This is a genomic window from Spirosoma profusum (genome assembly GCF_014699005.1).
GTDB lineage: Bacteria > Bacteroidota > Bacteroidia > Cytophagales > Spirosomataceae > Spirosoma > Spirosoma profusum.
This window is the reverse complement of sequence record NZ_JACWZY010000013.1, coordinates 1-57,127: the sequence shown is the minus strand read 5'-3', so window position 1 is coordinate 57,127 and position 57,127 is coordinate 1. Positions and strand designations below refer to the sequence as shown.

Genomic DNA, 57,127 nt, shown 5'->3' with positions numbered 1-57,127 from the left:
CGAATAGGCTTTAAACATATCGAATTTCAGTTTGAGCCCATCGCGGCTGCTTTCGCCCACGAAACTCGGTTGAACAGCGAAAAACTGGCTATTGTGGCCGATCTGGGCGGTGGTACGTCCGATTTTACCGTCATTAAACTCTCAGGGGCCAACACGCATAAGCCCGACCGTTCTTCCGATATTCTGGCCAATACGGGCGTCCGGGTCGGCGGTAATGATTTTGACAAGCAGCTAAGTCTGGCAGCAATCATGCCCGAACTGGGTTACCGCAGTACGTATGGCGACAAGGGGCTGGAAGTGCCCCTGAAACCGTATCACGACCTGGCCGAGTGGAGTAAAGTTAACTTTCTGTATACGCCTAAAATGCTGATGCAGGTCAGGCAGTTGCTCCATCAGTCGCACGATAAAAAACGATATCGACGGCTCCTGCAGGTGCTGGAAGACGAAACTGGACATTCGCTGTTGGCGGCCGCTGAAGATGCTAAAATTGCGCTTACATCGCAGTATGAATACAAAGCAGCCTTTGCGTTCATTGAAGACGATTTTTTTATCTCGATTCAACGCACGATTTTCGACCAGTCTATTCAGGAAGATGTAGAAAAAATTACGGCCTCAGCGCGGCAATGTCTTCAGGATGCGGGTGTTACAAATAAAGCCATCGATTTGGTTATTCTCACTGGGGGCACCACTGAAGTACGTTCCATTCAGGATGCGTTTAAACAGCTTTTCCCTAATGCGGCCATCGCCGACGAAAACAAACTTTCCAGTGTTGGGCTGGGACTGGCTTACGATAGCCAGCATAAATTCGGGCGACTTATCCGACCTCACTCGATTACTTCCGTACCCTCAATTGACTAAACCAGTTCCATTCAATTTGGGGTTGATTTGTGCTTTTTTGTCATCCTGAGGTACGAAGGATCTTAAAGCATCTTTACTCTCAACTTAGGGTGTTTTAAGGTCCTTCGTGCCTCAGGATGACAAAAAAAAGCACTACACAAACCATCCAGATTTAACGTAGTTGATTCCTCATTTCAGGCTAATTTGCGGCTTCATTACCTATCCATTACGCATGAACCTGCTTCTGCTCAAGCTTACCCTGATCCCAACGATTGTTGCACTGGTGACACTTGCCATTCGAAAGTGGGGTGGAAAAATTGGGGGGCTGATTGGAAGTATGCCCTGGGTAGCTGGCGCCATTCTGCTGTTTTTTATTCTGGAACAGGGCAAAGCTTTTGGTATTCAGTCGATACAGGGATCAATGACAGGCATTATGGCCTTGATTACGTTCTGCCTGAGTTATGCCATTTTCGCCCGAAAATTCACCTGGCTACCGACGCTCCTCATTGCTTACGTATTGTACACGCTAACGGCGGTCGTTTTCGATTACCTACGGCTCAATTTAATGTTGAGCTATGTACTTGTCCTGAGCTACGTAGTGCTGACCCTATACCTATTCCCCTCCCCAACGGCTCCGCCCGCTGATGGTCGTCGCTTGCCATTCGACATTCCCATCCGCATGGGCGTTGCTACGTTGTTTGTCTTGATTATTACCGGTTTGGCTCATGTACTAGGTCCAAACTGGAGCGGTATTCTCACGCCGTTCCCCATTCTGACGTCTGTGCTCGCCATTTTTTCGCACACGCTTCAGGGCAGTAACGCGGCCATCGTTACGTTGCGCGGACTGGTGATGGGTTTGCTCGGATTCACTACGTTCCTGTATTTACAAGCCCACTGGTTGCCCGAATTCTCAGTTGCTACGTCTTTCGGAATGGCGGTGGTTATCAATGCGTTTATCAACGTAGTGGTTGGTAAAATTTGGTAAGTTTCCATCCAAATTGTCTAATTTTTGGGACATCATTCATATCACCTGCCAGCATGTCTTTTAAACACCAATTCCGTCTTCTTTTAACACTGTTCATATTAGGTGTTTTCTGGCTGCCAGCCTCCGCCCAATCTAAACCAACTTTGGCCGAATTGCGAACGAAAATTGAGAAGGAACTTGGTAAATATCCGTTCACGTATGCCGTTGCGTTCAAAGATTTAAGCACGGGGCAGGAATTGCTGATGAACGAACGGGAAGTATTCCATGCGGCCAGCACCATGAAAACGCCGGTGATGATTGAAGTCTACAAGCAACAGGTTCAGGGTAAACTGTCGCTTAAGGACTCCATACTGATCAAAACCGATTTCAAAAGTATTGTCGATGGCAGTCCGTATTCGCTGAAAGCATCGGGGGACAGCGATACGCTTACCTACAAACAAATTGGTCGCCAACGGACGCTGGCGGATTTAGTTTTCGACATGATTACCATGAGTAGCAATCTGGCGACCAACCTGATTATCGAACTCGTCGGTGGACCGAACGTAACACAAACCATGCGCGAACTGGGAGCGCGTGACATTCAGGTTCGTCGGGGCGTGGAAGACTCAAAAGCGTTTGCCCAGGGCCTGAACAACACTACGACTGCTTACGATCTGATGGTGATTTTCGAAAAAATTGCCAACGGACAAGCTGTCAGTCCTGAAGCTTCGCAGGCCATGATTGGTACGTTATTCGCTCAGAAACTAAACTCCGTGATTCCGGCGAAACTGCCAAAAGACGTAAAAGTGGCGCATAAAACCGGCTCCATCACGGGCGTTCAGCATGATTCCGGTATCGTTTTCCTACCCGACGGCCGTAAATACGTACTGGTTCTCATGTCGAAAAACGTTAAAGACGATGAGGCTATTGACGGTATACTGGCCACGATCTCGCAATGGGTTTACGAGTACGTAGCAGCGCGATAACGTAGCGATTTTTATTTTTTATCGAGCAATTGCTTAACCAGTTGTTTTAGTTCAGCAAGTTCGGTTTGTTGTTGCCGCCGACCTTTTTCTAACTGCTGCAATTGTTGCTGTTGCTGCTGATTGATTTTCTCCAATTCAATGCTGTAAAGGGTCAATTCCTCGATTTTTTCCAGCAACGTAGCATTCAGTTTGGTCAAGTCGATCCCTTCCCGAACCACCTCTCCCGCCGACGGTACGCCCGGTAAATGACCATGCTGGCGCACATAAGTTGCTACGTCGGTCAACGGGCGAAGCCGATACGTAGCAGAAAACACTTTATCACTCCATTCTTTCTCATTATCAATACGTAACTGATAGCGAGCCAGTACCGTTTCGCCCTTTTCATTGACCGTCAGAAAACGGTCGGTGTACCCATTGCGCAGACTGGGATTAAGCAGATGACTAAACTTGATGATACCGCTGTTACGTAGATTGATGGTGCCTCGTACATCCAGGGGAAACTGGGGTGAATCGGTGCCGATACCCACCGCTATACTGGTGTTGGTGACGTCGCCCAGCACGATGGCATTATTCAAGGCCACCCGGGCATTGGTGCCGATGGCTACCGCATTCTGAAGAATAGCACTGGTAGTTTGGGTATTTGCTCCCAGCAGTACGTTGTTACTGCCCGTAGTAATAATTGTACCTGATTGAGGACCAACGACGACATTATTTTGCCCAGTAGTATTATTATGAGCCGTCTGATAGCCAAGGAACAAATTGTTGGCGCCAGTGGTATTATCAAATCCGGCCTGACTTCCAATAAAGGTATTCTGATTAGCACTCGTGTTGTTCCCGCCGGTCTGGACGCCGACAAAGACATTGTTGGTGCCGGTTGTATTATTCTCCCCGGCACTACTCCCAAAAAACGAATTATTGCTAGCTATTGTACTGGAACTACCTGCCGATAATCCTACGAACGTATTGTGGTTGCCAGTTGTGTTTTCATGCCCTGCGTCGTTTCCTATAAAGGTGTTACTATGCCCTAAAGTATTGTCAAAACCTGCCTGCCCGCCTAGGAACGTATTGTTACCACCATGAGTATTCTTATTCCCAGCCTGGCTTCCGACAAACGTATTCAGAACAGCACTCGTGTTAACCGCGCCGGCTGCTATGCCAATAAAAACATTGTTATTACCCGTTGTTAAACTAGTGCCTGCATTCCGTCCAATAATCGTATTGGCACTTCCGGTCAGCGTGGTATTACTGGCACCAATGCCAACCACCACGTTATTTGCACCAGGTGTGTTTGAACCTGGAGAAGTAATAAACAAATTAGTTTGCGCCAGCAAAATGCCGGGAAATAGAGCGAGACTGCAAAACAGCAAGAATCGGATTGTGGCGAGCTTGTCCATTGATGGTTTTTGATTAAGGTGAGATGAAATCCTTGGAAGAGACACGCAAGCTACTTACTTACCATTTGGTAGGCAAATGATTACCAGAGTATTGAGCAAACGGCTAATGTAGATGGCATTCACAAAATCGGTTACTTTTAACCGACAAGTGAAGTAACGCTAACTTTCTACTATGTCAACGAATGGGCAATTCGCGCAGGCTATCGAGGTGTTTGGCCAGACGGGGTTGGGCAGCCATCTGCGCTTTTATTTGCTTTAACGTAGCGGGAGAAAGCCGCGATGTGCGGCTGATAATATCGACGCCTTCGGGCGTGAAAAGTGTTTTTGAAAACCAGATGACTGCCCATTGACCGTTGGGGTCCACCAGTGCTACGTTCCATCGACTACGTAGCAAACTCAATAATCCTTTCCCCCTCCAGACGAATGCCGCCGAATCAGACGTATCTTGATAATCGTAGCCAGTCAGCGTTTTCGTTTTACCGTTTTTCAGGTACTTGACTTCGTCCAGTAATACGTTCGTATCGGCTTTTTCGTCGGTGCGGGAATAGGTAAACGTAGGATTCAGCTTGTCGCCTTTGAGCCACATCGGAAAATTGGTACTGCAAATAAACCACGTACCGAGTAAGGCAGGAATCAGATGGGGCATTGGGATGAATTAGAGGCTATCTAAAATATGTATGAGGGGAGCATTTTTTGTCATGCTGACGAAGGAAGCATCTTAAGGTGTCTCAAAATTCAAATAAGGACGATTTAAGATGCTTCCTTCGTCAGCATGACAAAATCAATGCATTTAGTTTTAGGTAAGCGCTCACAATTTAAGTTTGATACGCAGCCTACCCAGCAACGCTGTAATACCAATAATCAACAACGCAAAAAGAAACGATTTGACTAAACCAATTGCCCCAACTTTCAGCGAATCAGGTAACGACAAGCTTAATAGTTCAGCAACGCTGTAATACACGTAAGGAATCAGGTAACAGGTCAGCGTGCTGGTTCCAGCCGGTTTTATGAAATCGAATGTGTGCGTCTTCCCTTGTAAATCGACCCACCAGTAAATGGCAGCATACATAATAAACGCAATGCCGCAGCACAGAAAAACCCAGGTAGGTGTTGCCTGAATTTTTGAAATGATGAAGAAGTTTCTTGCCACAAAACCCGCCAGCAGAAACAAAGTACTAATACCCACAAAACGTAGCGGGAGTTGCGAACGCTGATTCTTTTCTGAAAAATTGGTCAGCAGATACGTAGCAAGAATGCCCGCAAACGTAAATGAACTGAATGCTCCATTGCCAAGTATCCAGTCTCCCGGCCCACCGGGCCAGATAGCCTTTAACAAGCCCGCATGACCGGCAATGCAGCATAACGTAAAAAGCCCCCAGGCCACAAACTGCAATCCCGGCGATTTGTGAATAAATAAGTAAACCACAGCGCAGGTAAGATACGTCCAGCCAATGAGTCCCAGAATTCCCCACCATTGCGGAGTCATACGTACCAGCTGGTCATCAGAGCCACCTCTGAAACGTAACGCCAGATAAATGAGCAGGGCAACGCCAAGTATTTGTAAACCAATGAATAGCCATCGCTCCCCGTTGCTACGTTTTGGGTACTGATTCCAGATCAGGAAAAACGACAGCACCATTAAAATCTGAAACCAAGCTTTACTCAGTCCAGTCGCTGCGTCGTTCATATCGGGAATGTTGACGGTGAAAACGCCCATGATCAGCAGAGCTACCGAACGTAGCACGATGTGCCAGATGATCTGAGCATACGTATCGCCCTTATCCAGCCGCTGCCGGATGGCGTAAGGAATCGACATACCTACGATGAACAGAAAACAGGGAAACACTACATCGGAAAATCCCAGAAAATCCTGATCGGCTTTGGCGTGTTCGAGCCAGTTCGGTATACCGGTCAGCGACCAGAAATCATTGACAAAAATCATGGTCAACATGGTCAATGCCCGAAACGCATCGATAGAAAATACCCGGCTTGATGTTCGGTTTAACGTAGTGGTTTCTTTCTGTAGAGTTGTCATAGCAGTAACGCGGACATCCTGTCCGCAGGTTAACATTGCGGACAGGATGTCCGCGTTACGTTGTCCGCAAGTGAACAACAAATGTCCGGTTGCGTACACTTTCCAAAGTTGGCACAAACATCAGTTTACTGATAATCAGCTGTTTAATTTACTGGCACAATCGTTGGCATATAGTACTCGAACAGTAAACAACGCTATTTCAACACAGTAAGCAACGAAATTTCAACACTAAACACAAATACTATCATGTTACCTGTAATCACTAAATTCGTCGGTTCGATTCTTCTGAGTGCTTCTATGCTAACGAACCCAACTACTCCCAAAGCACTCTCGTTCGAAGCCAGCGCCTTTGTAACGAACAGCAATCAGATTCGGGTTGCGATCAATAAATCGCCCGAAAAAGCTGTGACCGTTTACCTTCGCAACCAGGACCAGCAGATTCTTTTTCAGGAAAACATTCGTAAATCCGACGTCAACTACGCCGTGAAAATGAATGTAGATGAACTGGCCGACGGTGTCTACGAATTGGAAATCAAATCGAGCGAAGGCAGCATCCGTAAACAAATTACGCTAGCTACGAAGGCACTCAAAGCTACCAACCGAGTAGTAGCTCTGCAATAATTTTCCTGAAGAATACAACCTGAATTCGGGTTTTTTGTGAGCAACGTAACGGTTGCAGCAAAAAACCCGAAATTTTTTTTGGGCGACGCTGTAATGTTTTTCGTACTTAGTCGTCTATGCTATTGACATGGATGTACAAGCTTTCAAACAACGGATTCTGCCAGTTCAGGGGCGCCTTTTTCGGGTAGCGCAACTCTTTCTGCGTAACCGCGAAGAAGCCGAAGATGCCTTGCAGGATGTGATGTTACGGCTCTGGAGCAACCGCCAGCAACTGGAAACGTACCAGAGCCTGGAAGCACTGGCCGTGCAGATGACCCGGAATCTGTGTCTCGATAAACTGAAGGCACACAGTCGGCAAAAGATGGCCACCGACGGCGATTTCCCAGAGGTACAGGCGACAACCGCCACGCCTTATCAGCAGGTGGAAGCCGCCGACAGCAACGAGTTGATTCATCGACTTATGGAAGAACTGCCCGACCAGCAACGGTTCATTCTGCACCTGCGCGACGTTGAGGAATATTCGTTCGAGGAAATAGAGCAGCTCACGGGCCTCAGTGTCAATAATATCCGGGTGATTTTATCGCGGGCCCGACAACGACTCCGCGACAGTTACACAAAAGCCAACGATTATGAAGCCGACTATTGAGAAGCTACTGGAAAAATACTACGACGGCGAAACCACGCTGGACGAGGAAAAAGAATTGCGGGCTTATTTCCAGCAGGAGAACATTCCGGCGCATCTGCAAAGCCATGCACCGCAGTTCCGCTACTTTGCCAACGCTCGTAGTGAGCATCCGTCGCTTAAATCCATCAATGCGCTAGCCAATCGCCTGAATGCGCCCGAACCAAACTGGGTTGTCAGGATGGGTTCGTGGAGCGTGCGGCTGGCAGCCAGCATCGGCTTACTGATACTGGGCTTCGGGGGTGGTTTGGTGTATAATCAACTACGACCATCGGCCGGAAAAGGAACAGATCTCTCGTTCATTTCGGAGACGGCTCCTGAGAAAAGCCTGAAACAAACACTTGCGTTTGAACAGCTTGCCAAAACATCAGCCAGCGAACGTATCGATGCTATTAACCAGAGTTACGAAATCACGCAGGCTGATCAGGAAATTACCCAATTGCTGCTCAATACGTTGAATTTCGATTCCAACGTCAACGTACGGCTGGCGGCCTGTCAGGCACTGGCACGTTTCGAACGAGAACCCAGCGTGCGCGATGGCCTGATTCAGTCGCTCAAGGTGCAGACTGACCCGAACGTACAGATTACGCTTATCGACGTATTGGTGACGATCAAGGAACGGCGAGCCGTCGAGGAAATGCAGCGACTGGCTGAAAATCAGGAAGCGCTGGACGCTGTACGACTGAAAGCTGAAGAAGGGGTTCAAAGTCTGAACCAGGCAGGCAATGCACCATCGTAACTATTTACCTAAACATTCACTACGTATCATTTTATAACCAGTTAATTACCACAAATACCAATGAAAAAGTCAATTTTATTAAGTGCCAGCTTGCTCATGGGCCTCGTCACGGCCCAGGCTCAAGGTCTGGAGTACAAAGCCAAACTGGCGAATGCCAAAGATCGAAAAGTGACTATTGAGATGGACGCTTCGAATCTCAAAATCGAGGGCCACAACAGCGATGAGGTGATTATTCAGGCCTCATCTGGCTACGAAGCTCCTCCCGAACGGGCTAAAGGGCTGAAGCCCATCTACAACACGGCCGTCGATAACACCGGTATCGGACTGTCTGTAACGCCAGAAGGTAACGGGCTGAAAATTGAAAAGGCTGCCCGGAAGCAAATCAAATACACCATCAAGCTGCCTCGTAAAGTGGCCATTCTGTATCAGGAAGTCAACTGGCACGGATCGGGCATCAACATTAGCAATATGGACGGCGATCTGGAAATACGTACCAACAATTCGCAGATTGACCTCAATAACGTAACGGGTCCGGTGGTAGCCAACACCATCAATGGCGAAGTGAACGTAACGTTTTCATCGTTGAGTCAGGAAAAACCGACGGCTATTTCGACCATCAACGGGCCTATCGACATTACGTTGCCTGCAACCGCCAAAGCCGATCTTAAATTGCGCTCTGTGCAGGGCGAGATGTACACTGACTTTGATCTGGGGGTGAAAATGACCAAAGACGGCATGAATCGAGTAGGCGGTGGACGTAACATCGACGGAGCAACCAACGGCGGGGGTGTTGAGATGCAGCTCAAGACCATCAACAGCAACATCTACATCCGGAAACAGAAATAAACCCTTCCGCCTACTGTGATGAAAAAACTACTATTCCTCCTCCTGACTGCTACGTTGGCGTTGCCTTCTTTGGCCCAGCGAATCATCCAGAAAACGATGCCTGTTGGTAAAGATCAGATCGTGAACCTGAACCTGAGGTTTGCCGATAGCATTCAGGTTCGCTACTGGGACAAACCTGATTTATCGGTACGTATCTCCGTGACCATCAACGGTGGTAAACTTGATGACGCCTTAGTGGTAACCACCGGCTCGACCGATGGCGAAGTAAGCCTGAAAACCGATTACGATAAAGAACTTATCAAGAAAGGCAAACCCGAAGATTGTCCCGATCAGAAATATTCTTCCTGGAGCAATAACCGCGACGGAACGCACACGGTCGTGTGCAGCGATATAAATTATGTAGTATTTCTACCCCGGCAGGCTCAGCTCAAACTCGAAACCATCAACGGCAACATCGACATTCAGGGAGCATCGGCACCGGTTATGGCCAAATCCATCAGTGGGTTTGTCGACATGAGCTGGCCTAAATCGAAAGGGGCCAATGTCGAGATGAAAACTATTACGGGCGAAGTATATTCCAACCTGGATATCGCTTTTAAAGGCAAGAAAGAAAGGCATTCGCACGTCGGTTATCTTTTGGAAGGCACCGTTAATGGCGGTGGCACGACGGTACGTCTCGAATCCATCAGCAACGACGTATTTCTGCGGGAACAGAAGTGATTGACTCGTAATAGATCATGAATGCTGCGTGATGAAATGCAGTAGCTTATATAGCCAAGTTTCGGGCTGAAAATACGAGAGAAGGCAAATTACTCCATTTTTGATTTAGCTTAGATGAAGGCAACGTTTATTGCTCTACTACTTTTTTGTAATTGCCTGGTAAACGCTCAGTCGAATGACAGCACCGTTGTGAGAAGTGTTTACGGTTCTACTAACACTGAATTAAAGGATTTAATGTCATTTATTGGTGTAGAAAAATTCCGTCTTGAGTTAAACGACCCCAAACTTGCCGGAAAGTATTTTCACCTCACGTGTCAGGAATACAAAAATGGCATTGCACAACCTGAGCAGGAAATGTTTGGTTTTGGCACACGCAAGGAAATACTGCAAATTGATTCGACGGGCAAGTTTACCATCGACGTATATGCACGAACGGTAGACCCTACTACGATTGAAGCTCTGTTTAAATTACCGAAAGTAAGCCAACGCAAAACGTTTAAAGTAGAAGCTGACGATGCCAGACGATTTAGTTTTAGGACTGATGTTGTGGCTTACAAGAACGAAAAAGCTCGAATTCCCATGAGCAAAAAAATCCTGTTCTTTGTTCACAGCCTACCCTATCTCAAAGATGGATTTTACTTATACTGTGCAGTCGCAGAAAGTCAGGTACCTGTTAATGAGTGGCATAAGCAATTCGGAGTGAAGCACGTCATAGCTTACAATCTCATTTTAGAATGAGAGATAAGTGATGAGTGATGAGTTTGCTGACGCACGTATTTTTTGAGCGCGTCAGTAAACTCATCACTCATTTCCTTAACGCTTTCTGGAGTAGTTTTTTCATCGCCTGTATTTCCTGTTTCTGCTGCTCCCGTTCGGCTTCGATACGTTCGAATTTCTGGTCATACTGCTGCCGAATAGTCTGCAACTCCTGCTGATGCTTCTGATTTTCCTTTTCAAGTTGAATACTGTAGAGGGTCAATTCCTCAATCTTTTTGAGCAACGTAGCATCCATCTTCGCTACGTCGATCCCCTGCTCCACTACGTCCGTTGCCGAGGGTACACCTGGCAGATGCCTGTGCTCACGAACGTAACGTTCTACCTCTCCTAATGACTTCAGCTGATACGTATCACCAAACACGTAATCACTCCACTCACTGCTGTTCTTGACAGCCACCTTCACTTTCTCAGTCAGAATACCTTCTTCCACAAATAACTTGTAGCCTGATGGCGTGCGTGCTATATTCCCTCCGATGATGACCGCTTCATGCTGGGTGCTTTGCAGAAAACCTCCCCTACGTTGCCAAAATGACTCCATAGCCCCCTCCCGAGTCGACACACTGGTACTCACCAGAATCACATCCCCACTACTATTGACGGAGAGAACTTTTGTGGCATTAGTCACCGACGCAGCGTCTGTACTCTTCAGATTGGTGAAGCGCAGACCCGACTGGCCATTGGTGCCATGGGTAATCTCCAGTTTATTGTTGGGAGCGGTGTTGCCGATACCCACTTTCCACAGAGGGTTGGGGGCGCCTAACACAATCGAATTGTCAGCCGATACCTGAGCAGCCACCCCGATGGCAGTGGAGTTATTGACAACAGCCCCCGATGATACCCCGGCATTCTGACCAATGAAGGTGTTGCTCTGACCCGCCCCATTGCCGGTGAAGCCAGCCCCATTGCCGATATAGGTATTGTTCTGGCCAGTGATGTTGCCATAGCCCGAGCCATTGCCAATGAAAGTGTTGCCCCCACCCGAGGTCGTTTGCTGGCCCGACGAGTTGCCAATGAAGAGGTTGTAGGAGCCGTTGCTGCTATAGCCCGCCAGTTGGCCCATGAACAGGTTGGCGATGCCGGTGGTATTGGAAAATCCCGTCTGGGAGCCGATGAACACGTTGGCATTGGCGGTGGTATTGGAGTAGCCCGCCCGGTTGCCCACGAAGACGTTGCCGACCCCGGTGGAGTTCTGGGCTCCGGCCCCGTAGCCAGTGAAGGTGTTCTGGCCACCGGAGGTAGTTTTGGTGCCCGCGTTGGAACCCAGAAAGGTGTTGTCATTACCAGAGGTGTTGCTTCTGCCTGCGAATGCCCCCAGAAAGGCGTTGGAGACGCCAGTCGTATTGGCCTTTCCGGCCTGATAGCCCACGAATGCGTTAGACGTACCGCCGGTGTTGTTATAACCAGCTTCGGCCCCTAGGAAGGTGTTCTGGAAGGCAGAGCCGTTTTTGTACCCTGCATAAGCGCCAATAAAGGTGTTATTGGTGCCTCCGTTATTCTGGTTACCCGCGTTACTACCCAAAAAAGAATTATAACTACCCGATCCATTCAGCGCTCCTGCCGAATTCCCCACAAAGGCATTCTCTACGCCCGAAATGCTTAAAAAACCGGCCTGGCTCCCAATAAACGTGTTCCTATTCGCTGTGACCGCAAACCCGGCAGAACTGCCCACAAACGTGTTTTCTTCTACGTTTGTGCTATTATAGCCTGTTTGATATCCCAGCATGGTATTAAAATTTCCGCTACCCAGGCTGATACCCGCAGCAGGACCAACAAGCGTATTACCAATAAACCCACCTACCGTCGTGTTGCCCGAGTTAACAACATAGGAAGTGTGTGATTGAGCTATCACCGGACTGCTGGTTAGTATTAGCAAAGCATAAAGAGCGCGCATATAATTCTCTGTGTTTATATTAACATATTGATTAATAGCGACTAAAATAGGCGTTGTCCGGGCAAATATCAACCCGACCAACGCCTATTTAGGCTACGGTAATAGCGCGTAATAAACGATGAGTGATGAACGATGAGTGGTCTTTCAACGCATAAGTACTCATCATTTATCACTCAATTCGACTGCGTTTGTCCGATTCGGATAACGGTTCCAGGGGTAGAGAGATTGAGAGTACCCTGAATGGTGAGGGTTTTGGCATTTCCGGTAGAATTGAGTTGCACCCGGTGACCAGGGCTAATGGTAGCTTTATAAAGCACACTAGGTGTTACGCCACAGGTCCAGGTGCCGCTCATGGTCCAGATGCCGGAGTTTATAGACTCTACTTTTCCATCAGACGTAGTGATCGGAAGCGTTACACTGGCAATTTTATTCCGAATCTGATTGCCCGGCAACGTACCAAAGCCTTTGGCAAAGTTGACGCCATTTGCCAGGTGACAATAGCTCATGATGGTACCTCCATTTACCGGCGCGGGGCCCGCTGAGCAGGGCCCATTTTCGGGGACTGCACAATTATCAATTGGACCTCCCGGCCAGCCGCACCAGTGCGTATGATGCGAACTGAAGTTGTGGCCCAGTTCGTGTGCGATGGCGAACACCGCCCATGAATACGTTGGGTAAGGTGCTGCGAAGGCAGGATTGAGTGAACTATTAAATGAATACGCGGTCGACTTGTCTGAAAGGCCATTGTAGCCATCAGCCAGCCCGACCGTGTTACCGCTAAAACTTCGACTGCTCATCAGATGCGCTATCTGGCCCGGAAAGCTATTCCCGAAATTATTCCAGTGAGTTTTGAAAGCTGCCAAAGCCGATGCGGACGTAGTGGCGGTGCTATAAGGATCGTTTGTGTTCCAGACATAAAGCTGTGACAATTGTACGTAGACGTTTTCGTTACGGTATAACGTAATGACCTGATCGAATACAAATAGTATATCTTCGGTCAAATCGGTTATGTTTCCACCGTATGACTGATAAAGCGCGTAGTCAGCTTCGAGATAAATGCCAACGTATTTTACGCAATTGCTCGAATTCGTTTGTTTAGTAGGCTTTTCACTGGGGGTTTCTATCAAATCCGACGTGCCACTATCCGCTACGTTACAGGCAAATGGGCGAATTTTCGTTTGTACGGCCTGTTCGTTATATAAAGCGTAATCCGTTTGTGAAGCCGATTTAGCCCGCTGCCTCGACAAAACCCGGTTGCCCGTGCTGTCTGACACCAGTCCCACTACGTTCTCATCCGATAACGCCAGCGCCACCAGCGAACGGGGATTATTTTTAATCATACCCTGATAATACACAACCCGACTGGCATCGAACTGGAACGTAGTATCAGGCAGGTGGGTCACTACGTTGAAACCGGGCGCAAAGAGATTGACAGGTACTAATTCCAGTTCCAGAGTGCCCAGAGCGGTTGGCAGCGAAATTTCCAGCAGTTCCCGTTTCTGACTACGTATGGATTTTAATACGTTGGTATTGAGCGTTAACTTGTCGATGTGTTGCGTAGTATCCTGGGCATTCGTAAGGGCGTGAGTAGTGCCATTTGCCGTAAACAGATTGGGGAACGTATCGGTTTTGCCCGTAGTTCGGGCCTGCACGATGGCTCGTTCAAGCGGTCTCTCCTGCGCCCATCCCACAGCCGATATCAGCCACAAAAACACCACCACGACGCGCATAAACTTCTGGTGTAACGATTTAACCATCAACCGGATACTTAAGACATTTCATTTCTTCTGCAAAACACAACAATTTACCATACTTTTCCGGCAAATCAACGGAAGAAGTTAGGGAAAGGGAAGACGTAGTGAATCAAGTAATCTATTCTTAAGACGAAACTGGTCACTGAGGTAACATGGCTTCTGCCCTTGCCCTACGCCCCAGGCTGAAATAGTAGATATTTCACGATTTGCTATTTGCCAGATAAGCTGTCTCTGTTTTCCATGTCGTTGCTCATTACGTTTCTCGGCATTCTGGTGCTGATTGTGCTCATTTCCTTTGTCCGGCTCCATACATTTCTGGCTTTTCTGGCGGTTTCTATCGGCGTTGGTCTGGCGCTGGGACTGAAACCACTGGCTATTGTAGATGCCATTCAGAAAGGCATCGGCAGTACGTTAGGTTCGATTACGGCTATTATTGCACTGGGCGCTATGCTGGGCAAGCTCGTGGCGCAAAGTGGTGCGGCACAACGTATTGCAGTGGCAATTATGAACGTAGTGGGCACCCGTCATGCCCGATGGGCTTTTATGGTTACGGGGTTCATTGTCGGACTGCCCCTGTTCTATTCGGTGGGGTTTATGCTGCTGGCTCCGCTGGTTATCACGGTGGCTTATCGTTACAAACTTCCTGCACTGTATATCGGCATACCGATGCTGGCATCTTTGTCGGTGACGCAGGGTTATTTGCCACCCCACCCGGCTCCACTGGCTATTCTGAAACAATTTAATGCCAGCATGGGACTCACGCTTTTTTACGGAATTCTGGTGTCGATTCCGGCCATTCTGGTGTCGGGAGCCCTGTTTGGTGCTACGTTGAAACGCTATACTACGTTGCCGAATCCAGCATTTATCGCACCCGACCTGAGCGACGAGCAGATGCCATCCACAGGCGTAAGCTTTCTGACGGTGCTGTTTCCGATTCTGCTTATTGGCCTGAGTGCGTTAATCAGCCCGTTTCTGCCTGTCGATTCGCTGAGTCAGCAGGTACTGCTTTTTTTCGGTGAACCCATTGTGAGTATGTTTTGCGCGGTGGTGCTGGCGATGTTTACGCTGGGACGCTGGCGAGGCAAATCGATAGCGGAAGTCACTACGTTACTGGGCGATGCCGTGAAAGATGTTGCCTTGCTTTTTCTTATTTTTGGTGGGGCTGGTGCCCTAAAACAGGTTCTGACCGACGGAGGTGTTAATCAATCGGTTGCCGACCTGATGCACGGTTCGTCGTTACACCCATATGTACTGGCCTGGGGTATGGCAGCCCTCATCCGGGTCAGCGTAGGTTCATCGACTGTATCGGGCATCACGACCGCTGGTTTTATGGCTCCCCTGCTTACAGTGTCGGGTGTAGAACCGAATCTGATGGTACTGAGTATTGGCGCGGGGAGTATGATGTTTTCGCATGTGAACGATACGGGTTTCTGGCTGTTTCGGGAGTATTTTAACGTATCGATGGTCGATACGCTTAAAACCTGGTCGGTGATGGAAACGCTGGTTTCAATATCGGGCCTGTTGGGAGTGCTGGTCGTAGACTGGTTTATTCGTTGATACGTTCTGGTAAACACTAGTTTGAAAGTGACTTTCATTTATCTTTCTCTTATTTCTTTCCACTAACTAAAATGGCAACCGGAGAAGATGTCGTCAAGATAGCCGCCAAGCGTGTGGGTGAGCGATACATTTATGGCGCTCTGGCCCCAAAAGATAATCCTAATTGGCGTGGGCCCTGGGATTGCGCTGAATATGTGTCGTGGTGCGTTTTCCAGGCTGCCCAGAAATTATACGGCTGCGATAACAACTGGGGTAATCCGACAACAGCCAACGCTTACACCGGCTACTGGCGACGCGACGTAGCAAACACGGGCATTCAGGTAAGCGTCGAACTGGCGGCCAAGACCGTCGGTGGCATTCTGCTACGTTACCCGATCGAGCGGCCGAGACTCGACGGACATATTGTTATTTGTGATGGCAAGGGTGGAACATACGAAGCGCATTCGCCGGCGAAGGGTGTGATCAATGGAAAAGTAACCGGGCGTAGGTGGGACACGGGCGTTTTAGTACCAGACCTTGAGTATACGCAGCTTGCCGGGACCATCATCGTGACGCCCCCAACACTGGTCTTTCGACTGACAAATCCGCTGATGCAGGGAAAAACGGTACGTGAAATCCAGAAAAAACTGAAAGCTTTGGACCTGAATCCCGGCGACATCGACGGCAAATACGGCCCGCATACGATAGCCGCTGTAGTGGCGTTCCAGCGGCTGCAAGGCCTCGTGGCCGATGGCGAAGTTGGCGAAGAAACAGCGACTGCTTTAGGTATTGATATGCCATAGGATTTATCAGCAAACAAAAAGTACGATGAGCAAAAACCCAGACTGTTCCGTATTCATTCGCAACCTCCTGACCGGTCTGGTAGGCATCCTATGTGCTGCTACGTTCTCGTATGCCCAGACAATCGGTAAAGGCGACCGGATTAGTGGTGCCAATTTTGCCACGCGAAGCCCTATTCTCGGTCGTCACGGGATGGTTGCCACCAGTCACCCGCTGGCGACGCAAATTGGGCTCGATATACTGAAACAGGGTGGTACGGCTGTCGATGCGGCCATTGCGGCTAACGCTGCGCTGGGTGTCGTGGAGCCGAACAACGGCGGTATCGGGGGCGATTTGTTTGCCATTGTCTGGTCGGCGAAAGACCGGAGATTATATGGTTTGAATGCCAGCGGACGCGCACCCAAAGGGCTTTCTTACGATTCGTTACGTTCAATTCTGGGCACTCGCCAGCAGTTGCCGCTCTACGGGCCGTTGTCGGTTTCAGTACCGGGCGCGGTCGATGGGTGGTTTCAGCTTCATCAGCGTTTTGGCAAATTACCAATGGCAAATCTGTTGAAACCGAGTATTCAGTACGCTCGCGAAGGAGTGCCCGTTCCGCAGGTGATTGCTTATTCCTGGCAGGTAGCTGCCCGACGGTTGGCCGAAAGTCAGACTGTTATCGGTGAGTTCGGTAATTTCCAGAAAACCTTTCTCATTGACGGCAAAGCGCCCGTTGAAGGACAGCTCTTTCGCAACCCTGATCTGGCTGCTACGTATCAGAAAATTGCGACGGGCGGACGTAACGCTTTTTATACGGGCGCCATCGCCGATACCATCGATCGCTACGCTCGTCGGGTGGGGATTTTTCTACGTAAAGCTGATCTGGCTGCGCATAAAAGCACGTGGATTGAGCCAGTTTCTATCAATTATCGGGGCTATGATGTGTATGAGTTACCACCAAACGGGCAGGGAATTTCGGTGTTGCAAATGCTGACTATACTGGAAGGATTTGACTTAAAAAAACTAGGACATAATTCTGCCGATTATCTGCATCTGCTGATTGAAGCCAAGAAATTAGCGTTTGAAGACCGCGCCCGCTACTACGCCGACCCCGATTTTGCCAAAGCTTCCACCCAGTGGCTGCTCTCGAAAGAGTATGCTGCTCTACGCCGTAAATTGATCGACCCGACCAAAGCTTCCGAACGTATCGACGCGGGCGAACCAGCCCTTCGTGCGGGAGACACGGTGTACTTGACCATAGCCGACCAGGAAGGGAATATGGTATCGCTCATTCAAAGTAACATGCTGGAATTTGGGAGTGGGATGGTACCGAACGGGTTAGGATTCGTTTTTCAGAATCGAGGTACCAGCTTCTGCATGACGCCCAATCACGCCAATGTGTACGCACCTGGAAAACGACCATTTACAACCATCATTCCTGGATTTGTCCTGAAAAATGGAGAGCCATTTCTAAGTTTTGGCGTTATGGGTGGTGCCATGCAGCCACAGGGTCACTTACAGGTTTTGTGCAACATCATTGATTTCGGTATGAACGTGCAGGAAGCCGGTGATGCCGCTCGTTTCAGTCATTCCGGAAGCAGCGAACCTACGGGCACGCTCATGTCCGATGGCGGCAAACTAGCCCTGGAAAGTGGTATTTCGCCGACGGTACGTGCTGAACTGGAAAAACGCGGTCACCATCTGGTTCCAAACGATTTCTTTGGAGGCTATCAGGCCATTCAATGGGATACCCAAAATAGGATTTACTGGGGAGCCACCGAAATGCGAAAAGATGGTCAGGCGGCTGGCTATTAGCCACTAATCCAATCATCTAACTTACAACCTGATTGATCAGAACAACATGGCGAAAAAATCGGCTTCTCCGGCCCCAGAAATCAAACCCGTTAACAGTTTCGGCAAAGTGCTCAACTTGCTTCGCGAAAAATGGCCGGAATACTTATTGGAAATTATTGTCATTATTTTCAGTATTACGATTTCGTTCGCGCTCGACGAGTGGAAAGACCAACGGCAGAAAAAAGAAACCGAGCAAACGTATCTGAAAGGATTATACAGTGATATCCAGACCGATATGAACCAGATCAATGAAGTGATAAATGAAACAAAGCAGGTAATTCAGGCTACCCGGACGCTCTCCGAAATGGATACGCAACGGTCTGCTATTACGTATGCGGGATTTGTCGACAACGTTCGGTTTATGTTTAAACGTCCCCGTTTCATTGCCGAAGATGCTACGTTCGCGGATCTGAAAAGTACCGGTAATATGCAGGTAATCAGCAGCCTTCCGTTCAAAAAAGCTCTTTTCGATTATTACAAACAGTACGAAACCATTATCCGGGTCGAAACTGCCGAATTAGAAACCACGAATACAATTGTTGGCCCTTCTCTACTCGGGCGGCTTCCGCTGGGCAAACAACCGAGCACTCCAGCAAAAGCCGCCTGGACGTCTATCATCAACGACGTAGCGTTTCAGAACTCAATATTGGTCCGGCGCTCCACACGTGAAGAGCTGCTACGTGACTATCAGGATGCTGCCAGGCTAGGCAAATCGCTTTTGGCATCGATCAAATCCCAGTTGAAATAGTCAGCGTTTTTCGGTAGCGGAGTTGGGTTTAAGCGACTTTCCGGCTCAGTCGTCGGTTATAAAGGTCCAGTTGATCATCACTACCGCTGTTTTCGCTCTTTTTCAATTCCGCCAGCGCCACTTTAGCCCGGTCGCGTTCGGCCGAAGCCTGTGCTTCAAAAGCCATTTCCTGACGCAGATAATCGACTGTTTTCCGATACCGAATGGTTTCATCGACGAGGAAAAGCGTCAATTCGCGGGCGTAGGTTTCGTTGTCTGACGAAACCAGCAAGTTGTTGAACTGTCGGGCAAAATCACCGTAGGTATAGGGCTCCAATCCTTTGTCGACCGATATTTGGATCTGTCTGTACGACTGGGATACGAAATATAGAACCTGATTTGCGTTACTCATTTTTGTAAAAATCTCTGTGGTCGGCTGTTGTACCAGATTAGAAAAAGGTCTGCTAGTTACGTATTTATCCACTACAGGCAAAGTAGCGAGAATGTTCTTCGAACGTAGCATTTTGTTATTTATAAGCGGTATTCAATACGCTGGCGTACCTGATTTTGCTACGTATCACAAATGATACAAGCGATAATATGCTACATAATCTGTAGAGAAAAGTAAACAGAAGCCAGTCTACCGTTTCGTTAACACCCTCACTACCAGCGTATGGCATGGATTTAGCAGGTACTATTTGTCATATGGCACTACGCTACACTCCATATTACGTCCCATCCCATTCCTGCCTCGTACCAACGTAGCGTTTTAGATTTCTTAGTTCTCAGTTAAACAACAAACATCATGGCGACTCTGGCAGAGCGAATTACAAGCTTCTTCGGCGGAAACGATTCCACGACAGACGAAGGCTTACGCGACCTATTTATCAGTGAATTAAAAACTGCCTACTACATTGAAAAACGTGCTGTTCATGCGCTATCCGAACAGGCTCAGGCCAGCACTACGAACGAGGTGAGCGACCTCCTCCGACAGCACCAGACCGAAAGTGAAACACAGGTTGAAAGGGTCGAAGAAATTTTCAGAATCATCGGTATCCGAACAGAAGAACATGTATCCGATGCAATCGACGGTTTAGTCAATGATGCCCGACGCATCATCTCCGATACGCCTAAAGGTTCGCTTACGCGTGATGCCGGGCTCATTATTGCCGCTCAGAAGATCGAGCACCTGGAAATTGCTACGTATGGTTCGCTGGTAACGCTGGCTCACATACTCGACTTTACGCAATCGACTGAATTGCTGGAAAAAACGCTGCAAGAAGAAAAAGAAGCCGATCGGAAATTAACCGTACTGGCCGAATCATTCATCAACGACCGGTCGAAAGCAGAAGAAGATGAGCACGTTGGCAGCCATCACGCTGGCCGTCATGAAAGCCATAATCCCGACGTTACGTCAGGCGGCCCATTAGGCGTCTGATACGTCCCGACTTACTTATAGAAGTAAACCCAGTCATTTTCATAGGTGGCTGGGTTTATTGTTTTGATGCGTTTTGTTAACTATCCGCGAACCGCCGTCCAATAAGAAAATCATCCGCTTCGGTATAGGGTATTACTACTTTTACGGCCATAACCAAAAACACAACTACTAATGGCAAACGAAAAAACAATCCTTGACGAATGGGCGGTAAAAGACCTGGAAGATGGTTCTTCACTGAAAATTACCGTTATGAGCTGCACCGAATTAGGCAACCAGTCATTGCCAGGCTTACAGGTGTATTATATGGGCCACATCGTTAATTATGAGCCACTTGCGGTTGAACGGCTGGCTTATCAGGCATCGAAGGCGGGCGTAACTGACTACCTGCTCGAAGATCAATCGTGGATGTATTATGATGACCAGTTCGTCAAAAATTACCTGGTGATCGATTCGCCCTTAAAAATAAAAGTAGAAGTAAAAACGCGCTCGTCGAAAGTTGTTAGCAAAACCTACGAACTGCCATTTGAAGTCTAGGTCTTCTGATTTCAGAGTTGCTTTTCCCGCTTCGAAACACGTATCAACAATTGCTCTATCTGGTCAAGGACATGACTGACACCTAGCGCTCAGACGAAACGTAGCATTCGGCAACACCAGAATCAGAACGTAGTAGCTTTAGAAGGCTTTTCCCTTTTAATCGTCAAACAAACTACTAGCAAGATGACCTCTACATTACGCTTCCGATTCATGTCTGTCCTTCTGGCTCTGTTCTGGGTCTTGTCAACGGCTCAGGCGGCTGGTCCAATGACTACAATATCGCAGTTAACCACCGACTGGCAACGGGCTAGAGACTATACCAAAGAGTATCTGGATGCGATGCCGGAAGATGGTGTCAACTTCAAGCCAACACCCGAAATCCGGAGTTTTGCCGAACAGATGTTACATCTGGCCAACGCGAACTACAATTTTGCGGCTATGGCCAGTGGCAAAACGAATCCATTTCAGGGCAAAAAGATGGAAGAAATGAGCGAGCTAAAAACGAAAGCGGCTCTGACCAAAGCCGTTCTGGATAGCTACGATTTTGTGATTGATGCCGTTAAAGGACTGACCGATGCGCAGTTGGCTGAAAACGTGAAAATGGGCCAACGCGAAATGACCCGTGAATTAGCCCTAGCCAAGGCGTTTGAGCATCAGACCCACCACCGGGGTCAGACCACCATTTACATTCGGATGAAAGGCGTTAAGCCACCAAACGAAAAACTGTTTTAAGAATGCCCAATAAAAATGGGTGCTACGTATTGTTTGCTGATGAAAACAATACGTAGCACCCATTTTTATTACGTTACATTAACCAATCTTCAACAAGATTATCCAATTGATTGTTACTCAATTACGTATTAATCAATCAGGCTATGAACGCAAACTTAGAATTTCTAAATCCGGATGAGCTACTAAAAAATCCTGCATTCTCTCAGGCTGTCATTACAAAAGGAAATGGAAGTACAATTTATATTGGCGGTCAAAATGCTATCACAAAAGACCTGGAAATCATTGGGAAAGGCGATATAGCTTTACAAACAGAGCATGTTTTAAACAACATTGAAACTGCTTTAACTGCCTGCGGTGCTACGTTAGACGATCTATTTAAATTGACTATTTATATTGTACAAGGTCAGGATGTTCGAAAGGGGTTTGAAGGTGCCCAAAGCTTTCTGAAAAAGTTAAGTAATCCGCCGATTATTACCGGAATTATCGTTGCCGGTTTAGCCAATCCTGATTATTTAGTTGAAATTGAAGCGGTAGCATTCAAGAGCGAAAAATAATCGTGTAAAATTTTCACTACGTAGCATTATCGCTTTTCGATACGTTGTAACTCATCCAGCAAATATTCCAGTCCATTCAGCCGGATTTCGTACATAGTCTGGAGCAGCATTCCGAGCTTGCCCGCCGGAAATCCTTTTTGCACAAACCACTCCAGATACGATACCGGCAAATACCGAATTAACTGCCCCTTGTGTTTCCCAAACGGCATCTGATAACGTAGCAACTCCTTCAGCAACTGAGGATTGCCCATTTGTTGATCTTCATTCATAAATCATTCGATTTGTAATGGATAATGAAAAATGTACGACGAGGTAATCGATAGACATCAGCTAACCCACTATTCATTATCCATCAATCATTTTTCATTACGCATCATCCAACGGCTGATTCCAGCAGTCGGATGGTACCCGACGTAGCATCGATTTCGGTATCGATACCTAATGGAATTGTAAATTTATCCTTGATGTGACCAATCATGGCTCCCGAAAAAGCGGGCTTGCCTAGCGGAACGATGTGCTCCGTTATGATATCTTCCATGGTCAGCGAGCCATATCCTCCTCCGGTGGGTTCGCAATCGGTGCATTTCCCGAATACAAAACCGCCTATCTGTTCCAGAATTCCCGCCAGCTTGAGGTGCGTCAGCATTCGGTCCATTCGGTACACTTCTTCGTGCGTATCTTCCACAAACAGAATCGTATTTTTCCAGTCGGGCAGATAGGACGAACCGATTAGATGGCTCAGTACAGTTAAGTTTCCGCCTACCAATCGCCCGCGAGCCAAGCCCGATTTGATGGTTGTGATACGATCCTGGGTCTGCGTAAGATTATCGCCTTTATTAACCGGATTTCGCATTGTGACCTGCTCCCCCTCCATCAGCGTCCGCTTAAACCAGTCGACAGTAAAGGCGTTGAACGTAGCAGAGCCGACGGGTCCATGCACGGTTACCAGCCCTGTTTTGGCGTAAATAGCCAGCAGTAACGCTGTGATGTCGCTATAGCCAATCAGCAATTTTGGATTGCGCTGAATCAACGAATAATCGAGCAGCGGCAGCAGACGAGCGCACCCCCACCCTCCGTGAATGGCCATGACCGCTTTGACGCTTTTGTCATCGAAAAACGCGTGCATGTCGGCCACGCGGTCGGCATCTCGTCCGGCCAGATAACCGTAGCGGTCGTAAATGTGCGGACCCAGTTTCGTTTGAAAACCCAGCGCCAGCAACGACTCCTGCGCAATCAGTACGGTTTCGCGATTGAAAGCCGGTGCAGCCGGACAAAATAAACCAATGGTATCGCCCTGCTTGAGCCGGTCGGGCTTTATGACAGGCGGGGGATTCTGGCTGGCAGACAGCGATACAAAAGGTGAGAGGCTGGCGGCCTGTAGAAACGAACGGCGTGAAGGCATCAGGAATGTAACGTATCAATCATGGATGCAGAAATATAACCGAAAACAACCGATTGGGCAAACGGCTGATGCTACGTAGTGCGTCGAGCTTTACCCTATTAGCTGTTACTCGTAACCATCGTGCGAGGTTTAAAGTGATTTCGCAACGATGGTTTGAAAAAAATTTTAGCCCACTGCTTTAGTCATGGGTAAAGAGAAAAAAGTAAAAAGTAGGAGAACCAGTTTAACGGTTTTTACTCGCGCTTAACCGTTAAACCGGTTGATTGAATGCGCTTATTATGTTGTTAGTACAGGGGGGTGATACGTGTCAATTCAAGAGTTAACATGCCCAATTTCTAGTAGTAGCCAAGCCTTCCCAAGCACTCTTCAACTAAACCTTTCTAGCCAAACCTTGTCTTATTATCGTTAATGCAAGTTTTAACCTAACTGAAAAAAGACGATGAAAACGTTCCATTCTTTTACCGCACTTCTGGTGTTGACGGGCCTCGTAGTTGGCTTTTCAACCGAAGTTCAGGCGCAACGTGGCTGGAAACCACAGACCAAAGGGGCTGTTATCGGGGGCGTAGCTGGTGGTGCAGCAGGTGCCATTATCAACAAACGAAATCGGGTAGTCGGTGGCGTGATTGGCGGTGTCGTAGGCGGAGCTGCCGGATATGCCATCGGCAAACATAAAGACAATAAGAACAAAGAAGCTGCTCGTGTAGCAGCCGCCGAACGGGCACGGGAAGCCGCTGCCGAACGGGAACGGGAAGCAGCCATCGCTCGCCGTGAACAGGAACGCGAAGCCGCTGCCGCCGAACGTGATCGGGCTGTTGCAGCCGCCGTTGAACGCGAACGCGCCCTTCATGCTAAAGCCAATACGCCGGTACGTACCGTAGCTGCCGTACAACCAACTCCTTCTCCAGCAACTGCTACGTCGCCTGTACCCGCGATGCTGGCGGCTAATACGTTAGCTTTAGATGCGCCTTTCCTGCCGAACCCTACGTATGGCGATCAAAACACCGCTTATCCAACGTCGGAATATAGACGTAAAAGCTGGTAATACGTTTGACCCCGACAGACTCTGGCTGTCGGAGTCGCGTTACTCAATTCAACCACTGTCCAACTTTTGTCATGAAAACCACGAAACTAATTCTATATACCCTGCTGTCGGCGGCTCTGTTTACAGGCTGCGTGAAACAGGAAGAAGCTGTTAATATTCAAGCATTGAATCAACAGTTTATTGGTGCCTGGAACAGTAAAAACTCCGACCAGATTATTTCATTTCTGGCCGAAGACGTTCACTTCCTCCAGGGCGAAACGCACTTCAGAGGTAAATCGGAGGTAGCCGAAAAATGGGTGCGTGCTACGTTACCCAGCCTCAACGACTTGAAAACGAACGTAGTAAGTTCAGCTACGGACAATCAGACGGCATACGAGGCCGGTACGTTCTCAGTCGATGTACTTCCCGAAACAGGTCAGCAAACACGCGGATATGGCGAAGGCAACTTTATTCTGCTCTGGAAAAAAGGAACCGATAATGCCTGGAAACTCAGCTACGCCCAACTGGAAGACTTGCCTGTGCAGATAAAACAGTAACCTTCTACCATAAACGTATCGCCCCGTAGCCAACGCTGGTTGCGGGGCGATACGTTTATAAGGCTGTTTGCCAATTGGTAAAACATACGTAGCGGAACCAGAGTTAGGGCTTATAACCATTCATTGCGACACGCCTGATTCATGAAACGATTGATATTACCTGTTTTAACTGGTCTGTCATTGCTATTGCTCCAATGTCAGAAAAAGGAACCCCGCGCTCCCGAAGCCATCGGATTCGACCCGCCAATTCAGGAGCGAGTTTCTTACGTAGCTGGCTCTATTACGTTTCAGTTGAAAGAATTGCAGGATAAAATCAATCGCGAACTCGACCCGGTTCTGGTTGGGAAAGGCTCTAAAAACGGCGAGAACAAAGGAGTTATCTCATTTCGGGTAAAACGCACAGGGCCGGTGCAGGTGCGATACGCTGACAACCAGATAAGCTTGTCGGCTCCCCTGCAAATGTGGCTGACGAAACCGTTCAGCAAGGATACTACGCCCCCTAAAAAGCAATTCAGCGCCTTACACGTCAGTTTTAAATCGCCAATTTCGGTGACGCCAAATTGGCGACTCGCCAGCCGGACAAAATTCGCGGAATATCGCTGGATAAAAGAACCTGATATTCGGCTGCTGGGGAAGGATATTTCGCTGACAAACATGGCGCAGAAAATTCTTGAAAATTTCCAGTCATCCATTGAAACCGCCATTGATTCAGCGCTTTACAAAGATTTACGGCTCGACCGGATGGTCCGGCCAATTTGGCGCGATTTGCAGAAACCATTACTCATCAACAAGGAGTTTGGGCTGTGGCTCCTGCCGAAACCCGTTAGTGTGGCAGCTAGTAATGTAACAGGAAACGCCAAGTCGTTAACTACACATTTACGTATTGCCTTCAACACCAAAACCGAAGTGAAGCCCCAAACGCCGTCGCATCTGGAAACGCCATTGCCCCAATTGCAGAAACGGGAAAAAGTTGATTCAACATCGGAATTACACGTATTGAGTGCGATTCCGTATGTCGATATTAACCGGATGCTGGCGCTTAACATCAAGCGAGAACCAAAAAAAATGGCGTTGGGCACCGTTACGTTGAAAGGAGCTACGGTTTACGGAGGGCAACACGCGCTGATTATCAAAGCCGAAGTTGATGGACTTTTAAATGGCCTTGTGTATCTGAAAGGACGCCCGATGTTCGACACAGCCAGCAATACGTTACGTATCAACAATCTTGATTTTGACGCCGAAACCGGAAGTTTACTGTCTAAAGATACGGGTGCGCTCTGGCACGCAGGTCTGCGTAAGATACTGGGCGAGTTGGTAACTATCTCTTTGGGTAATGAGATTGAGCAACTTCCGCAGAAGATTAGTAAAGCGTTTGAAAAAGGTAAGCCGGGTGAAAAAACCGACTTAGGGCTTCAGTCCTTCAAATTTGTACCCGAGAACGTAGCGATACGTCCCGATGAGATTCAGGTCATGATTCGGGTCGAGACGAAAGTGGGCGTACGGGTAAATAAGCTATGACGCTACGTTAGCCGCGCTGTTTTCGAATCGCTTCCATGAGCCCCTGCATATAGCCAACCGCGTGCAGGCTTCCGAGCAAACTATAGCCCTGATGTTCGTTGCTGTCGCCCGCCATCGTCGGTACGTGGTCGGGGCGAATGGCCCCTTTGAAGCCGATATCGTAGTAAGCCTGCATGGCTTTGTACATATCGTTTTGGCCGTCGTCGTAGAACGTTTCTTCAAAATTCAACTTATTGCCCCGAATGTCGCGGAAGTGAACAAAGAAGATTTTGTCCTGTTCGCCGAAGTATTTCACCACTGTCGGAATGTCCTCCCCCATCGTCGCGAAACTACCCTGACACATCGTAATGCCATTGTTTGGGCTTGGATAGAGCGCCAGCATTTTCTTAAAAGCATCGGCAGAGGTCATGATTCGTGAAATGCCCCGAAGTTTATCGATGGGAGGATCGTCGGGATGCAGGGCCAGTTTGATGCCTGCTTTTTCGGCTTCGGGTACAACGGCTTTCAGGAAGTATTCCAGATTTTTCCACATCGTTTCGGCCGAAAACTCGCCAAACTGAGTTACAGGCTGATTTTTAGATTCTTCGTAATTGAACGAACTGACCAGTGCCCCACCCCGCGATGGCTTGTCCATTTTCGTCCGCGACCAGTTGATAACCGGCATCCAGTTGTAACAAACCGTATCGACGCCCACCTTCGACAGGTTTTTCATGAACGTAATGAAATGCTCAATTTCTTCGTCTTTCCCATCGAGACCCAGTTTCGCCTTATCGAGGGGCGTTGGGCTTTCAATGACACGTAGCGTCAGCCCTTCTCCGGCAAAGCGATCTTTCAGAGCTTTCAATACGTCGTACTGCCAGGATTTTCCGTCCGGCAAACCCGCCAATCCCGCACTAGCCGGAGCCACCGCGCCCAATACGTTCATCTGCGTCGAAAGCTTCATTTTCTGGGTTTCGAAGCCGAAAAAATACGCCAGACACATGTGAAGGTCAGCGTCTTTCGCGCGGCTTAACAACTCGCCAGACGTAGTAGCCGCTACGTTAGCGAACGGTAAAGTGGCGGCTACAGCACTCTGTCTAATGAATTTTCGGCGGGAGTTTTTCATGACAAACGGGTTTATTGCTACGTCTCGTTACTTGGCTAAAACCCGATTAACGTAGTGATTTACTGCTACACGTAGCAACCTTCATAGGTAAATGAAGCGACTCATTGGCTTATTGGGGCATACTTTGTTAAATCGTTCAAACGTTGTTCCATGATGTCTTATATGCCTAAAACTGGTAATCTGTTCCGCGCTTTTTTGCCCGTTGCGCTGGGTGTTGCTACGTTTACCCAGACCATCGCCCAAGTGGGGGTAGGTACCAAACCTGCGAAAGGTGCCGAAGTGTTGTTCGACGGCTCACGAAAAATGCTCGACGAAAAATGGACGTACTGGCAAGGTCCCCGGCTGGCGGCTACGTTACCGATCAAATGGCAGATTGAAAAAGACCCCGCTGGCCCCGGTACGGTTGTGAATACAAACGACCCTGCGGCTGCGGGCGGTAAGTACGGTTCTGCCGACATTGTGACGAAAGAAACATTCCGCGATTTCCGACTGCACATCGAATTTTATATCAGCAAACCAGGTGGAAACAGTGGCGTTTACTTACAAAATCGCTACGAAATTCAGGTATTGGACGGCGATACTACGTCGCACGGTCTGGCAGCGATTATCAACGAAACTCCTTCGCCCTACTACGCCTATAACGGCGTTGGCAAATGGAATGCCTACGATATTTTATTCCGGGCGGCCCGCTTCAAAGATGGCAAACGTACCGAACCGGCGATGGTAACGATGTATTTCAATGGCAAGAAGGTCCATAAAAACCACAAAATCAGCCAGGTTTGGGGTGGTCCCAATTCAGGCATTGATGGAGGTAACGACGGCGGCAAAGGCATCACGGATACACCAGGCGGCCTGAAACTGCAAGCCGAAGGCCACGACGTACTCTATCGCAACATCTGGATTCAAAAGCAGGATATCAAGGAAGCAAATACCGATTTTTAAAGGGCCTGCTTTCTTTTTGTCATGCTGAGGAACGAATCGGACCTGAGAGATTAATTCAAGTTATCTTTCAGAAAGTCCATTTTTTTTGCCGCTACGTTCCAACCGTTTCCAGCTAAGTGAGGTCATTAACCTGTCGACATAGTAATTCACTAAACAGAAAAAACTATGAATATGGTAAAAATGACCGGGCAGCTACTGCTCACTGCTGCCCTCGGTTTAAGTCAGTTCGCTTGTAATCAGTCGAATGTTCAACCCGATCAAACTGCGCCAGCGCCGACTATACAGGCCATGCGGGCAAGTATGAGCTCGCTGGCAGGCGATTGGATGTTAACCAATTACAAAAACGATCCGCTAACCCCGTCTCTACAAAACCGTGCTACGTTAAGCTTTCAAAATCTGGCCGGAGATGAAATGCAGATAGGTGGCCGCAGTTTCATTAATCACTACGGTGGCAAATTTGAAGTGGACGAACAGAAAGGTCTGATTGTATCGACCGACGATATTATTTCGACCTTGATGGGTGGTTCTGAAGCAGATATGAATGCCGAAAGTAAATATCTGGACCGCTTACCTAAAGCCAAATTTTTTGAGCTTACCGGTACGAATCAGTTGACGCTATACGTCGGCTCGAAAGATAACCCAACTGAGGTTATGTATTTTACACGCAAATAGCGAACGTTTGATAACTAATTATCCCCGGATGGAATGCCTTGCATTACGTATCCGGGGATATTTGTTTTCCTGTAATATTTGCCTCTTCGCTACGTAGTAACGGTACGTCGTATACTACCGCAACTCCCGGTTTATCGCATTGAGCAGATACATATTGGGATCGTTGAAATACTCCCAGAACATGACACCCGCCATATCTTTCCTTCGCACGTAGCGACACTTTTCTTTCACCGACTGCTCGTCATCGTAAGAAACAAAGCGCTTCAGACTAGCATTGTACAGATAAGGTGCGCGAGCGTTTCGGTCCCAGTGACGTTTGTAGACGGGATTGGTGAGCAGACTGTCTTTGATAAACGTGTAACCACCAGCCCGTTCTACTTTCACGATCTTGCGCGGGTGCAGTTCCGGGTCGTCGCTTTGCAGTTGCCATGCCCTGCCGTAGAACGCGATTCCCAGCACTAGTTTTTCGGCTGGTACGCCCGCTTGTTTGTAAAGTTTTACGGCATTATCACCCGATTGTTCATTTTCGACTTTATCTGTTGCGTACAGGTTCGTATGATGCCCCGCCAGAGGTCCGCCCGTAAAATGATCGTACGACATAACGTTGATGTAGTCGAGATACTGCTGCGCCTGCCCCATGTCGGTATGGGTGAAAATGCCGCTGAATCCGGGCAGAGCAGTTGTTACGTAGTAATTTTTGCCGGTTTGCTGTTTGAGGCTGTTGAGTTGCTCGCGCAGGGATTTGAACAGTAGTGTAAAGTTTTCGCGGTCTTCGGGCCTGAATACATTGTCCTCGCCCTTCATGCCCGGATATTCCCAGTCGATATCAACGCCGTCGAGCTGGTATTGCCGGACAATATCGACCGCCGAAGCTGCAAAAGCTACTCGTGCGGTATCGCTCAGTACCGCATCGGAAAAATTCTCACTCCACGCCCATCCTCCAATAGAAATCAGAATTTTCAGATCAGGGTTCCGAACCTTGAGGTTATACAGATTTTTCAGATTGGTCGTGTCGGTGGCGAGATTGTGCAACCAGGCGCGGTTCTTCCTGACATCGACGAAGGCGTAGTTAATATGTGTCAGCTTCTCCACGGCAATCAAATCGGTGTTTATCAGCCCTCGAAACCCGCCTACATAAGCGATAACAACCGGTTTGGTTTTGGGGCCGGGCTTAAACGCCATGCTCAGCAGGAGCGTAATCGACAGGATACTGAAGAGTAATGAGATACGTAGCATGAAATTTTGCTCGGATTAATGCCAGTTGTAAAAGCAGTTCCTTTTAAAGTTTAATAAAAGGATATTGTTATAGCCATAAAGGCTAATTCCTATTCAGTAGCTATTTCTAACAACCCAGGAAGCACTTTCTACAGTCAATCAGTTTGTGTGTTTTAAAGCGATGACCTTCTCACTTGCTTTGCGAAGATAAGTTCACAACAAGTTTACCTGCAAAGTATGTTTCACAAACAGCAAAAACTAATTTTCTCCGTTGTTATGGCTATATCATTCATAGTAGCCTGTATTTCCTGCAAAAAAGATCCGGACACACAACCAACTCCTCAGTCAACAACGGTTCTTATTAGTGGCAAGGAGTATTCTACAGTTACAATTGGTAATCAAATCTGGACTACGACCAACTATAAAGGGCCTGGTGGATTGCCTTACAGAAAAGGAAACGAAAAGCCTGAGTATGGTCATTATTACACATTTGATGAAGCTAAAGCTGTTGTTGTTCCAACAGGCTGGCGGTTACCAACCCGAGAGGATTATACCGCGCTTGCTGAGAGTCAAGGAGTTGTTTTCACGGCTCATCGAGCAACGGGGCAAGCAGCCATTAGCAAGCTAACGTCTACTACCAACTGGCGTACAATTCCAGGCACGAATACATCTGGCTTTAACGCCCATCCAGCGGGGTATAGTTATCAGGATAATGATCCTTTGGACGGTGACATCTGCGAATTCTGGACTGCCGATGGAACCACATGCAGTATTCAGGAAAATGCCACTGGGAAAGCTCATAATATTGTATTTTACAGCAATGGTGGCCCAGGTTATCGTTTTAATCTACGATTTTTGAGAAATCGCTAGAGTTGTTCCTAAGCACTACGTAGTCAGGCTAAATTTAGACCTGGCTACGTAGTAAAAAAGGGATTTCAGGATACATTTACCCGATCTGTTAAGGCGAAAAACCATATCTGAAAGCATAATTTTCAGCATAATTTTACTCCGCAAAAAAGTTGTCGGAATACCCCTCGTTATTGTCGCAATCAGCCATCTTTTGTTTGCTCCACCCGCCGTATCTTTGTTACGTAAACAATTAAACAACAATTACTTATGGCAACCAAGATCTTTTTAAACCTGCCCGTTAAAGACCTCAGCACGTCTGTCGAATTCTTTACCAAAATTGGCTATTCGTTCAACCAGCAATTCACAGATGAGAAAGCTACGTGCATGATAATTAGCGATGATATCTACGTAATGCTGTTGGTGGAGCCGTTCTTCAATAGTTTTACGAAGAAAGAAACTGCTGATACGTCAAAAGTCTCAGAAGCAATCATTTGTCTATCCGTCGAAAGCCGTGAAGAAGTTGATGAACTGGTTCGTAAAGCCGTTGGGGCTGGAGGCACTACAATCGAAGAGGCTGATGACCAAGGCTTTATGTACAGCCACGGCTATCAGGATCTGGATGGGCACCTCTGGAACATACTTTATATGGACCCAGCAGCGGTTAATCCAACCTAATCAGTGATATATGACGTATGAAGTAGGATGTATAGTTACAACAATTATACCTCCCACTTCATACATCATATATCACTGATTACGGATGGTGAGCTTATCGACTTCCAGCTCACCGATGTGCAGCTTCCCAATATATCCTCGTCCCAAACGTAGCTGCCCGATGGCAAGTGCGCCAATAGCCACGGCGCCCATTGCTACGGCACCAATGGCCAACGCCCCAACTGCCCATCGCCCTACGGCTACCTGCCCAATAGCCCGTTTCCCTAACCGGAGCGGAAATTCGAATCGTTTCATAGCTTTTTTTAGGGAAAACTTATCCGTCGTGGGTAAGGTTTTATAGTTTTATTGTGCGGCCGAAACCAATTCCCATTCACCGGAATTTGGTACGTTCAGTTAGGATCGATCCGCCAGCCCAACGACATTCGTCAATGCTGCTACGTTGTTACGTAACAGCTATCCATGTTTCTGGTGAAGACAAACTCAGTCTCAATGAAAACATTTCATGCTATTCTGGCCAATTCGCTGGCCGCATCGCTTACGAATAACTTTGTTTGGTTTGCCGTTACGTTCTGGGTGTATCTCGAAACCAAATCGGTGGTTGCTACGTCGATCATGGCCGGCATTTACTCAGGAACAGTGGCGCTTTCTGGCTTCTTTTTGGGCTCACTTGTAGATCGTTACAAAAAGAAAATAGCCATGATGGTGTCTAGCATTGGTTCGCTCATTTTGTACGGTGTCGCCTTTATTATTTTCATTTCTACCCCCGAAAAAGTTTTCTCTGATCCGTCCAGCCCGATTCTGTGGGCATTTGTCGTTTTATCGCTGATTGGAGCCATTGTTGGTAACATTCGCTCGATTGCCTTATCCACGCTTGTGACAGTACTCATTCCTGAGAATGAGCGCGATAAAGCCAACGGCATGGTCGGTACCACCAATGGGGTTTCCTTCCTGATTTCATCAATTTTCAGCGGGCTTGGTATTGGCTTTCTCGGAATGTCGTGGACACTGGTGTTGGCAATTGCTCTGACGGTGCTGACGTTAGTGCATCTATGGTTGTTGTCGATTCCCGAAAAAGGCATCGCTCACGTGGAAGGGCAAACCAATCATATAGACATTAAAGGAACGATACGTGCCTTAAAGGGTATGCCCGGCCTGTTTGCGCTGATTTTTTTCAATACGTTCAACAACTTTCTGGGGGGCGTTTTCATGTCGCTGATGGACGCCTACGGCCTGTCGCTCGTGTCGGTGCAAACGTGGGGAATTTTATGGGGTGTATTGAGTTTGGGTTTCATTATTGGTGGCCTGATTGTGGCAAAAAAAGGACTGGGCGAGCAACCGCTACGTACCCTTTTTCTGGCCAATATAGTGATGTGGACCATCTGCGTTTTCTTTACCATTCAGGCGTGGATTGCCTTGCTGGCGGTGGGAATGTTCACGTATTTATGCCTGATTCCGGTAGTCGAAGCGGCTGAGCAGACGATTGTTCAGAAATTGATTCCGCCCGAACGTCAGGGACGCGTTTTTGGTTTTGCGCAAAGCATTGAACAGGCCGCTTCTCCTATTACTGCCTTTATGATTGGGCCAATTGCGCAATACATTTTCATTCCGTTCATGACAACCGGTGCGGGCGTAGCGCTCATTGGTGGCTGGTTCGGCACCGGAAAAGATAGGGGCCTCGCCTTGCTGTTTACTGTTACTGGCATCATCGGGTTAATTGTTACGTTGCTGGCTATGAAATCTAATGCCTACAAAACATTACTAGCCAATTACCAAAACGCCAGTAGCGACGAGCCGCAGCCAGAAACGTTGAAGGTGACTTAAAAAAAGGATGTAACACAGAGATTCACAGAGGTTTTTGATTTGTCTCTGTAAATCTCTGTCACAACCTTTTTAAGATATTACTTCTCAAGAACCGACGTCGGCTTACCGGGTTCGGCAACAAAGAAAACTAACAACTTGGCGGGATTTGTAGGATGCGTATTTCGAGCTGAACTATGCAGACCATTGGTGAACTCATAAAAGGTATCCCCTTTCTTGTACACGTGAGTCTTCCCTTCGAAAACTGACTCAAGTTCGCCTTCCAGAATGTAGCCGAACGTTGGGCAAGGGTGGCGATGAGCGGGCGACGCACTATTGGGTGGGTAATCGACAATTAGCATCTGCACTTCCCGATTATCGATGCCTTTTTCGTTCAGTAACTGCTGAAGAAGAATGGTTCTGCTAACCTTCGACGGGGTAGTAGCCGCAGCATGGTCGTGCTGGGCAAAGAGTAAGGTACAGGGAGCCAGGAGCAGGGTAAAGAGTAATGTTTTCATCGATAATAAAAGGGATAGGTGTTATTAAAAACGGATTTATCTGGCAATAATAACGTAACGTGAACTATGATTTACAAAATAATCGATTGATTTTAAGTGTATTGCTGACGCGTGGGACTTCGACAGGCTCAGCCTGACAGTCTACCTAAATTTCTTGAATCGAGTTGGTTTGTCAGGTTGAGCCTGTTGAAGCCCCACGCGTCAGCAATACGTTCACCTGACCACAATTCACGTTAACGTAACAACTCCCTGTTTACAAATCGAAAAGAATACTTGACACCTAACGCGCTACGTCGATTTTATACTTCTTCCCTTTCATTTTTTCGTCCTTTATTCGGCTGAGCAACGTAGTGACCTTTTCGGTTTTCACGGCGGCAAATGAGCTGAAATCTTTCACTTCAATTAGTCCCAGATCGCCTTTATCGAGTTGTCCTTTCTGGCTGAAAAAACCGACGATATCGACTTTATTCAACTTATTCTTTTTGCCGCCACTGATGTACAACGTAACAAACTCTGGCGGTTTAGGCAAGATTAAGTTATTTGTTGTCAGCCCTAGTACGTCAATCGAACTGTCCAGATAAGATGGGCGCGGTTCATCTCGATGCAAAATCACGTAGGCCGTTCCCGACTCAGACATGCGGGCCGTCCGGCCATTTCGGTGGACAAACTCATGCGGATGCGCCGGCAGATGGTAATGAATCACGTGTTTCATCTCGGGAATATCCAGCCCGCGCGCGCCTAAATCCGTCGTAACCAGATACCTGACACTACCGTTTCGAAACCGGATCAGGGCACGCTCCCGGTCGTCCTGTTCCATACCACCGTGATAGAACGTAGCGTAGATGCCCTTTTCGGTCAGTAACGTACTGGTACGTTCGGCGGCCTCGCGGTGGTTGCAGAAAATCAGGGCTGCCTCCGAATTCAGCGAACAGAGCAATTCAAACAACGTATCGATTTTGTCCTTCGCTTCCGAATAAACCAGCTTGATTGTTAAACGGGCTGGCTCATCTTTTTCGGGCAAAAACGACAACGTAACGGGGTCGTTGAGCCGGATATAGTCTGGAATACTAATACCCGACGTAGCAGAAACCAATACTTGCTTTCTAAGATTTGGCAAGTTGCTGATAATAAACGCCATCTCGTCCTGAAACCCCAGCTCCAGCGATTTATCAAACTCGTCCAGCACCAGTGTGTGTATACCCGCTGTAGAAAAGGTTCGGCGCGAAATATGGTCCGTAATCCGGCCGGGTGTACCGATGAGCAGGGCGGGAGGGTTACTCAGATTTTTTATTTCCGTGTCCATCGGGTGCCCACCGTAGCAAACGTTGACCTTATAACCTGTCGCCATCTTCTTCCAGACCTGCTCAATCTGCATGGCCAATTCGCGAGTTGGTGTCAGAATAAGACACTGTACCAACGTAGCATCGGGCTTAAGAAGCTGGAGAACGGGCAGGAGGAATCCGACGGTTTTTCCAGAACCCGTCGGGGCAATCAGGAACGTATCATTTTGTTGGCCAATGGCTCTCTGAGCGGCTTCCTGCATTGGGTTTAGGGCCGAAATACCGAGGTTCGCCAGAATTTGCGCTTGTTGCTGTGGGGTTATCATGCCCTAAAAGTAAGACGTTACGTTGGTTTCTGGTTAGTAATGAATTAGAGGTTACAGGTTTTGTGGAACGAGTTCGTGGAATAGCCCTACCTTCGTAACTTGAAAGAAGCAAGGCCATGACTTTTGAAGAACTGAATCTGAATAAACCGCTGATTAATGCGCTGAATGATCTGGGATATACCACCCCCACAACCATCCAGCAGAACGTATTTTCGGTGGTAATGTCGGGACGCGATGTATGCGGACTGGCACAGACGGGTACCGGAAAAACGTTGGCTTACCTGCTTCCCTGCCTGCGTCAACTTCAATTTTCGAAGGAAAAACTGCCGCAGTTGTTAATCATCGTGCCAACTCGTGAGTTAGTGGTGCAGGTGCTGGAAACAGTGAACCAGTTAACAGCTTACATGAATCTGGTGGCGGTTGGCGTGTATGGCGGGGTTAATCTGAAACCACAGGTGGCCGAAGTGCAAAAAGGCATGGATATCCTGGTAGCAACTCCCGGTCGACTGGTCGATCTGCTGGCGAATGGTTTGTTAAAGACCAAAGCCATCAAAAAACTGGTCATTGATGAAGTTGACGAAATGCTGAACCTTGGCTTTCGTACGCAACTTAAAACGATTCTCGACCTGCTGCCACCGAAACGGCAAAACCTGCTTTTTTCGGCAACCCTTACGGCGGATGTTGAGCAACTGATCGATACGTTCTTCAACAATCCGGTTCGGGTTGAAGCCGCGCCCGTTGGTACACCCCTGGATAATATCGCACAATCGGCTTACGCGGTTCCGAATTTTTACACGAAGGTCAATCTGCTGGAACTCCTGCTGAACCAGCATGGCGACATGACTAAAGTATTGGTGTTTGCAGCCACTAAAGAGCTTGCCAATCAGTTATACGATCAGATCGATGCTACGTTCCCAGATCAGACTGGCATTATTCATTCCAACAAGGCCCAGAATCAGCGGTTTGATGCAGTTGAAAAATTCAAAGACAGTACGTATCGCATCCTGATTGCCACCGACATTATTGCCCGTGGACTGGACGTAGCAGAGGTCTCGCACGTCATTAATTTCGACATGCCCGACGTACCGGAAAATTACATACACCGTATAGGTCGAACGGGTCGGGCCGATCAGCAAGGTATTGCCATTACGTTCGTAACCCCCGCCGATGAAGAACGTCAGGAAGCCATCGAAACCCTGATGAATTACCAGATACCAATGCTCGATTTGCCGCCAAATCTGGTTATATCGGATGAACTGACCGACGATGAACAGCCTAAGGTCTACATGAAATTGCCTGACGTGAAAGTGCCTAAGCGCGAAGACGTTGGTCCGTCATTTCATGAGAAACTGGCAAAAAATAAGAAAGTAAATGTCCGGCGTGATTATGCAGCCGAGAAAATGAAAAAATATGGTCGACCCATTAAGCGAAGCGGAAAAAAGTAAGCTGACATTCAAAGAGCTTGGTTTATCGGAACCACTGCTGGAAGCCATTGCCGACCAGCAATATGCTCGTCCCTATCCTATCCAGCAGGATGCCATTCCGCCCATTTTGCGCGGGAAAGATATTCTGGGTATCGCCAAAACCGGTTCAGGAAAAACCGCCAGTTTTGTGCTGCCCATTCTGGAATTGTTTCATCGGACCAAAAACGTCAGTAGTCGGTTTGCCAGCGTACTGGTGCTGGTTCCTACGCGCGAATTGGCCGGACAGGTTGCCGACGTATTTCTGACGCTAGGAGGGCATCTATTTCCGAAAGTAAAAACTGTGGCGGTATACGGGGGCGTGGCTATAAACCCGCAAATGCAGGCCGTACATGGAGCCGATATCATCGTCGCCACACCCGGTCGATTATTGGATCTGCTCGCCCAAAATGCGCTACGTCTGTCGGATGTTGAAATTCTGGTGCTCGACGAAGCCGACAAAATGCTGGAACTCGGTTTTGCCGACGAAATGGATCAACTCTTCGACTTACTTCCCCAAAAACGCCAGACGATTCTGTTTTCGGCAACGCTGGGCGATGCGATTCAGCACATTAATACTACGTTGCTCCGGAATCCGGTTAAAATTGAAGTCGTTGAGGAGACTACCAATCTCGAATTAATTGAACAGCTGGCTTATAAAGTCGACCCAACGCGCAAAGGCCCGCTGCTACGTTACCTAATCAAATCGGAGCAAATGAAGCAGGTGCTGGTGTTTGTCTCCTCAACCCGAACGGCGGATAATCTGGTTGTCAAGCTCAATAAAAATGGCATTCAGGCGGCTGCCATCCACGGGCAGAAGGGTCAGCAGATACGAACCGAAGTGCTTCACCAGTTCAAATCGGGTAAGTTGCAAGTTATGGTCGCTACAGATTTGCTGGCTCGCGGCATTGATATTCAGCTACTTCCGTATGTCATTAACTTCGACCTCCCCCGTTCACCAAAAGACTACGTTCACCGCATTGGCCGAACGGGACGGGCAGAAGCGACGGGAAAAGCTTTTTCACTGATCACCCCCGACGATGAGCATCACTTTAAAATTATCCAGAAAAAAATGGGGAAGCGAGTCGAGCAGGTAGATACCGCAGAGCTGGATTTGAGCGGATATTGATTAGTAACTTCACTAGTAGTTTTGTCATGCTGACCGGGCCCGCAACGGCGGACCGTGCCGGAGCGGGAACGAAGCATCTTAACGCATCCAAACAAGCTAGCCTGGAAACCTTAAAATGTTTCCTTCGTCAGCATGACAAAAACACTCATTTTGGGCTTGTACCTGAAAGTTTAAACAGGCTCATTAATCCATTACTCAAATAAGCATGACAACGAACGAAATTTACGACGTATTGACCGATGCCATTAGCTCGGTTATTCCCGGCGATTGGACCATTGCCCGGCTCAATGTCAGCTTTTTCTCGGATGGGCAGGAGATTGAATTTGATGGTACGTACCTGAACCCGGAAGGAGAGGCAGAACCCTTAACAACCGATTTTCCGGATGAAGTTACTGAAGCCGTTCAGCGACTGTACGCGCATCGAACCCAGGAAGGTCACCCCCGCGCCAATCAACTACAAATCGACCTGACTGTTGATGGACGATTTACCACTGACTTTAGTTGGGATCAGGAAATTCAGGATGAAGACGAGCACTTCAGCAATGGCGGCACCGCCCGCGAATGGATTGCCATCCGAGAAGCTAAATACGGAACAAAGCCAGAAGAATAGCTCACAAGGCCACTTCCGCCATTGGTTCGTCAATAGATTTATGTGCCCGCTGATACGTTATAACCCGTTGACTAACAAGGAGAATGAATAAAGCCAGAAAGACACAACCCGTCATGACGCCTACCATCGGCATCGATGTATTGTTGTGAAAGATGCTCACACCCGCCGACACGCAAGCCCCAAAACCCATCCGGAAGCTTCCCATCAACGCAGCCGCACTGCCCGCATGACGTGCGAACGGTGCCAGTGACAGCGCCGACGCATTAGGACCCGTAATTCCCTGTCCACAGAGGAACAGGAACAGCATGGTAATCAGGCCATACACTCCAAACCAGCCTGCCCAGGTGCCCACCACCATCAGCAACCCTACTACGGATTGATACGCTAACGTAGTGAAAATAATTTGTTCGCTGGTGAATCGTTTCAGGAGAAAACGATTCAATTGCGTAGGTGCAATTACGGCGATGGACAGAAAAGCGAAAATCCAACCATACTCCTGAGCGCTAACGTGGTAGAGATTCATAAAAACGTCTGACGAACCAGCCAGATAGGCAAATGGGGCCGACGTAGCAAAACCGCCAACCAGCGAATAGGTCAGAAATTGCGGCTGTTTAATGACGGTGAAAAAGCTCCCTAATACAGCCCTCGGACGTAGTGACAGCGTGGCATCCGGCTGTTTCCCATCGGGCAATGCTACGTAGATTCCCACCATAATCAGCGCGGTTATAGCGGCCAGAATAATGAACATCGAGTGCCAGCCAAAAGCAAGCGTAGCATAGCCACCAACCGTTGGGGCGATCATTGGAGAAACCGCCACTACCAGAATTAATAGCGAAAGAACCTGCGCAATCTGATTGACAGGAAACAGGTCACGTACCAGCGCCTGAGCTGCTACCAGCCCAACGCAGCCGCCAAGTGCCTGCAAAAGACGCATACCGATCAACATTTCGATGGATGACGAAAAGGCGCATCCGACCGAAGCCACTACGTAAATGAGCAGGCCAACATACAACGGTATTTTTCGACCGAAGCGGTCCAGCAATGGCCCATAGATCAATTGGCTTACGGAAATACCTATTAGATAAGCCGTTAGGGAAAGCTGCACCTGATCAATGGTCGTGTGCAGATCTTTAGCAATAGCCGGAAATCCCGGCAGATACATATCTATCGAGAAAGGGCTGATGGTGGAAAGCGTTCCTAAAATCAGGATAACGACAAAATACTGTCGACGCGTCATGAATACAATGTGATGGTAGTATCATAGATACGTTCGGCAGTAAACGATTGTTCCACCAAAATGGCAATAATTGGATTTTTCTTATTTTTTCACACTTAAGCAACAGTCATATATTTCCTTAATTTTAGCATAGCCTTCTAATTATCAACGTATTGAATTACTGTTTCTCCAATTTTTTAAGCGTAGCCTGAATATATTCTTTTGAGAGCCAGTTTGTGCCCATCATCACGCCTTCAATGTTACGTGTCTGGCTAATGTCTTTCAGGGGATTGCCGCTCAACAGGACTAAATCCGATACGTTGCCGGTTTTGATGGTGCCCCAATCCGGCTTATTAAAATAAGATGCTACGTTGACTGTACCCGTACGTAAGGTTTCGTAAGGCGTCAGGCCAGCATCGACCATGTATTTCATTTCGTGATGAATCGAAAAGCCCGGTACGTTGAAAACCTGTGGCGCATCGGAGCCCAGCAGCAACTCAACGCCATTTTTCTGGCATTCCAGAATCAACTTCCGACGAATCTCGATCAGCTTTTGGGCGTGGTCTTTCGAGAATTGCGGATTATTGGTGTAGTTATTTTTCGCGTTGGTCCAGTTCTGAATATCAGAGGCTTTCATGTATTTCATCTCCGGCGCTTTCGTGTAGGTTTCGGCGGGCATCGGCGACAGCCATCGTTCGGCCAGCGCCTGCGTGGGCACCACTCGAATTTTATGCTCGCGAAGGCCATTCACCAGTTTCGGAATGCGGGAGGGGTCGGCCCGATACCCGATCCAGGCACCGAACTGGCCCGTTTCGCGCTCCACCAACGTATCGGAACCCGGCGTAATAGCTTCAATAAAGCCATCTAAATGGTCAATCGACGAATAATCAGCGTCGATAGCCCGCCAAACGCCCACATTAAATGATACGTGTCCCACAAATGGAATTCCGACCTCATGGGCAGTTTTGGCAATGGCTGGAAAGGTTTCTTTCGTCAATCCGGGGTGTAGTTTCAGGAAATCGTATCCGGCTGCTTTCTGTTCACGTACCATCTCGGCACCACGTTCAGCCGTTTTCACCGTTTGCCCGCTGAATGAGGGGCCAGTAGCGTAGAAATGTGGTCCGAGTATTTCGCCACTGTTAATTTTGCTACGTAGCTCCAGGTGTTTGGGATGTCCCAACATTCCCCGGATGGTGGTGATGCCGTTTGCCAGATATAAAAGCAGCACTTCTTTCATCGGCTCAATGTCGTCGATGGGCGGTACGTGGGCGTGAATTTCAGCCCAGCCCGGCGTCAGATATTTGCCTTTGGCATCCACGACCAGCGCGTCTTTTCCAAACTTGACGCTACCCTCGTTACCCAATGCCGTGATACGTCCATTTTTAACGACAACCGTCTGGTTTTCAATCACACGCTCTCTATCCATCGGGATAACATTAACCGACCTAAACACGATTTCGCGTTGTTGATTGCTGGTTAATTCCTGCGCTATTAGCAGGGTGCATGGAGCAAGGAACAGAGCGAGAAATAAGGTTACAATGAGGATTCGCATAGTTTAAAAAGGATTAAAGGGATGGCAATAATCTATAGAATAGGCTAACTTGGCTCACGTAAATTTATCTAATTCACCCAACAAACTACAGGGGTTTGCACTTTTCAATGGCATGAACATAAACGTAATAATTACCGGAGCTACGGGTATGGTGGGTGAAGGCGTGATGCTCGAATGTCTGTCACATCCCGATGTCGCCGAAATTCTGCTTATTAATCGAAAACCAACGGGCGTATCGCACCCGAAAGTTCGCGAAATCATTCATACCGATTTCTTCGATTTGACCCCAATTGAAGATCAGCTCAAGGGTTACAATGCCTGCTTTTTTTGTCTGGGCGTATCGTCGGTCGGGATGAGCAAGGATGAGTACAAACGCATGACCTATGATCTTACGCTGCACATGGCCAATCTACTGGCCAAAAATAACCCAGACCTCACATTCTGCTACGTATCAGGCAGCGGCACTGACAGCACCGAACAAGGTCGTGTGGCCTGGGCGCGGGTGAAAGGAGCCACCGAAAATGCCCTCATGCGGCTCTTCAAAAATGCCTACATGTTCAGGCCGGGCTTTATGAAAGCCACACCTGGCCAGAAAAACGTGCTTAGTGCCTACAAATACATCGGTTGGCTCTATCCGATTGGCCGGGCCCTGTTTCCAAGTGGTTTCTGTACGTTAGCAGAAGTCGGACAGGCTATGATTAACGTAGCGACCAAAGGTGCGCCTAAACACATTCTTGAAGTAAAAGACATTGTTGAGGTAGGGAAGGGGTGATTTTACTCCACAATTGAAACAACTACGTAATTATCCTTTCGGGTAATACCATACAACACGAGTTTGTCTTTACGGCTTCGGTCGATGGCAAAGGCCTGCCCTTCGCTGATGGTTAGGATGGTTTTGACGTACTGCAACGTAGAACCACGTTCGGGAAGTTTCAATACGTATAGTTCGGGTTTGTCGTGGCCGGTGCAATAAATCAGACCGTCGGTTCCCCAGGTTCCGCCAGAAGTGCTTTTGGGCGAAAATGCCTGCAATACGTTGTCGGGAAAGGTCCAAGCTTCGAGTTGCTGCCAGTTTTCGCTAAACTTCACCAATGTAGTCCAGCGGTTATCGCGTCCTTCGGCAGACGCTTTGTCTGAATAATTGGCGAAAGCGACCCACCAATACCCTTTGTAAAAATCGGCCCAGGTGACCGAACCGGGGAACAATCCGAAACTGTGGGTACCGATATGACGTAGCGTCGCCGTATCGAAAATTTCGATCGAACTCGCCATCGGTACGTTCGGGTAATTGGAGTGCGTACAGTATAATTTCTGACCGATAATAACTCCGCTGTTCATATGCTTCAGCAACCCCGTTGTATCCTCCCAGGCGGCTACCTGTTTTCCGTCGGTTTTGGTATGCTTCGTCAGCGAGTGGTTGTTCACTACGTAGAAATAGGTTTGGTCAACGGCCACGCCCTGCTGCACCAATTTCGGCTGAAAGCGTTTGATTTCCTGTGCCTTCTGCCCAAAAGAATGCGTTCTACAGGTCGTAGAATAGATTACCGCAACAAGTATAGTTAACCAAAACGCTCGCATAGTTTATAGAGTTACTGATTTCTCGGCTTACCGTTCATCCAATTCTGCCGAACACATAGCGTGGTTTTCGCGTAGTTTAGCTGTTCGTATAAACCTATGCTAAGACAGCCAAAATACCGCCATGAAAAGACTTATTTATCTTTACCTACTTCTCTCCGCAGGCCTGATACAGGCGCAATCGCTGTACATGCCCCGAAATGTCAAAAAAGCGTATCAGAAAGGAACGCGCTCGATGGATGGCAAGCCCGGTAAGAATTACTGGCAAAATACAGCCCGATACGCTATTTCCATCACAGCTGCCCCGCCAAACCGTACCATTCGCGGAACGGAACAAATTACCTATATTAACAACAGCCCCGATACGTTGAAGTTTCTGGTGTTCAAGTTGTTCATGAACAGCCACAAACCGGGCGCGATACGGCAGAGTCAGGCTTCGGAAAACTATTTGACATCGGGTCTGCATATTGATAAATACACCGAAAGCAACGTAACACGTCAATTCCCAAATCAGGGCGTCGGTACGTTGGCCGGGATGCAATTGACGAAGCCCCTCATGCCCCGCGATTCAGTTAAACTGACGTTCGACTGGCATTACGACGTATCAATTGAGAGTGGACGCGAAGGCGTGTTAGATTCGACGACTTTTTTCCTGGCTTACTTTTACCCGCGCGTAGCTGTTCGCGACGATTATTACGGCTGGGATCAGACGCCTTTCACCGAAGCGCAGGAGTTCTACAACGACTTCAACGACTATACGCTGAACGTAACGGTTCCCAAAGATTACCTGGTTTGGGCAACAGGCAACCTACTGAACGCCAGCGAAGTTCTACAACCGACTTTTGCCAAACGGCTGGACGAATCCATGAAAACCGATTCGTTGATTCACGTAGCAACCGCGCAGGACGTAGCAGCCCGGAACGTAACGACGCAGTCAGCCTCGAACACGTGGCGCTGGAAAGGCGACTACGTTCCAGATATGGCCTTATGCATTAGTAATCAGTACGTTTGGGATGCGTCGAGCGTAGTGGTCGACAAGGCGACAGGGCGACGAGCGAGTGTACAGGCAGCTTTTAAAGACAATGCCGCCGATTTCCACCAGATGGTGAGTTTTGGGCGACATTCCCTCAACTGGTTTTCGAATAACTGGCCGGGATTGCCTTACCCCTACCCTAAGACGATGCTGGTGCAGGGTTTCGCCGACATGGAATATCCGATGATGGTGAACGACAGCAGCACACCCGATCTGGAATTCTCGCGGTTTGTGGCCGAGCACGAAATCGCTCATACGTGGTTTCCGTTCTACATGGGTGTCAATGAAACCCGCTACGGATTCATGGATGAAGGCTGGACTACCGCTTTCGAATACCTGATTGGTCAGTCGGATTTGGGTAACGAGAAGGCTACCCAGAATTTCAAACAGTTTCGGGTCAATTCCTGGGCAAATGACCCGTCGGCCGAGCAGGATTTACCCATCATTATACCGACCAACGTATTAAGTGGCGTAGCGATGGGTAATAATGAGTATGGCAAAGCAGCTATTGGTTATCTGGCGCTCAAAGAGTTGCTGGGCGACGTAGCATTTAAAAAATCGCTGCATGAGTTCATCAATCGCTGGAAAGGCAAACATCCGACGCCCTGGGACATGTTTTTCACGTTCAATGATGCGTCGGGCAAAGACCTTAACTGGTTTTGGAACAACTGGTTTTTCAGCAATAATTACATCGATTTCGGTATTCAGAACGTAGCAGCATCCGGTTCACAAACGACTGTTACGTTACAGAACATCGGCGGATACGTAGCACCGGTCGATATTATCGCTACGTTCACCGATGGCTCTACACAAACGTATCACCAGACGCCCGCCATCTGGCAAGCCAATCAGAAACAGGCCGTTATTAAACTGGCTACCAATAAAAAAGTCCAGTCGATTAAACTGGACGGGGGCATTTTTATGGATGCCGATTTGAGCAATAATAATTGGAAAGCGAAGTAACGTAACGCGGACGAGCGTTTTTGTCATGCTGATGAAGGAAGCATCTCAAGGTTTCCTCACTCTCAAATTCGGATGTTTTAAGATGCTTCCTTCGTCAGCATGACAAAAATTACATTACCTCAATCGTCACGCCGGGTGCGCTGGACTTTTTGGGCAACGTAACAATCAGTACGCCGTTTTCCTGTTTGGCGGAGATGTTTGCTACGTCGACTTTGTCGTTCAGTTGCACCACCCTTTCAAACGATTTGATGGGGTATTCCTGCCGTAGAAATGTCGGCTTTTGGGTTTCGTCGATGCTCCGTGTACCGCTGATGGTTAATACGTCGTCTGAAACGGAAACAGAAATGTTCTCCTTATCGAAGCCAAGCGCATAAACGTGGACCTCAAAAAACGTATCGTGGTCAATAATATTGATAGGAACATTGTATTTGGGTCGGCGGAATGAAGTGGCTCCTGTAAATCGATCGAAAAAATGTGCACCGTGGTGGTGTCCTCGGGCAAATCGATGCCCGGCATAGCCATGATTATACATAGGTTGTATTTATTAAAAGTTAATTTTGAAGATGTATGAAGTATAATGTTCGACTCGGCTCTATACATCATACTTCATATATCATCCTTCAATTACAGGTCTACTGAATCAGGGCGAGAATGCCCTTTCTCGTGGCGCCAGTTGTCGCAGCGGCCGTCGTAGCCGTGGCCCCGGTCAAACCCGCGATAATATCCGTGGTGGCCCCAATACCGGTGACCATATGCGCGGGGACCAACAAAAGCCATCAGGCTTCCGAAGGTAACGGCAGCCGTCAGTACGACTACCCAAGGGTTCATTCGTTGTCTCATGCTTTTATTTGTTTTCAGGTGTTTGGTTTTCTTTATTTTCTTTCGGTGCGTCATACCCGTAGCAGTTGCCCGAGAAGCGTTGTTTGAACGTATTGTATTCTTCATCGCTCATCTGCCGGATTCGGTCGGCAAAGGCGGGCATAGGACCGGGGCCATATCCCCAACCGCGCCCCCAGCCCCGGCGGTGACGCCCTCGACCGAAGAGCCTGAATAAAAGGCCAATGATGAAAATGAAGATAAAGAACCGTAACAGAAAGAACGGCATAATAAACAGGGCCGCTCCAATGAGTAATCCGGCCAGAATTGATTTTAACAGGGTGTTGTTCATTGTCTTTGTTTTTACGTTTTGAATCGTGTTCAAAGAGGATGACGGCCTGCTCAGAGAATTACTTTAAACTTCCTGAAATTTTTTCAATTATTTCTCCGGACGCATAAAAATCCCCGTAGAACGCTTCCACGGGGATTTTTTATGTTTAGACAGGCACACCATTATCAGTAGCTGGTATTATAAGTGGCAGGCGAATACTGAACTGACCTTCTGCTTCTGTGATTTCAGGGGGAGGCTGCTTAAGCTGATGATACTGATGAAGAATAGCAGTCAACCCAACTCCGTTCGATATAGTCCGTGTGTTTTTGCGTTGCAGGTTATTCCGGACAATCAGATGGCCGGCGGCATCGGTATAAATATCGACAAGTAATGGACGACTGGGTAACACTACGTTATGTTTCACGGCATTCTCTACTAATAATTGCAGCGATAAAGGTGGTAATAAACATGGATGAAACTCAGTATCAACTTCCACATTCAACGTCAGACCGGTTCCATACCGAGTTTTCAAAAGATGATAATACGCCTGAATGAAGGCTAATTCGTTAGCCAATGTTGTTAGTTGCTGGTCATTGGCTTTTAATAAATATCGATACACTACGCTAAGTTCATCGACGAATTGGCTGGCCCTGGGCGGGTCATCCTCAATGAGCGCCGAAAGTGAATTAAGGCTATTAAACAAAAAGTGTGGATTGACCTGCGCCTGCAAAGCCCGGAGCTGCACGTCTGTTTTCTCCTGCTCTAATTGCTGATGAACCAGTTCTGCTTCCAGGGCTTCACGATGCCGTTGCCCGCGCTCGTGAACGAGTTGCTCCTCAACGCGCGTCTGTTCAATAGCCTGCTTAACAGCCAGTTGGCGTTGCCAGAATAGAAAGCACAACGAAAAGCACAGTAAATCCAGGGTAATAACTATTTCCATAGGAATCAGCAACCAGTTTTTAATTGCTGTAGGAGAATCCGGCTGGGCTTCCCACAGTAATCCGCTAAACGAAATAACGGCCCGCGCTTCGTCGAGAAACATAAGGAAACTCCCCATCAAAAACAGGCGCCCAACAATATCCTTGCGTTGAGCAGCTACCCACAGGCTAATCAGACAGATACCTACAAAAAACAGACCCGTCAGAATTGTTGCAAACCACAAGAGGCTATTCGTATTGCGATTCGTTTGGGAGAAATCTATCCCGATATCAACCAGCATCTGAATCGCCAGCAGTATCTGGAAACTACGAAACCATTGGTGCAGGCGTGGTATCCGTTGCCTGAGGTCAAAAAATCGATCAACCAACGCTACGTAGCAAATATGAGCAACAGCCAGCGTTACGTCGTACGTTAGGCTACGTTCCAGTTTTGTCAGCTCTAAACTGAATATAGTCGCATTAATCAGTGAAGGCAGTATGTGTAAAGTAAACAGCGCATAAATCAGGTTGCGGGAAAGCCCCCACTGTACGGCATTGATGACGACAATAGAGCCTACAGCGCCCAGATAACAAAACATTATATCTTCACCCGACATACCAACACAACTGCCGTTTAGTTAAGCATACTAAAGATACATACCAATTTCACCTGTTGTATACCCGATTGCGATAAACCTCATAGCTCTATTAAATAACCAAGCCAGCAAGGGGTTGAAACCGTGCTGGCTAAAGAAAGCTCCGACAGCCGGAGTCTCAAGCTATTGGTTCGTATAGCCGATACCCATCATGTTCGAGCGGGTAGCGGATTCTCGACCTACAAAATCGACAGTAATCGACGTAGCATAGTCGCCATCTTCATAGACGTCACGTACCTTCAATGATTTTCCGGTGGGCTTATAAGCTGCGGTAACCACGTAGCGCCCGATTGGTACGTCCTTAATAAAGGAATCGTAACGCTTTTTGCTACGTAGTGACAGCGTTTTACCAGTGGAACCATCGATAAGTGGGCCAACCGGTTTGAATGTGAATTCGATGTTCTCGTTATCGCGAAGTTCGTCTGCATTTAGGTCGCGGAACGTTTCTACAGTACCACCGTAATACAAATCCAGACTAAGATCGGGGATGTGTCCGGTCAGTTTCCACTGAAAATTTCGAATGGGTTTTTCGGCCTCCGTAAACGAATCTGGGTTTTCGGCCTCCAGGTTGATTTTGTAAACCCGGTCGTTGTACTGTTTCAAAATATAGCCTTTCGCTATCCATTGCCCCAGGTCTTTTACCAATTGCACCTGATACGTTCCGTTCGTTGTTGAATTTACTTCGGCACCACGGCCTTTAAACACAGTATTGTCAATAAAAACGGTAGCCCGAGCTAGTGGTTTTCCCTGCGGATCGGTAACGGTTCCGGTTAAAAAGCCAGCTTTTCCGGCTTTGTTGCCTTCGTCAGTTGGTGTGGTCGTACTGTTATCAGGTTCTACTACGGGTTTGGTTTCGCAGGCAGTGAGGGTCAACAAACTGCTTACCGTTAGCAAAACGGCTCCAGTAATGATACGTTTAGAGAGGAGATTCATTATGATGTTGTTTACAAATTATTTGGTTGAAAAAAGTAGACGTTAAACGTAGGTAGTCCTAGCGCCAACGATGCAAATCTGCTACTCGAAAGAGGGCTAATCAATTAACTGTAGGACCAATTGCCTTTTATAAGTGGCCAGTTGAGCGCAACTGGGAATGAATTGTAAAAATCTGTTGGTGGCCTGAAGCAATTATTTTCGATAATTCCAGCTGCAATTTCCTACCAGATTCTTCATTTCCCGGGAATCTCAAACCGGCTCTATTACCTCTTTTTTCTCGCCCGATTGGTATCCAATCGACAAATGGCTGCTATCTACTAACAACTGATACGTTACTTATAACAACTCAGTCTGGTTTCAGTGGCAATAGGGTGGCCTGTCGAAGCACCTTTGTGCCATAAGAGCGGTACAACAACCCGCTAATGAACAATCATACTGCAATCATGAAACTACACCATTATCTTTTTTGCGGCCTGGGGACGCTCCTTTCATTTACGGCTTGTAAACCCGAAGTAGACACAACCCTCCAACCCTTGCCCCTACCACCAGGTATTGAGCAGACAGGTACGGTAACCGAATCAGGTCAGCCACAGGGGGCACCTATCAGTAAAGTAATTGGACCGGAAGGCGGGACTATCAGTACCGCCGATGGTCATGTACAATTGAGCATTCCAGCCGGGGCTCTTACTAAATCAACGGATATTTCCATTCAGCTCATTACGAACAAAAACCCAAACGGCCTGGCGCAGGCGTATCGGTTTTCGCCCGAAGGATTGACGTTCCGACAGGCTGCTACGTTGACGTTTCAGTACGATGAAAAGAAGTTGTCCAGTAAAGACGTAGAGAATCTGGGGATTGCTTACCAACGTAGCAACGGCATTTGGTACGACGTAGCAGGGGCCAGCGTTAATACCAGTAAACATGAAATTAACGTACCAATACGCCATTTCAGCGACTGGACGCCTTATGAACTCGCTCAGCTTGAATTTACGGGTATTGGTTCATCTACTACCAGCGGCACAGAATACGTTCCTTGTGGCAAATCTATTGACCTGTATGCGGGACTTCTTACGTCGAATCCAGATTACCCAAAAGACAGTACTGAAAAGCCATTAAAGGCAAAAAAAGGCTTTGGCTCGAACTGGAAGCTATTTGGCGAAGGGCAATTAAGCGTTGACCCAAAGGCATCAGGTGCCAAATACACAGCTCCCGGCCTTCCCCCTGTCCAGAATCCAGTTCAGGTAACGGCAGACCTGGAATTTGAAAACAAAAAGTTTAAAATCACCTTGTTTTGCCAGATTTATGTGGGAGATGGCTCGTATTTTACGCTAACAGCCCAGAATAATACGAAGGGTTCCAGTAGTTTCTCCTGTGCTCAGGTAGCCAACCAGGTTATACTGGAAGGCAGTGTGGGTTCGTATGTTATGATGCTGAAAGTTAATGCCAAAGACCTGCATGAAGGATATTATACGTATGACAAATGTGGAGTAGATGCCGTGAACGGAGTACAAGCTGTTTATTCGTCTATTACAAAAGACGGCGAAATTCCAGATGCCTACATTAGCTATTACGATGGTGACTGCGATGGATTATGCCACCCTTCTCCCGATGGGCTTTCGGTTGACCTCATCGAAACGACAAACGGCGTTCGCTACGTAACAGGCTCATTTGTGGGCACTTGCTACAGGCGTACTGGAGTATGCAACAAAAATTTTAAACTGGAAAAGGTTTCAGTAAAAGGTTCTTTCCGGATGCCGATATTGAAACTGTAAAGACATGTTTTACTACGTTTACCCTAAACAAAAAAGCGAATCCACAGGGCGAATCCGCTTTACTTTTCTATCCATTAATCGAAAACCAAAATTGGCGACAATCCGCTGGATAGAGAAATCAACTAGACTAAGGCTGGATAAACATAGATAGATTGCCAATAATTGTCGATGATACCTACGTAACGAAACCTGATTTTTCAGCTTTCATCGCTTTCCCTTTTTCCCCATGGACCTCGTCGTCGCCATTCGTTTTTAAATTTTGCTCTTTCTTCATCACTCATATTGCGCCACTTATCGCGCCAGTGAGGTGGACCGCCATTAAAAGGACGCCCACCTGGCGGGCCAAATCTAAAACCTCCCAACAGGATTCGGAATAAAATCAGTAAGCCCATAGCCTGCCAGTACGTTACCGATTTAACGGGCACTACGTTTACCAGTACGTTATTCCAGAGTCCATATACTACTCCGGTGAGCGCCATAAAGGCGAGCAGGAAAAAGAACGGGAAGAAGATACGTCGGCGACGTTTAGGGTGACGGGGTTCCATGCGTTTGCGCTTTCTTGTCAACTATAAATTATCCAGTTCGTCATACAAGGCTTGCAGTCGTTTACGAAGGTGCTGCACCGCGTACCGTTTTCGGGAAATAATGGTTTTCAGATTCTCATTGGTCTGATCAGCTATTTCCTGCAATGTTCTGTCTTCCAACTCGTTCCACACAAATACGTTACGTTGATTTTCGGGGAGTTCATCAAGCGCGCGCATAAGTTCTTCCCAGAAAATATCTTTAAAAAACTGGTCTTCCGGTGTCTGGGCATCCGACAACAAAATGTCCCGAAAACGGAAGTTGTCATCTTCCTCATCACCAGTTAAATCACTCAGCGAATCTTCTTTTTTCCGGCGATACGTATCGACAATCCGGTTGCGAGCCACCTGATAAAGCCAGCCACTCATGCTACCAATCTCCTCAAGGTCAACCACTTTACTTAGTTGATACCAGACATCCTGTAGAATATCTTCGGCATCTTCATCCGAACGCACCTGACCACGAATAAACCGTAACAGTTTGTTGCCATACTGCTTAACGGTTGTCCCGATGGTACGTTTGGGTGCGTCGGACATACTACGTAGTTACAACATAACCGGCTGCCCAGTCCGAACCGATTCATCGCAGGCAAACGCAATCCGAAGGCTGTTGACGGCGTCCTGCATATGGTCGGTCAGGTCGATATCTTCCTGGATGGCTTTCAGGAAATAGCGTTGTTCACGATTACAAAGTTCCTGATGATCAGGCTCGTCCTGCATATCAATCCACGTATCTTCTTCTGTAAACTGATCTTCACTGTTGAGGTTGGCGCGGTGTACACGTAGTGATTCAGTTTTGGTATGCGAATCCACATTATCAGATTTTCCTGTACCTCCCGCGTTTTTGGCTACAATCGATACGCAGCCTTCAGGCCCGATTACATCCTTAACAAAAAAAGCTGTTTCGCTCATCATGGGTCCCCAACCAGCTTCATACCAGCCCACAGAACCGTCGTCGAAGCGAATCTGCAACTGGCCGTAGTTATAGTTGTCGGTAGGGATGTCGTTGGTTAACCGGGCGCCAATGGCGTTAACTTGAACGGGTTTTGAGCGGGTCATCTGACACATTACGTCAATATAATGAACGCCACAGTCGACGATCGGACTGAGACTTTTCATCAGATTCCGGTGAACCGTCCACATGGTACCATGACTCTGCTGATTGAGGTTCATACGCATTACCAGGGGCTTACCCATTTCGCGGGCTATTTCCACAAATTTTTCCCAGGAAGGATGATGGCGGAGAATATAGCCTACCACCAACTTTTTACCCACTTTCTGAGCCGCTTCCATAACCCGTTCGGCACCTTCGACGCTGTCAGCAATGGGTTTCTCAATAAATACGTGGCATCCTTGTTCAAACGCCATTAAAGCAAAGCGCTCATGCGTGTCGGGATAGGTCGAAATACACACGGCATCGGGTTTGGTTTCGGCTAATGCATTCGCGTAGTCATCGAACAGGGGGTATCCTCCGCCCAACCGTTCGTTAAGTACAACTTTACTATTTCCGGTCGATACAATACCACAGATTTCGAATCCATCGATGATCTGATAGGCAATCGCGTGCGAAGAACCCATATTGCCGCATCCGACAACAAGCACACGCAGGGGTTTAGATGACGTAGGCATAATTGATTTTACTGGTAGGTTATAGACCCATCTTTGGGAAGCCGTAAAAATACCGGGTTGGCTCGAGACTATAGCAACGTATCAGTCAATACGTCGGTAGGCGATTACTGCGTTGCCAGATCATAGGTAAACTTATCACACCTGAAAATCAATCTCTTCCTGAACATAAAAATCTGTTGAGAAATCATATTATCCGATTCAAGTGCTAATTGATACAGTTCACTACGTTGCTTGTTCAAGGCTGTAATTCAGCCTGTTAGTTTTGTCCGCAAGTGAACGTAGCTTGTCCGCCATCGGACATTAATTGATTTGGCACAGACCTACAAATCATTAACAATCAATTAGTTAACATAATTGGCACAAGCTTTGGCTTATATAAAGCAATCAGATAAACAACAAATTTTACAACCTCTTTAAACATTACACTACCATGTTACCACTAATGAGCAAAGTAGCCGTTTCTCTTCTGTTGAGTGCCGCTACGTTTATGAACCCAACTACGCCCAACGCTCTGTCGTTCGAGGCCAACGCTTACGTAATGACCAACAATCAGGTTCGGGTGGTCGTCCAGAAAGATGCAGATGCCGTGGTTACGATTTTGCTACGTAACAAAAGCCAGGAAGTTCTGTACCGTCAGATTGTTGGCAAAAAAGAATCGGCCTACGCTGTAAAACTGGATGTTGACGCTTTGGTCGACGGTACGTATGAGTTGGAATTCAAATCAGAAAAAGGCAGCATCCGTAAGCAACTCAATTTGACGACGCCACCAGTGCAAAAGCCACTACGTACCATTGCGATGCAATAGGACGTAGGATACAAAAATCCCCTAAAAACAGCGCTGTTTTTAGGGGATTTTTGTATCCATTCGTTGCTACGTAGCAACAGTACGTTAATCATACATTATAACAATATACCTTTAAATTCGTCTTGCTCAATAAAAGGCTGACTACGTAGGCGCTTACCAGTTGCTTTGAAAATAGCATTGGCAACAGCAGCACCGGCAGGTGGTAAAGAAGGTTCGCCCAGGCCCGTTGGTTCGATGTTATTTTCAACGAAATGTACTTCTACCTCAGGCACTTCGGCCAGGCGAATCAGGCGAAATTCGTTAAAGTTTTTCTGCTCGGGCACGCCATCTTTGAAAGTAATTTTGCCGTACATCGCATGACCAATTCCATCAACCACGCAACCTCGCACCTGTTGCTGTGCCCCACTCTGGTTTACGACCACACCGCAATCAGCAGCTGAATATACTTTCTGGAGTACGGGTTTGCCCTTCTGCATAACAACTTCGCCCACCTGTGCTACGTAGGAACGGTGTGAAAAGTAAACGCTAAAGCCCTGAGCCAGCAGTTTGCCATCGGCCCCTTTCTTTTTACCCCATCCCGATTTTTCGGCAGCCAATTCTATAACACCTTTCATTCGATCGATGTCGTATTTGATGGCACCTGCGGGTTTCTGTTTGGCTTTTTCCAGCAATTCTAACCGAAACTGAACTGGATCTTTGCCGGCTGCCTGCGCTACTTCGTCTAGAAACGATTGTTCGGCAAACGCCAGGAAGTTTGTAATCGGCGCCCGCCAGGGACCTGTCGTAATGGGCGACTTATGATCGACGCTGTCAATCAGCAGGTTATCGACCGCGCCTGACGGGAAATTATCTTCACGAGTGGCATTGCCGGCATTAATACTAACTCCACGCAGTTTGTAGCCAATCATCATGCCCTGCGCATCAAGAGCAGCTTCGAAGCGGTAACGTACCGCCGGACGATAGCTTCCGCCGGTCATGTCATCTTCGCGAGTCCAGATTAATTTTACCGGCGCATTCACCAGTTTCGATACGTTCACCGCTTCCAATACGTAGTCAGCTTTCAACCGACGACCAAAACCGCCCCCCATACGAGTGAGTTGCACCGTTACTTTTTCAGGAGCTATTCCCAACAGCTTAGCGGTTTCGTTACGTGCCAGCTCGGGGGTTTGCGTAGGCCCAACCAATTCTGCTCCATCGGCCCGCACATGCGCGAAGAAATTCATCGGTTCCAGCGGATTATGCGGCAGGAATGGACATTGATATTCCGATTTAACAACCTTTGCCGCATTTTTAAACGCAGTTTCCACATCGCCATCTTTCCGGCGCACGGTTGCCTCCGAACTGTCGAGCATTTCCTTGAATAATCGGTTGTGATCGGCAGTGCTTTCTAATGCATCCGCTTTTTCCCACTCGATTTTCAGGGCATCCTTGGCTTTTTTCACCTGCCAGGTCGATTTACCGACGACTGCTACGTTATTATCGAACGTAACAACGTTGACGATACCCGGCATAGATTTTATCGCTTCTGTATTTACGGATTTGAGTTTATAGCCAAACGCAGGACGTTGCAGCATGGCAAAAAGCATCCCTTCCCGGTAAAAATCCAGCCCAAACAACGGTTTGCCCGTAATGATTTTTGGATTATCTACATTTTTGACTGTAGTCCCAATCAGGGTATAATCTTTCTTCTCCTTCAGTGGTACGTCCGTCGGTACGGGAATTTTGGCAGCTTCAGTTGCAAGTTCGCCATAACTCAATCTACGATTACTAGCCTGATGCGTAACGAAACCTTTGCTGGTTTTACACTCGACTGCAGGAACCGACCAACGCTTCGCAGCTGCTTCTACCAGCATCAGACGAGCCGTAGCGCCAGCAACGCGCAACCGTTTCCAGGAATGAGGTATAGAACCACTACCTCCCGCCACCTGACGCTCGAATTTTTTAGTATCGAGTGGCGCTTGCTCGACAACAACTTTTGTCCAGTCGGCGTCCAGTTCTTCAGCAACGATAATTGGGAATGCGGTTTTTATTCCTTGACCTACTTCTGGATTAGGCGATAGAATAGTAATGACACCCTGAGGATCAATGGATAAATAGCTGTTGAAATCAACACCTGCCGCAGAAGTGCCAATACTAGAAGCACTCGACATGGCCGCTTCTGAATCACTCCAGTTAAACCCTAAAATAAGCCCACCACCGGTAGCCGCAGCTACTTTTAGAAAGCTTCTTCGACTTGAATTCCCGAACGTCGACATAGCTATTTTGTTTTTGGGGTTTTAGCTGGTGTAGTAACTTTCATTTCTGATGCCGCTTTTACAGCTTCCCGAATACGGTGATACGTTCCACACCGGCAAAGGTTGCCCGTCATGGTTTCATCAATTTCTGCCGATGTTGGCTTTGGATTACGTTTCAGCAATGCAGCGGCTGTCATAATCTGGCCAGCCTGACAGTAGCCACACTGTGCTACGTCGATTTTGTCCCAGGCTTGTTGAACTTGATGGGCGCCATCAGCGGAAAGCCCTTCAATTGTAGTTACTTTCGATTTGCCAATAGCTGATACAGGCAACACACAAGAGCGAGTAGCTTCGCCATTAAGATGAACTGTACAGGCACCACACTGAGCAATACCGCAGCCGTATTTTGTACCAAGTAATCCAAGTGAGTCTCTCAAGACCCAAAGCAGTGGCGTATCAGGTTCAACATCTGCCTGATAGCTGCGGTTATTAACTTGTAGTTTGAAGATAGCCATTGATTAGTAGAGATTACTGAGTGACAGCAATACAAGGAAAATACAAAAATCTCGCTTCTCTACTCAGTTGCCCGGCTCATAAAGCAGAAAAGGTCGTTGATACACATCAACGACCTTGTTTC

The 57,127-nt window shown here is 47.8% G+C and carries 58 protein-coding genes (1 of these 58 cut by a window edge); 32 read left to right on the top strand and 26 right to left on the bottom strand.

Annotated features, from left to right (window positions below; all coding sequences use genetic code 11):
• The 3 genes from IC229_RS16230 to IC229_RS16220 all read left to right on the top strand — a co-directional run.
• A protein-coding gene (locus tag IC229_RS16230) for an Hsp70 family protein (protein WP_190888051.1) crosses the window boundary here: on the top strand, positions 1-858 show its 3' portion. 444 nt of this gene lie to the left of the window's left edge; the window shows 858 of its 1,302 coding nt (coding positions 445-1,302); the start codon falls outside the window, past its left edge; it ends in the stop codon at positions 856-858.
• 211 nt (positions 859-1,069) lie between these two features.
• A complete protein-coding gene (locus IC229_RS16225; RefSeq protein WP_190888050.1) occupies positions 1,070-1,822 on the top strand; it encodes a hypothetical protein in 753 nt (250 codons plus the stop codon).
• 53 nt (positions 1,823-1,875) lie between these two features.
• Positions 1,876-2,787, top strand: a complete 912-nt coding sequence (locus tag IC229_RS16220) for a serine hydrolase (RefSeq protein ID WP_190888049.1) — start codon at positions 1,876-1,878, stop codon at positions 2,785-2,787.
• A gap of 11 nt (positions 2,788-2,798) precedes the next feature.
• On the opposite strand, the gene IC229_RS16215 is transcribed toward IC229_RS16220, so the two are convergent.
• The 3 genes from IC229_RS16215 to IC229_RS16205 form a co-directional block, all read right to left on the bottom strand.
• A complete protein-coding gene (locus IC229_RS16215; protein ID WP_190888048.1) occupies positions 2,799-4,181 on the bottom strand; it encodes an autotransporter outer membrane beta-barrel domain-containing protein in 1,383 nt (460 codons plus the stop codon).
• A 175-nt stretch (positions 4,182-4,356) separates the two neighbouring features.
• On the bottom strand, positions 4,357-4,827 hold the full coding sequence (locus IC229_RS16210) for a lipocalin/fatty acid-binding family protein (RefSeq protein ID WP_190888047.1): 471 nt from the start codon (positions 4,825-4,827) through the stop codon (positions 4,357-4,359).
• Positions 4,828-4,989: 162 nt separating this feature from the next.
• Positions 4,990-6,216, bottom strand: a complete 1,227-nt coding sequence (locus tag IC229_RS16205; protein ID WP_190888046.1) for a DUF5009 domain-containing protein — start codon at positions 6,214-6,216, stop codon at positions 4,990-4,992.
• A gap of 246 nt (positions 6,217-6,462) precedes the next feature.
• Between IC229_RS16205 and IC229_RS16200 the strand changes: the two genes are divergently transcribed.
• The 6 genes from IC229_RS16200 to IC229_RS16175 all read left to right on the top strand — a co-directional run bounded on the left by IC229_RS16200 (position 6,463) and on the right by IC229_RS16175 (position 10,562).
• On the top strand, positions 6,463-6,837 hold the full coding sequence (locus IC229_RS16200; RefSeq protein ID WP_190888045.1) for a hypothetical protein: 375 nt from the start codon (positions 6,463-6,465) through the stop codon (positions 6,835-6,837).
• Between the two features lie 127 nt (positions 6,838-6,964).
• On the top strand, positions 6,965-7,483 hold the full coding sequence (locus IC229_RS16195; protein ID WP_190888044.1) for an RNA polymerase sigma factor: 519 nt from the start codon (positions 6,965-6,967) through the stop codon (positions 7,481-7,483).
• Positions 7,467-8,258, top strand: coding sequence for a HEAT repeat domain-containing protein (locus IC229_RS16190; protein WP_190888043.1), 792 nt, complete (start codon positions 7,467-7,469; stop codon positions 8,256-8,258). Before IC229_RS16195 ends, IC229_RS16190 begins: the two co-directional genes overlap by 17 nt.
• 60 nt (positions 8,259-8,318) lie before the next feature.
• The gene (locus IC229_RS16185; RefSeq protein WP_190888042.1) at positions 8,319-9,104 is read left to right on the top strand and encodes a DUF4097 family beta strand repeat-containing protein; all 786 of its coding nucleotides are present in this window, start codon (positions 8,319-8,321) and stop codon (positions 9,102-9,104) included.
• An 18-nt stretch (positions 9,105-9,122) separates the two neighbouring features.
• On the top strand, positions 9,123-9,824 hold the full coding sequence (locus IC229_RS16180; protein WP_190888041.1) for a DUF4097 family beta strand repeat-containing protein: 702 nt from the start codon (positions 9,123-9,125) through the stop codon (positions 9,822-9,824).
• 114 nt (positions 9,825-9,938) lie between these two features.
• On the top strand, positions 9,939-10,562 hold the full coding sequence (locus IC229_RS16175) for a hypothetical protein (RefSeq protein ID WP_190888040.1): 624 nt from the start codon (positions 9,939-9,941) through the stop codon (positions 10,560-10,562).
• Positions 10,563-10,629: 67 nt separating this feature from the next.
• Here IC229_RS16175 and IC229_RS16170 read toward each other — a convergent pair whose 3' ends face one another.
• Positions 10,630-12,492 (bottom strand): hypothetical protein, encoded by a 1,863-nt coding sequence (locus IC229_RS16170; protein WP_190888039.1) that lies wholly within the window; start codon positions 12,490-12,492, stop codon positions 10,630-10,632.
• A gap of 173 nt (positions 12,493-12,665) precedes the next feature.
• Positions 12,666-14,249, bottom strand: coding sequence for a M12 family metallo-peptidase (locus IC229_RS16165; RefSeq protein ID WP_190888038.1), 1,584 nt, complete (start codon positions 14,247-14,249; stop codon positions 12,666-12,668).
• Between the two features lie 237 nt (positions 14,250-14,486).
• Between IC229_RS16165 and IC229_RS16160 the strand changes: the two genes are divergently transcribed.
• The 4 genes from IC229_RS16160 to IC229_RS16145 all read left to right on the top strand — a co-directional run bounded on the left by IC229_RS16160 (position 14,487) and on the right by IC229_RS16145 (position 19,164).
• Complete coding sequence (locus IC229_RS16160; protein WP_190888037.1) at positions 14,487-15,803, top strand: gluconate:H+ symporter; 1,317 nt, start codon at positions 14,487-14,489, stop codon at positions 15,801-15,803.
• A gap of 71 nt (positions 15,804-15,874) precedes the next feature.
• On the top strand, positions 15,875-16,585 hold the full coding sequence (locus IC229_RS16155) for a peptidoglycan-binding domain-containing protein (protein WP_190888036.1): 711 nt from the start codon (positions 15,875-15,877) through the stop codon (positions 16,583-16,585).
• Positions 16,586-16,610: 25 nt separating this feature from the next.
• On the top strand, positions 16,611-18,377 hold the full coding sequence (ggt, locus tag IC229_RS16150) for a gamma-glutamyltransferase (protein WP_190888035.1): 1,767 nt from the start codon (positions 16,611-16,613) through the stop codon (positions 18,375-18,377).
• Positions 18,378-18,423: 46 nt separating this feature from the next.
• A complete protein-coding gene (locus tag IC229_RS16145) occupies positions 18,424-19,164 on the top strand; it encodes a hypothetical protein (protein WP_190888034.1) in 741 nt (246 codons plus the stop codon).
• A 28-nt stretch (positions 19,165-19,192) separates the two neighbouring features.
• On the opposite strand, the gene IC229_RS16140 is transcribed toward IC229_RS16145, so the two are convergent.
• The gene (locus tag IC229_RS16140; protein WP_223834024.1) at positions 19,193-19,666 is read right to left on the bottom strand and encodes a hypothetical protein; all 474 of its coding nucleotides are present in this window, start codon (positions 19,664-19,666) and stop codon (positions 19,193-19,195) included.
• A gap of 282 nt (positions 19,667-19,948) precedes the next feature.
• Here IC229_RS16140 and IC229_RS16135 point away from each other — a divergent pair, with 282 nt between their 5' ends.
• From IC229_RS16135 to IC229_RS16120, 4 genes are all read left to right on the top strand, one after another.
• Positions 19,949-20,581, top strand: a complete 633-nt coding sequence (locus IC229_RS16135; protein WP_190888033.1) for a YciE/YciF ferroxidase family protein — start codon at positions 19,949-19,951, stop codon at positions 20,579-20,581.
• A gap of 171 nt (positions 20,582-20,752) precedes the next feature.
• Positions 20,753-21,115, top strand: a complete 363-nt coding sequence (locus IC229_RS16130; RefSeq protein ID WP_190888032.1) for a hypothetical protein — start codon at positions 20,753-20,755, stop codon at positions 21,113-21,115.
• Between the two features lie 210 nt (positions 21,116-21,325).
• On the top strand, positions 21,326-21,847 hold the full coding sequence (locus IC229_RS16125; protein ID WP_223834023.1) for a DinB family protein: 522 nt from the start codon (positions 21,326-21,328) through the stop codon (positions 21,845-21,847).
• A 143-nt stretch (positions 21,848-21,990) separates the two neighbouring features.
• Entirely contained in the window at positions 21,991-22,401 is a 411-nt protein-coding gene (locus tag IC229_RS16120) for a RidA family protein (RefSeq protein WP_190888030.1), read from the top strand.
• 26 nt (positions 22,402-22,427) lie between these two features.
• Here IC229_RS16120 and IC229_RS16115 read toward each other — a convergent pair whose 3' ends face one another.
• Together IC229_RS16115 and IC229_RS16110 are read right to left on the bottom strand one after the other, a co-directional pair.
• Positions 22,428-22,670, bottom strand: a complete 243-nt coding sequence (locus IC229_RS16115; protein ID WP_223834022.1) for a DUF3820 family protein — start codon at positions 22,668-22,670, stop codon at positions 22,428-22,430.
• 104 nt (positions 22,671-22,774) lie between these two features.
• Positions 22,775-23,803 (bottom strand): S66 peptidase family protein, encoded by a 1,029-nt coding sequence (locus IC229_RS16110; RefSeq protein ID WP_190888029.1) that lies wholly within the window; start codon positions 23,801-23,803, stop codon positions 22,775-22,777.
• Between the two features lie 439 nt (positions 23,804-24,242).
• On the opposite strand from IC229_RS16110, the gene IC229_RS16105 reads away from it, so the two are divergent.
• From IC229_RS16105 to IC229_RS16095, 3 genes are all read left to right on the top strand, one after another.
• The gene (locus IC229_RS16105) at positions 24,243-24,845 is read left to right on the top strand and encodes a YMGG-like glycine zipper-containing protein (protein WP_190888028.1); all 603 of its coding nucleotides are present in this window, start codon (positions 24,243-24,245) and stop codon (positions 24,843-24,845) included.
• Between the two features lie 71 nt (positions 24,846-24,916).
• Positions 24,917-25,381 carry a YybH family protein gene (locus tag IC229_RS16100; protein ID WP_190888027.1) on the top strand — a complete coding sequence of 155 codons (465 nt, stop codon included), beginning with the start codon at positions 24,917-24,919 and terminating at the stop codon, positions 25,379-25,381.
• A gap of 141 nt (positions 25,382-25,522) precedes the next feature.
• Positions 25,523-26,899, top strand: a complete 1,377-nt coding sequence (locus IC229_RS16095) for a DUF4403 family protein (protein ID WP_190888026.1) — start codon at positions 25,523-25,525, stop codon at positions 26,897-26,899.
• Positions 26,900-26,906: 7 nt separating this feature from the next.
• On the opposite strand, the gene IC229_RS16090 is transcribed toward IC229_RS16095, so the two are convergent.
• On the bottom strand, positions 26,907-28,004 hold the full coding sequence (locus IC229_RS16090; protein WP_190888025.1) for a mannonate dehydratase: 1,098 nt from the start codon (positions 28,002-28,004) through the stop codon (positions 26,907-26,909).
• 150 nt (positions 28,005-28,154) lie between these two features.
• Here IC229_RS16090 and IC229_RS16085 point away from each other — a divergent pair, with 150 nt between their 5' ends.
• Positions 28,155-28,946, top strand: a complete 792-nt coding sequence (locus tag IC229_RS16085) for a 3-keto-disaccharide hydrolase (RefSeq protein WP_223834021.1) — start codon at positions 28,155-28,157, stop codon at positions 28,944-28,946.
• A gap of 165 nt (positions 28,947-29,111) precedes the next feature.
• The gene (locus tag IC229_RS16080; RefSeq protein WP_190888024.1) at positions 29,112-29,618 is read left to right on the top strand and encodes an META domain-containing protein; all 507 of its coding nucleotides are present in this window, start codon (positions 29,112-29,114) and stop codon (positions 29,616-29,618) included.
• A 114-nt stretch (positions 29,619-29,732) separates the two neighbouring features.
• On the opposite strand, the gene IC229_RS16075 is transcribed toward IC229_RS16080, so the two are convergent.
• Positions 29,733-30,854 (bottom strand): glycoside hydrolase family 18 protein, encoded by a 1,122-nt coding sequence (locus IC229_RS16075; protein ID WP_190888023.1) that lies wholly within the window; start codon positions 30,852-30,854, stop codon positions 29,733-29,735.
• Positions 30,855-31,070: 216 nt separating this feature from the next.
• Between IC229_RS16075 and IC229_RS16070 the strand changes: the two genes are divergently transcribed.
• Positions 31,071-31,703 carry an FISUMP domain-containing protein gene (locus IC229_RS16070; protein ID WP_190888022.1) on the top strand — a complete coding sequence of 211 codons (633 nt, stop codon included), beginning with the start codon at positions 31,071-31,073 and terminating at the stop codon, positions 31,701-31,703.
• A gap of 246 nt (positions 31,704-31,949) precedes the next feature.
• Entirely contained in the window at positions 31,950-32,357 is a 408-nt protein-coding gene (locus IC229_RS16065; RefSeq protein ID WP_190888021.1) for a VOC family protein, read from the top strand.
• Positions 32,358-32,429: 72 nt separating this feature from the next.
• Here the strand turns inward: IC229_RS16065 and IC229_RS16060 are convergent, their stop codons facing one another.
• Entirely contained in the window at positions 32,430-32,651 is a 222-nt protein-coding gene (locus IC229_RS16060) for a hypothetical protein (RefSeq protein WP_190888020.1), read from the bottom strand.
• 195 nt (positions 32,652-32,846) lie between these two features.
• Between IC229_RS16060 and IC229_RS16055 the strand changes: the two genes are divergently transcribed.
• The gene (locus IC229_RS16055) at positions 32,847-34,178 is read left to right on the top strand and encodes an MFS transporter (protein WP_190888019.1); all 1,332 of its coding nucleotides are present in this window, start codon (positions 32,847-32,849) and stop codon (positions 34,176-34,178) included.
• A gap of 77 nt (positions 34,179-34,255) precedes the next feature.
• Here IC229_RS16055 and IC229_RS16050 read toward each other — a convergent pair whose 3' ends face one another.
• Positions 34,256-34,672: a cupin domain-containing protein gene (locus tag IC229_RS16050; protein WP_190888018.1), complete on the bottom strand. Its 417-nt coding sequence runs from the start codon at positions 34,670-34,672 to the stop codon at positions 34,256-34,258.
• Positions 34,673-34,952: 280 nt separating this feature from the next.
• On the bottom strand, positions 34,953-36,278 hold the full coding sequence (locus IC229_RS16045) for a DEAD/DEAH box helicase (protein WP_190888017.1): 1,326 nt from the start codon (positions 36,276-36,278) through the stop codon (positions 34,953-34,955).
• Positions 36,279-36,394: 116 nt separating this feature from the next.
• Here IC229_RS16045 and IC229_RS16040 point away from each other — a divergent pair, with 116 nt between their 5' ends.
• From IC229_RS16040 to IC229_RS16030, 3 genes are all read left to right on the top strand, one after another.
• On the top strand, positions 36,395-37,723 hold the full coding sequence (locus tag IC229_RS16040) for a DEAD/DEAH box helicase (protein ID WP_190888016.1): 1,329 nt from the start codon (positions 36,395-36,397) through the stop codon (positions 37,721-37,723).
• Positions 37,689-38,867 carry a DEAD/DEAH box helicase gene (locus IC229_RS16035; protein WP_190888015.1) on the top strand — a complete coding sequence of 393 codons (1,179 nt, stop codon included), beginning with the start codon at positions 37,689-37,691 and terminating at the stop codon, positions 38,865-38,867. The genes IC229_RS16040 and IC229_RS16035 overlap by 35 nt, the downstream gene beginning before the upstream one ends.
• A gap of 205 nt (positions 38,868-39,072) precedes the next feature.
• Positions 39,073-39,477: an antitoxin YezG family protein gene (locus tag IC229_RS16030; RefSeq protein WP_190888014.1), complete on the top strand. Its 405-nt coding sequence runs from the start codon at positions 39,073-39,075 to the stop codon at positions 39,475-39,477.
• A 1-nt stretch (position 39,478) separates the two neighbouring features.
• Here the strand turns inward: IC229_RS16030 and IC229_RS16025 are convergent, their stop codons facing one another.
• Positions 39,479-40,714, bottom strand: a complete 1,236-nt coding sequence (locus tag IC229_RS16025) for a multidrug effflux MFS transporter (RefSeq protein WP_190888013.1) — start codon at positions 40,712-40,714, stop codon at positions 39,479-39,481.
• A 157-nt stretch (positions 40,715-40,871) separates the two neighbouring features.
• Positions 40,872-42,245 carry an amidohydrolase family protein gene (locus tag IC229_RS16020; RefSeq protein WP_190888012.1) on the bottom strand — a complete coding sequence of 458 codons (1,374 nt, stop codon included), beginning with the start codon at positions 42,243-42,245 and terminating at the stop codon, positions 40,872-40,874.
• A gap of 112 nt (positions 42,246-42,357) precedes the next feature.
• Between IC229_RS16020 and IC229_RS16015 the strand changes: the two genes are divergently transcribed.
• Positions 42,358-43,017 (top strand): NAD-dependent epimerase/dehydratase family protein, encoded by a 660-nt coding sequence (locus IC229_RS16015; RefSeq protein WP_190888011.1) that lies wholly within the window; start codon positions 42,358-42,360, stop codon positions 43,015-43,017.
• A 2-nt stretch (positions 43,018-43,019) separates the two neighbouring features.
• On the opposite strand, the gene IC229_RS16010 is transcribed toward IC229_RS16015, so the two are convergent.
• Complete coding sequence (locus IC229_RS16010; protein WP_223834020.1) at positions 43,020-43,823, bottom strand: hypothetical protein; 804 nt, start codon at positions 43,821-43,823, stop codon at positions 43,020-43,022.
• Between the two features lie 121 nt (positions 43,824-43,944).
• Here IC229_RS16010 and IC229_RS16005 point away from each other — a divergent pair, with 121 nt between their 5' ends.
• Positions 43,945-45,816 (top strand): M1 family metallopeptidase, encoded by a 1,872-nt coding sequence (locus IC229_RS16005; protein WP_190888010.1) that lies wholly within the window; start codon positions 43,945-43,947, stop codon positions 45,814-45,816.
• A 109-nt stretch (positions 45,817-45,925) separates the two neighbouring features.
• On the opposite strand, the gene IC229_RS16000 is transcribed toward IC229_RS16005, so the two are convergent.
• The 5 genes from IC229_RS16000 to IC229_RS15980 form a co-directional block, all read right to left on the bottom strand.
• Positions 45,926-46,348, bottom strand: coding sequence for an Hsp20/alpha crystallin family protein (locus tag IC229_RS16000; protein WP_190888009.1), 423 nt, complete (start codon positions 46,346-46,348; stop codon positions 45,926-45,928).
• Positions 46,349-46,440: 92 nt separating this feature from the next.
• Positions 46,441-46,656 carry a hypothetical protein gene (locus tag IC229_RS15995; protein WP_190888008.1) on the bottom strand — a complete coding sequence of 72 codons (216 nt, stop codon included), beginning with the start codon at positions 46,654-46,656 and terminating at the stop codon, positions 46,441-46,443.
• A 4-nt stretch (positions 46,657-46,660) separates the two neighbouring features.
• Positions 46,661-46,984: a hypothetical protein gene (locus IC229_RS15990; RefSeq protein WP_190888007.1), complete on the bottom strand. Its 324-nt coding sequence runs from the start codon at positions 46,982-46,984 to the stop codon at positions 46,661-46,663.
• 145 nt (positions 46,985-47,129) lie between these two features.
• The gene (locus tag IC229_RS15985) at positions 47,130-48,479 is read right to left on the bottom strand and encodes a histidine kinase (protein ID WP_223834019.1); all 1,350 of its coding nucleotides are present in this window, start codon (positions 48,477-48,479) and stop codon (positions 47,130-47,132) included.
• 180 nt (positions 48,480-48,659) lie between these two features.
• A complete protein-coding gene (locus IC229_RS15980) occupies positions 48,660-49,469 on the bottom strand; it encodes a carboxypeptidase-like regulatory domain-containing protein (RefSeq protein WP_190888006.1) in 810 nt (269 codons plus the stop codon).
• Between the two features lie 443 nt (positions 49,470-49,912).
• On the opposite strand from IC229_RS15980, the gene IC229_RS15975 reads away from it, so the two are divergent.
• Complete coding sequence (locus IC229_RS15975) at positions 49,913-51,241, top strand: hypothetical protein (RefSeq protein ID WP_190888005.1); 1,329 nt, start codon at positions 49,913-49,915, stop codon at positions 51,239-51,241.
• Between the two features lie 197 nt (positions 51,242-51,438).
• On the opposite strand, the gene IC229_RS15970 is transcribed toward IC229_RS15975, so the two are convergent.
• From IC229_RS15970 to IC229_RS15960, 3 genes are read right to left on the bottom strand one after another with little or no spacing between them, the layout of a single operon-like run.
• Entirely contained in the window at positions 51,439-51,786 is a 348-nt protein-coding gene (locus IC229_RS15970; protein ID WP_223834018.1) for a hypothetical protein, read from the bottom strand.
• Positions 51,787-51,807: 21 nt separating this feature from the next.
• A complete protein-coding gene (locus tag IC229_RS15965) occupies positions 51,808-52,359 on the bottom strand; it encodes an RNA polymerase sigma factor (RefSeq protein ID WP_190888004.1) in 552 nt (183 codons plus the stop codon).
• Positions 52,360-52,368: 9 nt separating this feature from the next.
• Positions 52,369-53,451, bottom strand: coding sequence for a Gfo/Idh/MocA family protein (locus IC229_RS15960; protein WP_190888003.1), 1,083 nt, complete (start codon positions 53,449-53,451; stop codon positions 52,369-52,371).
• Positions 53,452-53,881: 430 nt separating this feature from the next.
• On the opposite strand from IC229_RS15960, the gene IC229_RS15955 reads away from it, so the two are divergent.
• Positions 53,882-54,256: a DUF3244 domain-containing protein gene (locus IC229_RS15955; protein ID WP_223834017.1), complete on the top strand. Its 375-nt coding sequence runs from the start codon at positions 53,882-53,884 to the stop codon at positions 54,254-54,256.
• Between the two features lie 95 nt (positions 54,257-54,351).
• Here the strand turns inward: IC229_RS15955 and IC229_RS15950 are convergent, their stop codons facing one another.
• Both IC229_RS15950 and IC229_RS15945 read right to left on the bottom strand, forming a co-directional pair.
• The gene (locus IC229_RS15950; RefSeq protein ID WP_190888002.1) at positions 54,352-56,511 is read right to left on the bottom strand and encodes a xanthine dehydrogenase family protein molybdopterin-binding subunit; all 2,160 of its coding nucleotides are present in this window, start codon (positions 56,509-56,511) and stop codon (positions 54,352-54,354) included.
• Positions 56,512-56,513: 2 nt separating this feature from the next.
• The gene (locus IC229_RS15945; protein WP_190888001.1) at positions 56,514-57,005 is read right to left on the bottom strand and encodes a (2Fe-2S)-binding protein; all 492 of its coding nucleotides are present in this window, start codon (positions 57,003-57,005) and stop codon (positions 56,514-56,516) included.
• Positions 57,006-57,127: the final 122 nt, after the last annotated feature.

Coding starts and splice junctions, on each gene's coding strand:
- IC229_RS16225 (WP_190888050.1), top strand. CDS start 1,070: ATGAACCTGCTTCTGCTCAAGCTTACCCTGATCCCAACGATTGTTGCA.
- IC229_RS16220 (WP_190888049.1), top strand. CDS start 1,876: ATGTCTTTTAAACACCAATTCCGTCTTCTTTTAACACTGTTCATATTA.
- IC229_RS16215 (WP_190888048.1), bottom strand. CDS start 4,181: ATGGACAAGCTCGCCACAATCCGATTCTTGCTGTTTTGCAGTCTCGCT.
- IC229_RS16210 (WP_190888047.1), bottom strand. CDS start 4,827: ATGCCCCATCTGATTCCTGCCTTACTCGGTACGTGGTTTATTTGCAGT.
- IC229_RS16205 (WP_190888046.1), bottom strand. CDS start 6,216: ATGACAACTCTACAGAAAGAAACCACTACGTTAAACCGAACATCAAGC.
- IC229_RS16200 (WP_190888045.1), top strand. CDS start 6,463: ATGTTACCTGTAATCACTAAATTCGTCGGTTCGATTCTTCTGAGTGCT.
- IC229_RS16195 (WP_190888044.1), top strand. CDS start 6,965: ATGGATGTACAAGCTTTCAAACAACGGATTCTGCCAGTTCAGGGGCGC.
- IC229_RS16190 (WP_190888043.1), top strand. CDS start 7,467: ATGAAGCCGACTATTGAGAAGCTACTGGAAAAATACTACGACGGCGAA.
- IC229_RS16185 (WP_190888042.1), top strand. CDS start 8,319: ATGAAAAAGTCAATTTTATTAAGTGCCAGCTTGCTCATGGGCCTCGTC.
- IC229_RS16180 (WP_190888041.1), top strand. CDS start 9,123: ATGAAAAAACTACTATTCCTCCTCCTGACTGCTACGTTGGCGTTGCCT.
- IC229_RS16175 (WP_190888040.1), top strand. CDS start 9,939: ATGAAGGCAACGTTTATTGCTCTACTACTTTTTTGTAATTGCCTGGTA.
- IC229_RS16170 (WP_190888039.1), bottom strand. CDS start 12,492: ATGCGCGCTCTTTATGCTTTGCTAATACTAACCAGCAGTCCGGTGATA.
- IC229_RS16165 (WP_190888038.1), bottom strand. CDS start 14,249: ATGGTTAAATCGTTACACCAGAAGTTTATGCGCGTCGTGGTGGTGTTT.
- IC229_RS16160 (WP_190888037.1), top strand. CDS start 14,487: ATGTCGTTGCTCATTACGTTTCTCGGCATTCTGGTGCTGATTGTGCTC.
- IC229_RS16155 (WP_190888036.1), top strand. CDS start 15,875: ATGGCAACCGGAGAAGATGTCGTCAAGATAGCCGCCAAGCGTGTGGGT.
- ggt (WP_190888035.1), top strand. CDS start 16,611: ATGAGCAAAAACCCAGACTGTTCCGTATTCATTCGCAACCTCCTGACC.
- IC229_RS16145 (WP_190888034.1), top strand. CDS start 18,424: ATGGCGAAAAAATCGGCTTCTCCGGCCCCAGAAATCAAACCCGTTAAC.
- IC229_RS16140 (WP_223834024.1), bottom strand. CDS start 19,666: ATGCTACGTTCGAAGAACATTCTCGCTACTTTGCCTGTAGTGGATAAA.
- IC229_RS16135 (WP_190888033.1), top strand. CDS start 19,949: ATGGCGACTCTGGCAGAGCGAATTACAAGCTTCTTCGGCGGAAACGAT.
- IC229_RS16130 (WP_190888032.1), top strand. CDS start 20,753: ATGGCAAACGAAAAAACAATCCTTGACGAATGGGCGGTAAAAGACCTG.
- IC229_RS16125 (WP_223834023.1), top strand. CDS start 21,326: ATGTCTGTCCTTCTGGCTCTGTTCTGGGTCTTGTCAACGGCTCAGGCG.
- IC229_RS16120 (WP_190888030.1), top strand. CDS start 21,991: ATGAACGCAAACTTAGAATTTCTAAATCCGGATGAGCTACTAAAAAAT.
- IC229_RS16115 (WP_223834022.1), bottom strand. CDS start 22,670: ATGAATGAAGATCAACAAATGGGCAATCCTCAGTTGCTGAAGGAGTTG.
- IC229_RS16110 (WP_190888029.1), bottom strand. CDS start 23,803: ATGCCTTCACGCCGTTCGTTTCTACAGGCCGCCAGCCTCTCACCTTTT.
- IC229_RS16105 (WP_190888028.1), top strand. CDS start 24,243: ATGAAAACGTTCCATTCTTTTACCGCACTTCTGGTGTTGACGGGCCTC.
- IC229_RS16100 (WP_190888027.1), top strand. CDS start 24,917: ATGAAAACCACGAAACTAATTCTATATACCCTGCTGTCGGCGGCTCTG.
- IC229_RS16095 (WP_190888026.1), top strand. CDS start 25,523: ATGAAACGATTGATATTACCTGTTTTAACTGGTCTGTCATTGCTATTG.
- IC229_RS16090 (WP_190888025.1), bottom strand. CDS start 28,004: ATGAAAAACTCCCGCCGAAAATTCATTAGACAGAGTGCTGTAGCCGCC.
- IC229_RS16085 (WP_223834021.1), top strand. CDS start 28,155: ATGATGTCTTATATGCCTAAAACTGGTAATCTGTTCCGCGCTTTTTTG.
- IC229_RS16080 (WP_190888024.1), top strand. CDS start 29,112: ATGAATATGGTAAAAATGACCGGGCAGCTACTGCTCACTGCTGCCCTC.
- IC229_RS16075 (WP_190888023.1), bottom strand. CDS start 30,854: ATGCTACGTATCTCATTACTCTTCAGTATCCTGTCGATTACGCTCCTG.
- IC229_RS16070 (WP_190888022.1), top strand. CDS start 31,071: ATGTTTCACAAACAGCAAAAACTAATTTTCTCCGTTGTTATGGCTATA.
- IC229_RS16065 (WP_190888021.1), top strand. CDS start 31,950: ATGGCAACCAAGATCTTTTTAAACCTGCCCGTTAAAGACCTCAGCACG.
- IC229_RS16060 (WP_190888020.1), bottom strand. CDS start 32,651: ATGAAACGATTCGAATTTCCGCTCCGGTTAGGGAAACGGGCTATTGGG.
- IC229_RS16055 (WP_190888019.1), top strand. CDS start 32,847: ATGAAAACATTTCATGCTATTCTGGCCAATTCGCTGGCCGCATCGCTT.
- IC229_RS16050 (WP_190888018.1), bottom strand. CDS start 34,672: ATGAAAACATTACTCTTTACCCTGCTCCTGGCTCCCTGTACCTTACTC.
- IC229_RS16045 (WP_190888017.1), bottom strand. CDS start 36,278: ATGATAACCCCACAGCAACAAGCGCAAATTCTGGCGAACCTCGGTATT.
- IC229_RS16040 (WP_190888016.1), top strand. CDS start 36,395: ATGACTTTTGAAGAACTGAATCTGAATAAACCGCTGATTAATGCGCTG.
- IC229_RS16035 (WP_190888015.1), top strand. CDS start 37,689: ATGGTCGACCCATTAAGCGAAGCGGAAAAAAGTAAGCTGACATTCAAA.
- IC229_RS16030 (WP_190888014.1), top strand. CDS start 39,073: ATGACAACGAACGAAATTTACGACGTATTGACCGATGCCATTAGCTCG.
- IC229_RS16025 (WP_190888013.1), bottom strand. CDS start 40,714: ATGACGCGTCGACAGTATTTTGTCGTTATCCTGATTTTAGGAACGCTT.
- IC229_RS16020 (WP_190888012.1), bottom strand. CDS start 42,245: ATGCGAATCCTCATTGTAACCTTATTTCTCGCTCTGTTCCTTGCTCCA.
- IC229_RS16015 (WP_190888011.1), top strand. CDS start 42,358: ATGAACATAAACGTAATAATTACCGGAGCTACGGGTATGGTGGGTGAA.
- IC229_RS16010 (WP_223834020.1), bottom strand. CDS start 43,823: ATGCGAGCGTTTTGGTTAACTATACTTGTTGCGGTAATCTATTCTACG.
- IC229_RS16005 (WP_190888010.1), top strand. CDS start 43,945: ATGAAAAGACTTATTTATCTTTACCTACTTCTCTCCGCAGGCCTGATA.
- IC229_RS16000 (WP_190888009.1), bottom strand. CDS start 46,348: ATGTATAATCATGGCTATGCCGGGCATCGATTTGCCCGAGGACACCAC.
- IC229_RS15995 (WP_190888008.1), bottom strand. CDS start 46,656: ATGAGACAACGAATGAACCCTTGGGTAGTCGTACTGACGGCTGCCGTT.
- IC229_RS15990 (WP_190888007.1), bottom strand. CDS start 46,984: ATGAACAACACCCTGTTAAAATCAATTCTGGCCGGATTACTCATTGGA.
- IC229_RS15985 (WP_223834019.1), bottom strand. CDS start 48,479: ATGTTTTGTTATCTGGGCGCTGTAGGCTCTATTGTCGTCATCAATGCC.
- IC229_RS15980 (WP_190888006.1), bottom strand. CDS start 49,469: ATGAATCTCCTCTCTAAACGTATCATTACTGGAGCCGTTTTGCTAACG.
- IC229_RS15975 (WP_190888005.1), top strand. CDS start 49,913: ATGAAACTACACCATTATCTTTTTTGCGGCCTGGGGACGCTCCTTTCA.
- IC229_RS15970 (WP_223834018.1), bottom strand. CDS start 51,786: ATGGAACCCCGTCACCCTAAACGTCGCCGACGTATCTTCTTCCCGTTC.
- IC229_RS15965 (WP_190888004.1), bottom strand. CDS start 52,359: ATGTCCGACGCACCCAAACGTACCATCGGGACAACCGTTAAGCAGTAT.
- IC229_RS15960 (WP_190888003.1), bottom strand. CDS start 53,451: ATGCCTACGTCATCTAAACCCCTGCGTGTGCTTGTTGTCGGATGCGGC.
- IC229_RS15955 (WP_223834017.1), top strand. CDS start 53,882: ATGTTACCACTAATGAGCAAAGTAGCCGTTTCTCTTCTGTTGAGTGCC.
- IC229_RS15950 (WP_190888002.1), bottom strand. CDS start 56,511: ATGTCGACGTTCGGGAATTCAAGTCGAAGAAGCTTTCTAAAAGTAGCT.
- IC229_RS15945 (WP_190888001.1), bottom strand. CDS start 57,005: ATGGCTATCTTCAAACTACAAGTTAATAACCGCAGCTATCAGGCAGAT.